Source organism: Nocardioides asiaticus, assembly GCF_040049175.1.
Classification (GTDB): domain Bacteria; phylum Actinomycetota; class Actinomycetes; order Propionibacteriales; family Nocardioidaceae; genus Nocardioides; species Nocardioides cheoyonin.
On record NZ_JBDZDM010000005.1, the window covers coordinates 169,913 to 225,324 of the forward strand.

General features: G+C 72.0%; 55 protein-coding genes (2 of these 55 running past the window's edge). 34 read left to right on the plus strand and 21 right to left on the minus strand.

Annotated elements, in window-relative coordinates; all coding sequences use genetic code 11:
* Together ABLE53_RS18375 and ABLE53_RS18380 are read right to left on the minus strand one after the other, a co-directional pair.
* On the minus strand, positions 1-1,451 hold the 5' portion of the coding sequence (locus tag ABLE53_RS18375; RefSeq protein WP_348860568.1) for a flavin monoamine oxidase family protein. The gene continues 172 nt to the left of window position 1, outside the view; 1,451 of the gene's 1,623 nt are visible here — the first part of the coding sequence; it begins with the start codon at positions 1,449-1,451; its stop codon lies off the left edge, out of view.
* A 138-nt stretch (positions 1,452-1,589) separates the two neighbouring features.
* Positions 1,590-3,176 (minus strand): bifunctional phosphatase PAP2/diacylglycerol kinase family protein, encoded by a 1,587-nt coding sequence (locus ABLE53_RS18380; protein ID WP_348860569.1) that lies wholly within the window; start codon positions 3,174-3,176, stop codon positions 1,590-1,592.
* A 93-nt stretch (positions 3,177-3,269) separates the two neighbouring features.
* On the opposite strand from ABLE53_RS18380, the gene serS reads away from it, so the two are divergent.
* From serS to ABLE53_RS18405, 5 genes are read left to right on the plus strand one after another with little or no spacing between them, the layout of a single operon-like run.
* Positions 3,270-4,544: a serine--tRNA ligase gene (serS, locus tag ABLE53_RS18385; RefSeq protein ID WP_348860570.1), complete on the plus strand. Its 1,275-nt coding sequence runs from the start codon at positions 3,270-3,272 to the stop codon at positions 4,542-4,544.
* Complete coding sequence (locus ABLE53_RS18390) at positions 4,541-5,401, plus strand: HAD family hydrolase (RefSeq protein ID WP_348860571.1); 861 nt, start codon at positions 4,541-4,543, stop codon at positions 5,399-5,401. Before serS ends, ABLE53_RS18390 begins: the two co-directional genes overlap by 4 nt.
* Complete coding sequence (locus tag ABLE53_RS18395; protein ID WP_348860573.1) at positions 5,398-5,913, plus strand: GNAT family N-acetyltransferase; 516 nt, start codon at positions 5,398-5,400, stop codon at positions 5,911-5,913. Before ABLE53_RS18390 ends, ABLE53_RS18395 begins: the two co-directional genes overlap by 4 nt.
* A 43-nt stretch (positions 5,914-5,956) precedes the next feature.
* Complete coding sequence (locus ABLE53_RS18400; RefSeq protein WP_348860574.1) at positions 5,957-6,778, plus strand: HAD family hydrolase; 822 nt, start codon at positions 5,957-5,959, stop codon at positions 6,776-6,778.
* A 17-nt stretch (positions 6,779-6,795) separates the two neighbouring features.
* Complete coding sequence (locus ABLE53_RS18405) at positions 6,796-7,389, plus strand: hypothetical protein (protein WP_348860576.1); 594 nt, start codon at positions 6,796-6,798, stop codon at positions 7,387-7,389.
* Between the two features lie 116 nt (positions 7,390-7,505).
* Here ABLE53_RS18405 and ABLE53_RS18410 read toward each other — a convergent pair whose 3' ends face one another.
* The 3 genes from ABLE53_RS18410 to ABLE53_RS18420 are packed head-to-tail and all read right to left on the minus strand — an operon-like array spanning position 7,506 to position 10,771.
* Positions 7,506-8,081: a cyclodeaminase/cyclohydrolase family protein gene (locus ABLE53_RS18410; protein WP_348860577.1), complete on the minus strand. Its 576-nt coding sequence runs from the start codon at positions 8,079-8,081 to the stop codon at positions 7,506-7,508.
* The gene (locus ABLE53_RS18415) at positions 8,078-9,841 is read right to left on the minus strand and encodes a formate--tetrahydrofolate ligase (RefSeq protein ID WP_425474893.1); all 1,764 of its coding nucleotides are present in this window, start codon (positions 9,839-9,841) and stop codon (positions 8,078-8,080) included. Before ABLE53_RS18415 ends, ABLE53_RS18410 begins: the two co-directional genes overlap by 4 nt.
* A 24-nt stretch (positions 9,842-9,865) precedes the next feature.
* Positions 9,866-10,771 (minus strand): sterol desaturase family protein, encoded by a 906-nt coding sequence (locus ABLE53_RS18420; protein ID WP_348860581.1) that lies wholly within the window; start codon positions 10,769-10,771, stop codon positions 9,866-9,868.
* A gap of 74 nt (positions 10,772-10,845) precedes the next feature.
* Between ABLE53_RS18420 and ABLE53_RS18425 the strand changes: the two genes are divergently transcribed.
* From ABLE53_RS18425 to ABLE53_RS18435, 3 genes are read left to right on the plus strand one after another with little or no spacing between them, the layout of a single operon-like run.
* Positions 10,846-11,490, plus strand: a complete 645-nt coding sequence (locus ABLE53_RS18425; protein WP_348860583.1) for a TetR/AcrR family transcriptional regulator — start codon at positions 10,846-10,848, stop codon at positions 11,488-11,490.
* Entirely contained in the window at positions 11,487-12,773 is a 1,287-nt protein-coding gene (locus ABLE53_RS18430; protein WP_348860584.1) for an alpha-hydroxy-acid oxidizing protein, read from the plus strand. The genes ABLE53_RS18425 and ABLE53_RS18430 overlap by 4 nt, the downstream gene beginning before the upstream one ends.
* Before the next feature lie 36 nt (positions 12,774-12,809).
* On the plus strand, positions 12,810-14,027 hold the full coding sequence (locus tag ABLE53_RS18435; RefSeq protein WP_348860586.1) for a YibE/F family protein: 1,218 nt from the start codon (positions 12,810-12,812) through the stop codon (positions 14,025-14,027).
* A 15-nt stretch (positions 14,028-14,042) separates the two neighbouring features.
* On the opposite strand, the gene ABLE53_RS18440 is transcribed toward ABLE53_RS18435, so the two are convergent.
* Positions 14,043-15,458, minus strand: coding sequence for a DHA2 family efflux MFS transporter permease subunit (locus ABLE53_RS18440; protein ID WP_348860588.1), 1,416 nt, complete (start codon positions 15,456-15,458; stop codon positions 14,043-14,045).
* Between the two features lie 74 nt (positions 15,459-15,532).
* Between ABLE53_RS18440 and ABLE53_RS18445 the strand changes: the two genes are divergently transcribed.
* The 6 genes from ABLE53_RS18445 to ABLE53_RS18470 all read left to right on the plus strand — a co-directional run bounded on the left by ABLE53_RS18445 (position 15,533) and on the right by ABLE53_RS18470 (position 21,947).
* On the plus strand, positions 15,533-16,105 hold the full coding sequence (locus tag ABLE53_RS18445) for a TetR/AcrR family transcriptional regulator (protein WP_348860590.1): 573 nt from the start codon (positions 15,533-15,535) through the stop codon (positions 16,103-16,105).
* 107 nt (positions 16,106-16,212) lie between these two features.
* Complete coding sequence (locus ABLE53_RS18450) at positions 16,213-17,184, plus strand: AraC-like ligand-binding domain-containing protein (RefSeq protein WP_348860591.1); 972 nt, start codon at positions 16,213-16,215, stop codon at positions 17,182-17,184.
* A 53-nt stretch (positions 17,185-17,237) separates the two neighbouring features.
* Positions 17,238-18,158, plus strand: a complete 921-nt coding sequence (locus ABLE53_RS18455; RefSeq protein WP_348860592.1) for a carbohydrate kinase family protein — start codon at positions 17,238-17,240, stop codon at positions 18,156-18,158.
* Positions 18,155-19,084 carry a pseudouridine-5'-phosphate glycosidase gene (locus ABLE53_RS18460; RefSeq protein ID WP_348860593.1) on the plus strand — a complete coding sequence of 310 codons (930 nt, stop codon included), beginning with the start codon at positions 18,155-18,157 and terminating at the stop codon, positions 19,082-19,084. Before ABLE53_RS18455 ends, ABLE53_RS18460 begins: the two co-directional genes overlap by 4 nt.
* A 31-nt stretch (positions 19,085-19,115) precedes the next feature.
* Positions 19,116-20,474: a purple acid phosphatase family protein gene (locus ABLE53_RS18465; protein ID WP_348860595.1), complete on the plus strand. Its 1,359-nt coding sequence runs from the start codon at positions 19,116-19,118 to the stop codon at positions 20,472-20,474.
* A 126-nt stretch (positions 20,475-20,600) separates the two neighbouring features.
* A complete protein-coding gene (locus ABLE53_RS18470; RefSeq protein WP_348860597.1) occupies positions 20,601-21,947 on the plus strand; it encodes an HNH endonuclease signature motif containing protein in 1,347 nt (448 codons plus the stop codon).
* Between the two features lie 35 nt (positions 21,948-21,982).
* Here the strand turns inward: ABLE53_RS18470 and ABLE53_RS18475 are convergent, their stop codons facing one another.
* The 3 genes from ABLE53_RS18475 to ABLE53_RS18485 form a co-directional block, all read right to left on the minus strand.
* Complete coding sequence (locus tag ABLE53_RS18475) at positions 21,983-22,714, minus strand: class I SAM-dependent DNA methyltransferase (protein ID WP_348860598.1); 732 nt, start codon at positions 22,712-22,714, stop codon at positions 21,983-21,985.
* Positions 22,714-22,989: a hypothetical protein gene (locus ABLE53_RS18480; RefSeq protein ID WP_348860599.1), complete on the minus strand. Its 276-nt coding sequence runs from the start codon at positions 22,987-22,989 to the stop codon at positions 22,714-22,716. Before ABLE53_RS18480 ends, ABLE53_RS18475 begins: the two co-directional genes overlap by 1 nt.
* Positions 22,990-23,054: 65 nt before the next feature.
* Positions 23,055-24,056, minus strand: coding sequence for an LLM class F420-dependent oxidoreductase (locus ABLE53_RS18485; RefSeq protein ID WP_348860600.1), 1,002 nt, complete (start codon positions 24,054-24,056; stop codon positions 23,055-23,057).
* A 42-nt stretch (positions 24,057-24,098) separates the two neighbouring features.
* On the opposite strand from ABLE53_RS18485, the gene ABLE53_RS18490 reads away from it, so the two are divergent.
* Complete coding sequence (locus ABLE53_RS18490; protein ID WP_348860601.1) at positions 24,099-24,596, plus strand: mycothiol transferase; 498 nt, start codon at positions 24,099-24,101, stop codon at positions 24,594-24,596.
* Between the two features lie 6 nt (positions 24,597-24,602).
* Here ABLE53_RS18490 and ABLE53_RS18495 read toward each other — a convergent pair whose 3' ends face one another.
* The gene (locus ABLE53_RS18495; protein WP_348860602.1) at positions 24,603-25,904 is read right to left on the minus strand and encodes an MFS transporter; all 1,302 of its coding nucleotides are present in this window, start codon (positions 25,902-25,904) and stop codon (positions 24,603-24,605) included.
* Between the two features lie 120 nt (positions 25,905-26,024).
* On the opposite strand from ABLE53_RS18495, the gene ABLE53_RS18500 reads away from it, so the two are divergent.
* From ABLE53_RS18500 to mctP, 9 genes are all read left to right on the plus strand, one after another.
* The gene (locus ABLE53_RS18500; protein WP_348860604.1) at positions 26,025-26,423 is read left to right on the plus strand and encodes a YciI family protein; all 399 of its coding nucleotides are present in this window, start codon (positions 26,025-26,027) and stop codon (positions 26,421-26,423) included.
* Entirely contained in the window at positions 26,420-26,809 is a 390-nt protein-coding gene (locus ABLE53_RS18505; RefSeq protein WP_348860605.1) for a YciI family protein, read from the plus strand. Before ABLE53_RS18500 ends, ABLE53_RS18505 begins: the two co-directional genes overlap by 4 nt.
* Positions 26,806-27,183, plus strand: a complete 378-nt coding sequence (locus ABLE53_RS18510) for a YciI family protein (RefSeq protein ID WP_348860607.1) — start codon at positions 26,806-26,808, stop codon at positions 27,181-27,183. Before ABLE53_RS18505 ends, ABLE53_RS18510 begins: the two co-directional genes overlap by 4 nt.
* 12 nt (positions 27,184-27,195) lie before the next feature.
* Positions 27,196-27,582 (plus strand): YciI family protein, encoded by a 387-nt coding sequence (locus ABLE53_RS18515; RefSeq protein WP_348860608.1) that lies wholly within the window; start codon positions 27,196-27,198, stop codon positions 27,580-27,582.
* 2 nt (positions 27,583-27,584) lie between these two features.
* Positions 27,585-28,841, plus strand: coding sequence for an RNA polymerase sigma factor (locus ABLE53_RS18520; protein WP_348860609.1), 1,257 nt, complete (start codon positions 27,585-27,587; stop codon positions 28,839-28,841).
* A gap of 77 nt (positions 28,842-28,918) precedes the next feature.
* Positions 28,919-30,844, plus strand: coding sequence for a M3 family metallopeptidase (locus ABLE53_RS18525; protein ID WP_348860610.1), 1,926 nt, complete (start codon positions 28,919-28,921; stop codon positions 30,842-30,844).
* A gap of 93 nt (positions 30,845-30,937) precedes the next feature.
* The gene (locus ABLE53_RS18530) at positions 30,938-31,657 is read left to right on the plus strand and encodes a PadR family transcriptional regulator (protein ID WP_348860611.1); all 720 of its coding nucleotides are present in this window, start codon (positions 30,938-30,940) and stop codon (positions 31,655-31,657) included.
* A 95-nt stretch (positions 31,658-31,752) separates the two neighbouring features.
* Positions 31,753-32,004: a DUF3311 domain-containing protein gene (locus ABLE53_RS18535; RefSeq protein ID WP_348860612.1), complete on the plus strand. Its 252-nt coding sequence runs from the start codon at positions 31,753-31,755 to the stop codon at positions 32,002-32,004.
* Complete coding sequence (gene mctP, locus ABLE53_RS18540) at positions 32,001-33,641, plus strand: monocarboxylate uptake permease MctP (protein ID WP_348860613.1); 1,641 nt, start codon at positions 32,001-32,003, stop codon at positions 33,639-33,641. Before ABLE53_RS18535 ends, mctP begins: the two co-directional genes overlap by 4 nt.
* Positions 33,642-33,734: 93 nt before the next feature.
* Here mctP and pcaDC read toward each other — a convergent pair whose 3' ends face one another.
* Genes pcaDC through pcaH form a run of 4 tightly spaced genes read right to left on the minus strand, consistent with a single transcriptional unit; the run spans position 33,735 to position 37,508 of the window.
* Positions 33,735-34,913, minus strand: a complete 1,179-nt coding sequence (pcaDC, locus tag ABLE53_RS18545; RefSeq protein WP_348860614.1) for a bifunctional 3-oxoadipate enol-lactonase/4-carboxymuconolactone decarboxylase PcaDC — start codon at positions 34,911-34,913, stop codon at positions 33,735-33,737.
* Positions 34,910-36,151 (minus strand): lyase family protein, encoded by a 1,242-nt coding sequence (locus ABLE53_RS18550; RefSeq protein WP_348860615.1) that lies wholly within the window; start codon positions 36,149-36,151, stop codon positions 34,910-34,912. Before ABLE53_RS18550 ends, pcaDC begins: the two co-directional genes overlap by 4 nt.
* The gene (gene pcaG / locus ABLE53_RS18555) at positions 36,151-36,699 is read right to left on the minus strand and encodes a protocatechuate 3,4-dioxygenase subunit alpha (protein ID WP_348860617.1); all 549 of its coding nucleotides are present in this window, start codon (positions 36,697-36,699) and stop codon (positions 36,151-36,153) included. The genes ABLE53_RS18550 and pcaG overlap by 1 nt, the downstream gene beginning before the upstream one ends.
* Positions 36,696-37,508 (minus strand): protocatechuate 3,4-dioxygenase subunit beta, encoded by an 813-nt coding sequence (gene pcaH / locus ABLE53_RS18560; protein WP_348860618.1) that lies wholly within the window; start codon positions 37,506-37,508, stop codon positions 36,696-36,698. Before pcaH ends, pcaG begins: the two co-directional genes overlap by 4 nt.
* Positions 37,509-37,590: 82 nt before the next feature.
* Here pcaH and ABLE53_RS18565 point away from each other — a divergent pair, with 82 nt between their 5' ends.
* Complete coding sequence (locus ABLE53_RS18565; protein WP_348860619.1) at positions 37,591-38,340, plus strand: IclR family transcriptional regulator; 750 nt, start codon at positions 37,591-37,593, stop codon at positions 38,338-38,340.
* Here ABLE53_RS18565 and ABLE53_RS18570 read toward each other — a convergent pair.
* The 4 genes from ABLE53_RS18570 to ABLE53_RS18585 all read right to left on the minus strand — a co-directional run bounded on the left by ABLE53_RS18570 (position 38,337) and on the right by ABLE53_RS18585 (position 41,281).
* Positions 38,337-39,257 (minus strand): GNAT family N-acetyltransferase, encoded by a 921-nt coding sequence (locus ABLE53_RS18570; RefSeq protein ID WP_348860620.1) that lies wholly within the window; start codon positions 39,255-39,257, stop codon positions 38,337-38,339. The two genes, ABLE53_RS18565 and ABLE53_RS18570, sit on opposite strands and share 4 nt — an antisense overlap.
* A gap of 95 nt (positions 39,258-39,352) precedes the next feature.
* Positions 39,353-39,952 (minus strand): YceI family protein, encoded by a 600-nt coding sequence (locus ABLE53_RS18575; protein ID WP_348860621.1) that lies wholly within the window; start codon positions 39,950-39,952, stop codon positions 39,353-39,355.
* 158 nt (positions 39,953-40,110) lie between these two features.
* Positions 40,111-40,248 (minus strand): hypothetical protein, encoded by a 138-nt coding sequence (locus ABLE53_RS18580; protein WP_348860622.1) that lies wholly within the window; start codon positions 40,246-40,248, stop codon positions 40,111-40,113.
* A 145-nt stretch (positions 40,249-40,393) separates the two neighbouring features.
* Positions 40,394-41,281, minus strand: coding sequence for an LLM class flavin-dependent oxidoreductase (locus tag ABLE53_RS18585; RefSeq protein ID WP_348860623.1), 888 nt, complete (start codon positions 41,279-41,281; stop codon positions 40,394-40,396).
* Positions 41,282-41,400: 119 nt separating this feature from the next.
* On the opposite strand from ABLE53_RS18585, the gene ABLE53_RS18590 reads away from it, so the two are divergent.
* From ABLE53_RS18590 to ABLE53_RS18600, 3 genes are read left to right on the plus strand one after another with little or no spacing between them, the layout of a single operon-like run.
* The gene (locus tag ABLE53_RS18590) at positions 41,401-41,664 is read left to right on the plus strand and encodes a hypothetical protein (protein WP_348860624.1); all 264 of its coding nucleotides are present in this window, start codon (positions 41,401-41,403) and stop codon (positions 41,662-41,664) included.
* Positions 41,665-41,684: 20 nt separating this feature from the next.
* Entirely contained in the window at positions 41,685-43,508 is a 1,824-nt protein-coding gene (gene glmS / locus ABLE53_RS18595; protein ID WP_348860625.1) for a glutamine--fructose-6-phosphate transaminase (isomerizing), read from the plus strand.
* A gap of 26 nt (positions 43,509-43,534) precedes the next feature.
* Positions 43,535-44,356: an MOSC domain-containing protein gene (locus ABLE53_RS18600; RefSeq protein ID WP_348860923.1), complete on the plus strand. Its 822-nt coding sequence runs from the start codon at positions 43,535-43,537 to the stop codon at positions 44,354-44,356.
* A 52-nt stretch (positions 44,357-44,408) separates the two neighbouring features.
* Here the strand turns inward: ABLE53_RS18600 and ABLE53_RS18605 are convergent, their stop codons facing one another.
* On the minus strand, positions 44,409-45,521 hold the full coding sequence (locus ABLE53_RS18605; RefSeq protein WP_348860626.1) for an NDMA-dependent alcohol dehydrogenase: 1,113 nt from the start codon (positions 45,519-45,521) through the stop codon (positions 44,409-44,411).
* A gap of 154 nt (positions 45,522-45,675) precedes the next feature.
* Here ABLE53_RS18605 and ABLE53_RS18610 point away from each other — a divergent pair, with 154 nt between their 5' ends.
* The 5 genes from ABLE53_RS18610 (at position 45,676) to ABLE53_RS18630 (ending at position 53,110) form a co-directional block, all read left to right on the plus strand.
* Positions 45,676-47,460 (plus strand): DEAD/DEAH box helicase, encoded by a 1,785-nt coding sequence (locus tag ABLE53_RS18610; protein WP_348860627.1) that lies wholly within the window; start codon positions 45,676-45,678, stop codon positions 47,458-47,460.
* Between the two features lie 55 nt (positions 47,461-47,515).
* Positions 47,516-48,487, plus strand: coding sequence for a ribose-phosphate diphosphokinase (locus ABLE53_RS18615; protein WP_348860628.1), 972 nt, complete (start codon positions 47,516-47,518; stop codon positions 48,485-48,487).
* Between the two features lie 48 nt (positions 48,488-48,535).
* The gene (locus ABLE53_RS18620) at positions 48,536-50,428 is read left to right on the plus strand and encodes a penicillin-binding transpeptidase domain-containing protein (RefSeq protein ID WP_348860630.1); all 1,893 of its coding nucleotides are present in this window, start codon (positions 48,536-48,538) and stop codon (positions 50,426-50,428) included.
* A gap of 220 nt (positions 50,429-50,648) precedes the next feature.
* The gene (locus ABLE53_RS18625) at positions 50,649-52,106 is read left to right on the plus strand and encodes an NAD-dependent succinate-semialdehyde dehydrogenase (RefSeq protein WP_348860631.1); all 1,458 of its coding nucleotides are present in this window, start codon (positions 50,649-50,651) and stop codon (positions 52,104-52,106) included.
* A gap of 2 nt (positions 52,107-52,108) precedes the next feature.
* Positions 52,109-53,110 (plus strand): DUF2332 domain-containing protein, encoded by a 1,002-nt coding sequence (locus tag ABLE53_RS18630; RefSeq protein ID WP_348860632.1) that lies wholly within the window; start codon positions 52,109-52,111, stop codon positions 53,108-53,110.
* 41 nt (positions 53,111-53,151) lie between these two features.
* Here ABLE53_RS18630 and ABLE53_RS18635 read toward each other — a convergent pair whose 3' ends face one another.
* Both ABLE53_RS18635 and ABLE53_RS18640 read right to left on the minus strand, forming a co-directional pair.
* A complete protein-coding gene (locus ABLE53_RS18635; protein WP_348860633.1) occupies positions 53,152-54,159 on the minus strand; it encodes a helix-turn-helix transcriptional regulator in 1,008 nt (335 codons plus the stop codon).
* 79 nt (positions 54,160-54,238) lie between these two features.
* Positions 54,239-54,865, minus strand: a complete 627-nt coding sequence (locus tag ABLE53_RS18640; RefSeq protein WP_348860634.1) for a pirin family protein — start codon at positions 54,863-54,865, stop codon at positions 54,239-54,241.
* A gap of 73 nt (positions 54,866-54,938) precedes the next feature.
* On the opposite strand from ABLE53_RS18640, the gene ABLE53_RS18645 reads away from it, so the two are divergent.
* On the plus strand, positions 54,939-55,412 hold the 5' portion of the coding sequence (locus tag ABLE53_RS18645; RefSeq protein WP_348860635.1) for a GH1 family beta-glucosidase. 876 nt of this gene lie beyond the right edge of the window; 474 of the gene's 1,350 nt are visible here — the first part of the coding sequence; it begins with the start codon at positions 54,939-54,941; the stop codon falls past the right edge of the window.

Genomic DNA, 55,412 nt, shown 5'->3' on the forward strand with positions numbered 1-55,412 from the left:
GGCGGGCTCGTCCAGCCGCCCTCGATGTGGGGGACGAGGTGCCAGGCCTGGGAGTACGACGAGACGACCGGCTTGTAGTCGTCGCCGTGGATCTTCACGCCCTGGGCGATCGCCCGCTTCTCGCGGTCCTTGGGCGAGAGGTCGCCGTACGCCACCGCGTCGTCCGCGTAGTTGTAGTAGCCGATGACGACGCCGCCGTCCGCGCTGTGGTAGCCGTACGACGGGTACCAGATCACGCTCAGGTCCATGTCGGTCGAGGTGATGCCGCCGTAGATCCGGTGGTTCTTCTCCCACCAGCGGTCGGCGTACTCGAGACCGATCTTGCCGACCTGGAACCCGGAGTACTTCCCGAGCGCGCTCTGCACGTCGGAGCCGAGGTTGTGGTCGATCTTGGCGAAGATGTGCGGTGGCATCGCGGCGATCGCGAAGTCGGCGTCGATCGAGCGCGCCTTGCCGTGGCCGTCGGTGTAGCTCACGGTCACGCCGTCGACGGTGTCCTGCACCTTGGTGACGACCGCGTTCGTCTGCACCTTGTGGGCGCCGATCGCCTTGGTGAGCGCCTGCGGGATCTGGTCCATGCCGCCGACCGGCTGGAACATCAGCATCGCCTGGTCGAACTCGAACTCGAAGGAGAAGTACTCCCCGACCTGGCTGGCGAACACGTCCGACAGCGACGACGGGTCGCCGAGCAGCGTCCCGGTGTCGTCCCACGCGGTGGGGTAGTGCGAGAAGCCGCGGTTGCTGCCGCCCTGGTAGGTGTAGTCGGACTTGAGCTGGCCGTAGTCCTTGAGGAAGTCGAGCAGTCGCTCCTTGTCGTCCGCGGTCAGGTCCGCGTCGAGGGCGCCCTTGTTGGTCGCCTTGGCCAGCAGCTCGGAGGTGTAGCCGTAGACGTCGGCCTTCGCCGTGCGGTAGCGCACCGGGTTGCCCGGGGTCGCACCTGACTTCTCGTTGTAGATGTAGGCGTCGGCGTTGATGTTGGTGAACACCTCGATCGGTACGCCGAGCTCGCGGCAGTAGTCGAGGGTGACCATCCACTGCGCGAGCCTCGCGGGGCCGGCGTTCATGTAGTGGCCCGGCTTGAACGACGCGGTCTGGGTGACACCCTTCAGGTCGGTCCAGGTGTCACCGCCCCGGACGGTCGTGTTGCGGCCGCCCGTGCGCTGCCGGGCCTCGAGGACCGTGCAGTCGTACCCCGCCTTCCCGAGCTCGTACGCCGCGCCGAGCCCCGCGACGCCGCCACCGAGGATCACGACCTTCTTGTTCGCGCGGCCGGTGAGGCTGAAGTCCGACGCCCGCGGGGCCATGAACCCCGTCCGCTTCGCGGCGGCCTCGGCCGTGGGGGCGAGGCCGAGGGCGCCCATCGTGGCGAACATCGTGCCGGCGCCACCAGCGACCCCGACCGACTGGAGGAACCTCCGCCGGCTGACGCCGAAGCTCTTCACTGATGCCATGTGCACATCTCCCGAAATCGACGGCGACCACCGGAGCTCCGGCGGTCCGAATCGTCGAGGACCCTAGGGAGGAATGCGCCTCCAGAGGTTGCCGATACGTTTCGGCATCGTGACGACCGGGCCGTGGCAGTGCCCGGGTCAGCGCGGGACGCGGACGAGCAGGCGACCGTGGATGCAGGTCATCCGCAGCTCGCGTCCGGGGGCGATCGTGTCGCCGTCGAACTCGCGGGGCATCTCGTGACTGGCGCGTACGACGACCGTCCGGCCGGTCATCCGGTTGACCAGGTCGTCGGTGCGCGAGCGCTTGCCGAGGACCCGGAAGGCGAGCGGGACCCAGGAGAGGAACTTGCGCGGGTTGAGCAGCACGACGTCAAGCAGGCCGTCGTCGATCCGCGCGTCCGGGAGCAGCGGCATGCCCGCCTGCAGGTAGCCGACGTTGCCGACCACCACCGTGCGGGCGCGGTGGCGGGTGAACTCCCCGCCGTCGACGGAGATCTCCAGCCGCATGGCCGGGAACATCAGGCTCTTGAGCGCGGAGAGGACGTAGGCGAGCCAGCCGATCCTCTTCTTGATCTGCTCGTTGACGCCGTCCATGATCGCGGCGTCGAAGCCCATCCCGGCCATCACCATGAAGTGGGTGTCCTCCATGTTGTCGCCGCTCACCTCGACGAGGTCGACGGCCCGGTCCTGGCCGGTGAGCGCGACGTCGATCGCCGCGCGGATGTAGAGCGGGATCTCCAGGTTGCGGGCCAGCAGGTTGCCGGTGCCGGCCGGCACGATGCCGACCGGGATGCCGGTGCCGGCGAGCGCGGCGCAGACCTCGCGGACGGTCCCGTCGCCGCCGCAGACGAGCACCAGCTCCGCGCCCTCGGCGCGGGCGGCCTGCGCCATCCCGGTCCCGGGGTCGTCCTCGGTGGTGAGGTGCCAGGTCGGCTCGTCCCACCCGGCGGCACGGGCCAGGGAGGTGACGATCGCCTGGAACTGCCCGACGGACTCTACCTTCACGGGGTTGAGTACGACGGCCAGCCGTGTGCCCCGCGGCCCGAACTCCAGCAGCGGCTCGGCCCTGATCGCGTGGCTCCGCGGGAGCGGGGAGTACGCCATGAACCCGAGCAGCACCATCCCGATCGCGAGCAGCACGCCGCCGACTACGTCGCTGGGGTAGTGCCTGCCGAGGAAGACCCGGTCGGCGCCGACGAGCAGCACGGCGAGGACGAGGAGCGTGTAGAGCGTGCGGCGTACGTTGCGCCGGCGTACGAGCATCCCGACGACGACCGCGGTGACGCCGGAGAGCACGGTGACCGAGGTGGTGTGACCCGAAGGATAGGCGTTGGACTCCAGCAGCCCCTGGGTGGCCTGCCAGGCTGGCCGGTCCCGGTCGAAGGCCCACACCAGCAGCCAGCGCACGACGATCGTCGCCACCACAGTGACGGCGCAAAAGACGGCGGCCCGGCGGTGCTTCCCGGCCAGGATCGCGACCAGCGCGAGCGTCATCAGAAGGATCCCGTAGACGTCGAAGACGACCTCGACCACGCGGAGGAGTCGGCGCAGCCCGTCGTGCTCGGCGGTCACCCGGGCGGCGTGGTCGCCGACGGAGTCGACGTCCGGCACGGGTGCCCAGCCGTGGGTCGCGGCGATGCCGAGGAGGACGAAGAGGGCGAAGCAGACGGCGGCCCAGGCCAGCAGCGTGCGGCGCGAGCGGTCGAGCAAGGCGGTCCTCACCATTTCCGGGAGCAGGCCACGGCGGGCCAGGGATCCGGGTCAGTATGCCTGTGTATTGATGTGATCCCCTGATCCGCGCACGGATAGCCTGTGGTCATGATCGACCCGCGCATTCTCCGAGATGACCCCGATCGCGTCCGTGCCTCGCAGGCCAAGCGCGGTCTCTCCGGGGAGGCGGTCGACCGCGCGCTGTCCGCCGACGAGGCCCGGCGCAGCGCCATCGCGACCTACGAGCAGAAGCGCTCCGAGCAGAAGCAGCTGGGCAAGCAGGTCGCACAGGCGAAGGGCGACGAGAAGGCGGCCCTCCTCGACCGGACCAAGGCGCTCGCCGTGGAGGTGAAAGGGCTCGAGGCGGCCCAGGACGCCGCCGAGGCCGAGTGGACCGCCGCGCTCAAGGGGATCCCCAACGTCACCGCCGAGGAGACGCCGCCCGGCGGCGAGGACGACTTCGTCGTGCTTGAGACCGTCCGCGAGCCCCGCGACTTCGCGGCCGAGGGGTTCGAGCCGCGCGACCACATCGAACTCGGCCGGATCCTCGGCGCCATCGACCTCGACCGCGGCGCGAAGGTGTCGGGCGCGCGGTTCTACTTCCTCACCGGGGTCGGTGCCGAGCTGGAGCTCGCGCTGGTCAACCTCGCGATGGAGCAGGCCCGCGAGGTGGGCTTCACCCAGGTGATCGCGCCGTCGCTGGTCCGCCCGCAGGCGATGGACGGCACCGGCTTCCTCGACCAGGCGGCCGACGACGTCTACCGCATCGAGGGCGAGGAGCTCTACCTCGTCGGCACCAGCGAGGTGCCCATGGCGGCCTACCACTCCGACGAGATCCTCGACGCCGACACCCTGCCGCGCCGCTACGCCGCGTTCAGCCCGTGCTTCCGCAAGGAGGCCGGCTCCCACGGCAAGGACACCCGCGGGATCATCCGGGTGCACTGGTTCGACAAGGTGGAGATGTTCGTCTACACCACCGTCGAGGAGTCCTACGCCGAGCACCAGCGGCTGCTGTCGTGGGAGAAGCTCTTCCTCGACAAGCTCGAGCTCGCCTACCGCGTGATCGACGTCGCCGCCGGCGACCTCGGCCCGAGCGCGATCCGGAAGTTCGACTGCGAGGCGTGGATCCCGACCCAGGGCAAGTACCGCGAGCTGACCTCCGCCTCCAACTGCACCGACTTCCAGACCCGCCGGCTCGACATCCGCGGCCGCTTCCCCGAGGGGACCCGGCAGATCGCGACGCTCAACGGCACCCTCTGCGCGATGACCCGGACGATCGTGGCGATCCTCGAGACCCACCAGCAGGCCGACGGGTCGGTGCGGGTGCCGGTGGCGTTGCAGAAGTTCCTCGGCCGCGAGGTGCTGGAGCCGGTCGCGAAGTGACTGACAGCTGGCGGCCCCGGCTCGTCGCGCTCGACATCGACGGGACGCTGCTCAGGTGGGTGGAGGGCTCCGGGACCACCTACGAGGAGGTCGCGCCCGAGGTGCGTGCCGCCGTACGCCGCGCGTACGACGCCGGCGCCCACGTCGTGCTCGCGTCCGGCCGCTCCCCCCACGGCATGACCCGGGTCGCCGACATGCTCGGCATCCCTGACGACGGCGACGAGCGGTTGTGGATCGTGGCGTCCAACGGCGCGGTGATCCTGCGCTACCCGCCGGTCGACGTCGTCCACGAGGAGACCTTCGACGCGCGGCCGGCGGTCGAGCGGATCCTCGAGCGCAGGCCGACAGTGCTGGTGGCGGTGGAGGAGCGCGGCATCGGCTACCGCATCAACGACCACTTCCCGCCGGGGGAGCTGTCCGGCGACATGGTCGTCACGCCGATCGAGGAGCTGGTCTCCCAGCCGGTCTCGCGTGTGATCATCCGTGACCCGGAGGCGACGGTCGACGAGTTCGTCGAGCTCGGCCGCTCGCTCGGCCTCCACGGCATCTCGTACGTCGTCGGCTGGACCGCCTGGCTCGACCTGACTCCCGTCGGGGTGTCGAAGGCGTCCGGCCTCGCCTACGTGTGCGACCAGCTCGACCTCGAGCCGGGCGACGTCCTCGCGGTCGGCGACGGCCGCAACGACATCGAGATGCTGGAGTGGGCCGGCCGCGGCGTGGCGATGGGCCAGGCCGTCCCCGAGGTGGCCGACGTCGCCGACCACGTCACCGGGTCGGTGGACGACAACGGCGTCGCCGACGAGCTCACGCTGTGGTTCCCCGCCGGGGTGGCGAGCGCCGCCGGGGGCGAGGCGTGACCCTGCCCGCGGTCGTGACGACCGCCCGGCTCCGCCTGCCGCTGTGGACCCGCGACGACGTGGACGCGATGCGCAGCGGGCAGCGGCTGCGCGGCTGGCATCCCGACTTCCCGCGGCGCGACGACCTCGACGCCGCCACCCTCTGGTCCGAGGGCGACCCGTGGAGCTCGCGCTCGATCGTCCGAGGCGTGACCACCCTGGGGTCGATCGGCTTCTTCGGCCCGCCGGAGCCGGCCGCCGACGGTGTGCCCGAGACCGAGGTCGGCTACGGCCTGGTCGAGGAGGCGCGTGGCTGGGGCTTCGCCACCGAGGCCCTGCGCGCGCTGCTCGAGCTGACCGACCTCGAGGGAGTGCGGGTCCGCGCCTCGGTCGAGCCCGACAACAAGGCCAGTGTCCGGGTGCTCGCGAAGTGCGGCTTCACCGAGCTGCGTGGGTCCAACGAGGACGGCCACCTCGTGATGGCCCGGCCGCTGCCCGGCGCTGCGCGGTCCCGCTCCGCGGCGGGGCAGTGAGGTCGCGGCAGTGAGGGGTGCGGTGAGAGGGACAATGGGCCCCGTGAGCGTGCCGACGAAGCCACCCGCGCGCCCCGGCCTGCCCCGGCTGGTGGCGACGGACCTCGACGGCACGCTGGTCCGTCTCGACGGCTCGGTGTCCGACTACACCCGCTCCGTCCTGCGCCGGCTCGACGACCTCGGCGTCCCCGTCATCTTCGTCACCGGGCGGCCGCTGCGGTGGACCGAGGTGGTCTTCGAGCACGTCGGCAGCCTCGGCCTCGCGATCGTGTCCAACGGCGCGCTGGTCTGGGACGTCGCCGAGGCCGTGCCGCGGCTGGAGCGCACGATCGCGACCGACCTCGCGCTCGAGGTCTGCGAGCGGATCCGCTCGGCCGTCCCCGGCTCGGCCTTCGCCGTCGAGACGATCGGCGGCTTCGCGATGGAGCCGGCCTACGTCAGGCACTTCAGCGATGGGGAGGCGCGGCGGGCGCCGGTGGAGGAGCTGGTCGAGGAGCCGCTGCTCAAGCTGCTCGCCCGCCACGAGGAGCTGCCCGCGGAGGAGTACTGGGCGCGGGCGGAGGAGGCCGTCGAGGACCTGGTCACCATCACCTGGTCCTCGACCTCGGCGCTGCTCGAGATCAGCGCGCCCGGCGTCACGAAGGCGTCGACCCTCGAGCTGGTCTGCGGCGAGCTGGGCGTCGACGCCGACGACGTGATCGCCTTCGGCGACATGCCCAACGACCTGCCGATGCTGACCTGGGCCGGGACGTCGTACGCCATGGCCGACGCCCACCCCAGCGTCGTGAGCTGCGCCGCCCACGTCGCACCGAGCCACGAGGACGACGGGGTGGCGCGGGTGCTGGCTGGAGTGTTCGACCTGTGACTGGTTCGATGGGCGCCATGCGTCGCCCGCTCCCCGCTGCCCTGTCGGCCGCCCTGGTGGCCGGTGTCGCGGCCGTCCTCGTCGCACTCTCCGGCCTCGTCGCCGGCACCCCGTCGTACGCCGCGACCTCCTGCCCGGCCTTCTCCGAGGCGAGCGCGAAGAAGGCCGACGCGGTCTTCGACGGCCGGGTGTCCGGACCCGCGAGGACCACGAAGGGCTCGCAGGCGGTCACCTACCCGGTGACGGTCCAGAACTCCTACCAGGGCACGGCGTCGGGCTCGCTGCAGGTCCACATCAACGGCGGGCCGTGCCAGCCGAAGCGGCTGGTGCAGGACGAGGACTACGTCTTCCTCGTCTCCCACAGCACCTCCGGGTGGGTCGCCGCCGGCGCGACCCGGTCGGTGATGCCCTACACCGAGCAGCTCAACCAGCGCCTGCACGCCCTCTTCGACGAGGCCGAGCCGCCGCAGCCGACCGGCGTCACCTTCGGCGCCCCGCTCACCGGCCCGCCCAGCTCGCTCGCGCGGGTGGCCGCCCCCGGTGTCGCGATGTTCATCGTCGGCCTGCTCGGCTACCTCGTCGTACGCCGGCTGGGCCGACGCGCCACCTGACGGGCGTGCATGTTCATCAAGGTATGCAGGCCGTCGGTCACTCCCCGCGCGGAGTTCCGCCAGGGGAGCGCGAGCTCGGCTGCATACCTTGACGAACAGCCGCCCGGCCCGCGCGCCTACGGCGCCGGCAGGGCCGCGAGCGCCGACTCGGCGGTGCTCACCGCGGCACGCGCACGGTCGGGCGTGAGCGGCCCGAGCTCACCGTACCTCGCGTTGATCACGACGAGGCCGGCAGCGGACCGGGCGGCGGCGACGGCGAGGTGGGCGGCGGTGGCGGCGTCGCCGAGCAGCGCGTCCTTGCCGCGCTCGGCGATGTCGGCGGCGAGCCGGGCGACCTCGGCGGCGCTCTCCGCGATCTCGAGGGGTACGCAGGACGCCTCCTCGAGGGCGGTCGTGATCTGCTCCCAGCGCCCCGGCGAGCCCTCCGGAAGCCGGTAGGCCCCGAGCACGCGGGTGTAGGCAGCTGCGTCCTCGACCGCCAGCTCGAGGGCACGGCCGCGGATCGCGTCGACGCGCTCGGCGATCTCCGGCGCGCCGTCGGCGTCACGGGCGATCCGGGCGGCCATCGCGACCAGCGCGGCGGCCAGCGCCGTCGTCGTCGCCGCGGCACCGCCGCCACCCGGTGTCGGTGTCGGCGCGGCCACGGCGTCCAGCCACGCCGCGAGGGTCAGCTCGTCCGGCCGGCCACTCACGAGAGGCCGACGATCTCGCCGTCGGCGTCCAGGTCGATCCGGGTCGCCGCCGGCTGGGTGCCGAGCCCCGGCATCGTCCGGATCTCGCCGCAGATCGGGTAGACGAACCCCGCGCCGACGGAGGCCCGCACCTCGCGCACGGGGAGCGTCCAGCCGGTCGGGGCGCCCTTGAGCGACGGGTCCGACGAGATCGACAGGTGCGTCTTGGCGATGCAGACCGGCAGCGTCCCGAAGCCGGCCCGCTCGTAGGTGTCGAGCTGGCGGGTCGCGGTGGCGGAGTACTCGACCCCGGCGGCGCCGTACACCTTCGTCGCGACCGTCTCGATCTTCTCCCGCAGGCTCGCCTCGTCGGCGTAGAGCATCCGGAAGTCGCTCGGCTCGGCGGCCGCCTCGGCGACGGCCTCGGCCAGCTCGGCGGCGCCGCGGCCGCCGTCGGCGAAGTGGGTGCACACGGCGACCCGCGCGCCGAGCTCCTCGGCGACCTCGCGGATCGCCGCGTGCTCGCTCGGGTGATCGGTCGGGAAGGCGTTGATCGCCACCACCGGGGTGACCCCGTGGAGCTTGACGTTCTCGAGCTGCTTGCGGAGGTTGGCCGCGCCGACCGAGACGTCGTCGGGGTTCTCCTCGAGCAGCTCGGGCGGCAGCGGCCTGCCGGCGACGACCTTGTACTTCCCCGAGTGGGCCTTCAGCGCGCGCACGGTGGCGACCACGACGGCGGCGTCCGGCCGCAGCCCCGACGTACGGCACTTGAGGTTGAAGAACCGCTCGGCCCCCATGTCGGCCCCGAAGCCGGCCTCGGTGACGAGGTAGTCGCCGGACCGGATGCCGATGAGATCGGCGACGACCGAGGAGTTCCCGGTCGCGATGTTGCCGAACGGGCCCGTGTGGACGAGGACCGGGGTGTTCTCCAGGGTCTGCAGGAGGTTGGGCTTGATCGCCTCGCGCAGCATCACCGCCATCGAGCCCGCCGCCCCGAGCTGCTCGGCGGTGACCGGCTCCCCCTCGCGGGTGTAGGCGACGACGATGCGTCCCAGCCGGGCCCGCAGGTCCTCCAGCGAGCGGGCGAGCCCGAGCGTGGCCATCACCTCCGAGGCGGCGGTGATGTCGAACCCGCTCTGGCGGGGTACGCCGTCGGCGCGGGCGCCGAGCCCGATCACGATGTTGCGCAGCGCGCGGTCGTTGACGTCGAGGACCCGCCGCCAGGTGATGTCGTGGGGCTCGATGCCGAGCTCGTTGCCCTGGTAGAGGTGGTTGTCCAGCATCGCGGCGAGCAGGTTGTGGGCGGCCGTCACCGCGTGCACGTCGCCGGTGAGATGGAGGTTGAGCACCTCCATCGGCACGACCTGGCTGTAGCCGCCGCCCGCGGCACCGCCCTTGATCCCGAACGTCGGTCCCATCGACGGCTGACGGATCGCCACCGTCGCCCGCTTGCCGATGTGCTTGAAGCCCTGGCCGAGCCCGACCGTCGTCGTGGTCTTGCCCTCGCCCAGCGGCGTCGGGGTGATCGCGGTGACGACGACGTACTTCGCCGGCGGCGCCTCCGCGAGCTCCTCGATCGCCGACAGCCTGATCTTCATGACCGTCTCGCCGTACGGCTCCAGCAGTCTGCTGCTGATGCCCATGTCGTCGGCGATGCCCTCGATCGGCTTGAGCGATGCCTGGTGGGCGATCTCCAGGTCGGTGGGGAACGTCGTTGTTGCCACGCCTGCCTCCTCGGCTCCCGGGTGTCGGGATCTTCTCGATGCTGAGCAGACTTCCATCCTCGCGTCACCATCGCTCCCGCTTCACGGAAGACCGGTGGACAACGGCGACGCCGGCTCACGGGTGCCATGCGGGACGTCGTGGCCCGGGGTCCAGCCCGGCGGGCGGAAGAGGTAGCCCAGTCGGTCCCGCCATCTCGAGGCGGTGCGTACGTCGTGCCACAGCGCGGCGTAGTCGCCGTACTGGAGCTTGACGAGGTTGTAGGTGTCCACCGGGTGGGTGAGGCCGTAGCGGGGCCGGAAGACCTCCCGCTGGAAGGTGCCGAAGAGCCGGTCCCAGACGATGAGGATGCCGGCGTAGTTCTTGTCGAGGTAGAGCTCGTCGGAGCCGTGGTGGACGCGGTGGTGGCTGGGCGTGTTGAAGACCAGCTCGATCGGCCGGGGGAGCCGGTCGATCGTCTCGGTGTGCACGAAGAACTGGTAGATCAGGTTGATCGAGAAGGCGAGGTAGATGCCCACCGGCGAGACCCCGAGGAAGGGCAGCGGCAGGAAGAAGAAGAACTCGAACCACGGGTTCCACTTCTGCCGCAGGGCGGTCGCGAAGTTCATGTACTCAGAGCTGTGATGGGCCTGATGGGCCGCCCAGCCGACCCGGGCGCGATGGACGAAGCGGTGGGACCAGTAGTAGGCGAGGTCGACCATCAGCACCATGAGCAGCAGTCCCCACCAGGTCATCGGGACGTGCCAGGCCGCGACGTAGACGTAGATCCCGATGTAGGCGAGGAACATCAGCACCTTGAGGACCGTGGTGGAGACCAGCGAGCCGAGGCCCATCAGGATCGAGGTGCGGGCGTCCTTGGCGAGGTAGCCCATCAGGTTGTCGTCGTGGTCGAGCCACTTCAGCGCCGCCAGCTCGACGGCGATCGACAGGAAGAAGAACGGGATCGCGTAGGTGATCGGGTTCTTCAGCGGGTCGAGCATCTCGTGCATGACTGGATCCCTCCGGCAATATGACCTTTGGGTAAGTTACCTCAGGGTCAGATCACATCGCTAGACTCCCGAGCATGCCACGGGCGACGAGCGGGATGCGAGCGAATGCCGGGACCAAAGGGGTCCCCCGAGCCGACCGCGAGGGCCAGATCGTCCGGGCGGCCTGCGAGGTCTTCGGCACCGAGGGCTTCGCCGGTACGTCGGTCGCCGCGGTCGCCGCCCGGGCGGGCATCTCGAAGCCGCTGGTCTACCAGTACTTCGGCTCCAAGGAGGGGCTCTTCTCCGCCTGTCTCCACCACGGCGGCGCGATCCTCGCCGAGGAGATGGAGCGGATCGCCTCCGGCGACACGGTCGGGCTCGAGCGCGGGCTGCTGACCCTCAACGGGATCTTCCGGATCCTCGAGCCGCAGCCGTGGCTGTGGCGGCTCTTCTTCGACCCGAGCGCGCCGCGCGAGGGCGAGATCGCCGCCGCGATCAAGGAGCACACCGAGCGCATCACCACCCTCGCCGTCGAGGGCGTCGGCGAGCTGCTGCGGCTGCAGGGCGACGACGATCCGCTCGACATCGACGCGATGACGAGGGTCTGGATGAGCATCTTCGACGCGCTGGTCACCTGGTGGCTCGACCACCCCGACGAGTCGCCGGCGGCGATGACCGAGCGCTGCCTGCGGCTCTTCACCGCCGTGCTGTCCGCCGACGTACCGGTGCTCCAGCCGTGACCGCGGTCCCGAGCCCGCCGCCCAGCCCCGGCCGGACGATCCAGTCGGCGCTCTACCGCGCCGGCCTCTTCGGCCGCCGGCCGGTGGTGCCCACCGACCCGGCCGCGCTCGCCGAGGCGGCCCGGCGCCGGATGACCAAGCAGGCCTGGGCGTACGTCGCCGGCGGGGCCGGCCAGCAGCGCACCGTCGCCGCCAACACCGCGGCGTTCGCGCGCTATCCGCTGGTGCCGCGGATGCTGGTCGACGTCGAGCGGCGCGACCTGTCGGTCGAGCTGCTCGGCCGGCGGCTGCCGACGCCGCTCCTGCTCGCGCCGATCGGGGTGCTGGAGATGGCCCATCGCGAGGCGGAGTACGCCGTCGCCAGGGCCGCCCGGGCGACCGGCACGCCGATGGTGATCTCCACCCAGGGCTCGATCCCGATGGAGGAGACCGCTCGGACACTGGGGGACACCCCGCGGCTGTACCAGCTCTACTGGAGCCGCGACGACGACGTCGTACGCTCCTTCGTCGCCCGTGCCGAGAAGCTCGGCGCCGACGCCATCGTGGTCACTCTCGACACCCATCTGCTCGGCTGGCGCACCGCCGACCTCGACCTCGGCTACCTGCCGTTCGCACGGGCGGAGGGGATCGCGCAGTACACCTCCGACGCCGCCTTCCGCGCGCTCGCCGAGTCCCGCCCGCAGGGCGCGACGCCGAGCCCGGGACCCCGCGAGCTGCCGCACGCGCTGAGCGCGCTGGTCTCGATGGCGCGCCACTACCCGGGCCGGCTGCGCGACAACCTCCGGTCGCCGCACCCGCGGGCCGCGGTGGAGACCTTCCTCGACGTCTTCTCCCGCTCGGACCTCACCTGGGCCGACCTCGCCCGCCTGCGCGAGATGACGACCCTGCCGCTCGTCCTCAAGGGCATCCAGGACCCGGGTGACGCGACCCTCGCGCTCGACCACGGCGCCGACGGGATCGTGGTCTCCAACCACGGCGGCCGCCAGGTCGACGGCGCGGTCGCCTCGCTCGACGCCCTGCCCGGCGTCGTCGCCGCGGTCGGCGGTCGCGTGCCGGTGCTCTTCGACTCCGGGATCCGCAGCGGCGCCGACGTCGTCAAGGCGCTCGCGCTCGGCGCCGACGCGGTGCTGCTCGGCCGGCCCTACGTCTACGGCCTCGCCCTCGCCGGCGCGGCCGGGGTGCAGGCGGTGATCGAGTACGCCGTCGCGGAGCTCGACCTCACCCTGGGGCTGCTCGGGGTGCCCGCCGTACGCGACCTGAGCAGCGCGGTCCTGCAGAGCTGAGCGACCTCTCAGGTCGTCTCGGCAGAATGCGGCGCCATGGCGGGCTACCAGGGACGGCGACGGGCCGACCGCAGCGTCGGGCACGGTCACTCTCACGGTCACTCGCACGGGCCGGCGCCGGACCTGCCGATCAACCGCGGCACCCGGGCGACCGTCGTCGCCCTGCTCGTGGTGCTCGGCCTCGCCGTCGTCGGCGGGCTCGTCGCGCTGTGGCCCGACCACGACCGGGTCGAGCGGCTCGCCCACAGCCTCGAGTTCGCCGCGCCCGGGACGACCTTCCCGCACGCCACCGTCGTCCGCGTCGGAGACTGCCCGAGCGACCCCATCAGCACCTGTCCGCTGGTCGTGAAGGTCGACGACGGGCCCCGCGTCACCGTCCAGGTCTCGCAGGCGGACGCGGCGTCCGGGCTGGGCTCGGGCGACCGCGTCCAGCTCCAGCACCGGGCGGGTGCGAGCGGGTCGGCGGCGTACTCCTACTTCCGTACCGACCGCGGCACCGCCCTCTGGCTCCTCGTCGGGCTCTTCGTGCTCGTGGTCGTCGCCGTCGCCCGGCTCCGCGGCCTCCTGGCCCTGGTCGGGCTCGGGGTCGGGATGGTGGTGATCCTCGGCTGGATGCTGCCCGGGCTGCTGAGCGGCCACCCGCCGCTGCTCGTGGCGCTGGTGGGCTCGGCGGCGATCCTGTACGTCGTCCTCTATCTCGCGCACGGCGTCTCACTGCGTACGTCGGCCGCCCTGCTCGGCACGGTCGGCGGACTCGCCGTCACCGCGCTGCTCGGCCTCGCCTCGGTCGGGACCGCCCACCTGTCGGGCGTCGCCGACGAGGGCGGCACCATGCTCTCCTCGGTCACCGGCCGGATCGACTTCCAGGGACTGATGACCTGCACGATCGTGATCGCCGGCCTCGGCGTCCTCAACGACGTCACGATCACCCAGGCCAGCGCCGTGTGGGAGCTGCGGGCCGCGAGCCCGACCGCGAGCCGCGCCCGGCTGTGGGCGAGCGCGATGCGGATCGGCCGCGACCACATCGCCTCGACGATCTACACCATCGTCTTCGCGTACGCCGGCACCGCGCTGACCACGCTGCTCGTCGTCGAGCTCTACGACCGGCCGCTGCTCGACCTCCTCGGGACCGAGCAGATCGCCGAGGAGGTCGTCAGGTCGCTGGTGAGCGGGATCGGCCTCGTCCTGGCGGTCCCGCTCACCACCGCCGTCGCGGCCCTCACGGTGCCGGGACCGTCGCACGACGTCGCCTGAGTCACCGTCGCGCGGTCACCGTCGCGCGCGGCCGGGCGCGAACAGTGCGGCGACGACGGCGACCGCCACTGCTCCCGCGCCGGTCAGCAGCGCGGGACCGATCGCGCCGTCGTACCCCGTCGGGCTGATCTGCCCGCCCGCCGCCTCGAAGACGGCCATGAGCAGCGCGACGCCCAGGGCGGTGCCGAACTCCCGCAGCGTCGAGTTGGCCGAGCTCGCGGTCGCGAAGTCGCCCTCCGGCAGCCCCTGCAGCACCGCGGTCGAGCTCGGCGCGAACGTCAGGCCCATCCCGACGCCGGCGAGGAGCAGCGCCGGGACGAAGTGGGAGTACGCCGCAGCCGCCTCGGTCAGGTAGGCGAACCACACCAGCGACGCGGTCTGCAGGACCAGCCCGAGCAGCAGCGGCCGGCGTACACCGACGCGACCGGCCACGACGCCCGCGATCGGCGCGACGACCATCGGCGCAGCGGTCCACGGCAGCGTCCGCAGTCCGGCGCCGAGGGGGCTGTAGCCCTGGACGACCTGGAGGTACTGCGACATCAGGAACACCGTCCCGAACATGCCGATCGTGAACATCAGGCTCACGACGTTCGCGACGGTGAAGCCGCGCGAGCGGAAGAGCCGGAGCGGGAGCACCGCGTCACTGCGGCGCCGCGCGTGGACGACGTACGCCGGCAGCAGCACCGCCGCGGCGACCAGCGGCCCGACCACGCCGGCCGAGGTCCAGCCGTCGTCGTTGCCGTGCACGATGCCCCAGACACCGAGGAAGACGGCGCCGCCGAGCAGCAGCGTGCCGAGCGGGTCGAGCCGCTGCCACGCGCCCCGCGACTCGCGCACGGCGATCAGCAGCAGCGGGACGGCCACGACGGCGACCGGCACGTTGAGCCAGAAGATCGCCTCCCAGCTCACGCCGTCGACGACCGCGCCGCCGATCACCGGCCCGAGCGCGACGCCGAGGCCGGAGACGCCGCCCCAGATCCCGATCGCCGCGGGCCGCATCCGCTCCGGGACGGACGCGGCGAGCAGGGTGAGCGAGAGCGGCATGATCGCCGCGGCGCCGAGCCCCTGGACGGCGCGGGCGGTGATGAGTGCCCCCGCCGTGGTGCTCAGCGCGGACGCGATCGACGCGCCGGTGAAGACGAGGACGCCGGCCAGCATCACCCGGCGCCGGCCGAGCCGGTCGCCGAGCGTCGCCGCCGGGAGCATGAAGGTCGCGAACGCGAGCGTGTAGGCGTTCACGAACCACGACAGCTGGCCGACGCTCGCGTGCAGGTCGGCGCGGATGACGGGCAGCGCGGTCGTCATGACGAGGTTGTCGAGCGTGGCCATGAACATCGGCAGGGACGCCGCGACCAGTGCGAGCCAGACCGGCACGCGGCGCGCCCGCGGTGCGGCGGCGCGCGCCTCGGGCTGGGTGAGGGTGGCGGACATGGTGACTCCTTGGAAGGCATTGAATGATTACTACCTTGGAACGAAGGTAGTAATCGACTGATAACATGTCAACCATGAGCTCCCGGATGACCGCCCAGGACCGTCGCGACGCCGTGCTCGATGCGGCGACGAAGGCCTTCGCCAGCGGGGGGTACGCCGGCACCAGCACCGACGCCGTCGCCCGCGCCGCCGGGGTCAGCCAGCCCTACGTCGTCCGCATCTTCGGCACCAAGCTCGACCTCTTCCTCGAGGTGCTCTCCCGCGCCTGCGACCGGGTCAAGGAGACCTTCGAGAGGACCCTCGACGACGGGCCGTTCGACCCGACCAGCGAGGCCGACCGCGAACGGCTCGGCCTCGCCTACACCGAGCTCATGCACGACGGCGACCTGCTCCGCGTGATGATGCACGGCTTCACCATGGGGGGCGCCGTCCCCGAGATCGGCGCGCTGGCGCGCGAGCGGTTCGGCGGCATCTTCGCCGCCCTGCGGCGGACGGGCTGGGCCGACGACGAGATCCGGGACTTCATCGCCCAGGGCATGCTGCTGACGGTGCTGATGTCGATGGGCGCGCTCGACGCCGACAAACAGACCGTCGACGTCCTCGGCGACGGCCTCGCCGCGCTCGTGCGGAGCTGCATCGAGGGCTGAAGGGCCGGCCGCACCGCGGAATCCGGTGGTATCACAGCCGCGGACCGAGGATCCTCGTCTCACGTGTGCCTCCGCGCCGACGACGGCGCGGGCTCGGGGGAGTGATGATGATCCAGACGGTGTACGACAGCGCGAGCCTGCCGGCCGACGAGCGGGTGCCGCGGTTCGACGAGCTGCAGGCCACGTGCACGCATCCGATGCGGGCGACGAGTCCGTGCGCGGACCGGTTCCATGCGCGGGCGCGGGCGCTCGACCTCGCCGCGGTCAACGTGGTGGAGCTGAGCGTGGGGCCGTCCGACATCCGGCGTACGCCGCGCCAGATCCGGGCCCACGACCCCAGGCTCTGCGCGGTCGTCTTCCCCGTCGCTGGACGGCTCGAGCTGAGCCACGGCGGGCGCGAGACGGCGCTCGAGGCGGGTGACCTCGCGATCTACGACAGCTCGCACCCGTTCCAGCTCCGGACCCCGAGTACGGCGCGGCTCGTGCGGGCGCATCTGCCGGTGTCGCTCCTGCCGCTGCCGCGACATCGGCTCGAGCGGCTGCTCGGCGTACGCCTCTCCGCGCGAGATGGGCTCGGCGGGCTGCTGACGCACTCGCTGACCAGGTTCGTGGCCGACGCCGCGGAGTACCGCCCGGCCGACGCGGTTCGGCTCGGCTCCGTCGTCACCGACCTGCTGGCGGCGCTGGTCAACCACGAGCTCGAGGACGATCCGGCCGAGCTGCCCGACGACTCCCGGCAGCGCACGCTGCGGGCGGCCGTCGACGCTTTCATCGAGCGGAACCTCGGCGACCCCGACCTCACGCCGGCCTCGGTCGCCGCGGCGCACCACATCTCGGTGAGCTACCTGCATCGGCTCTTCCGCGGGGAGGACGAGACCGTCGCCGCGTCGATCCGGAGGCGACGCCTCGAGCGGGCGCGGCGCGACCTCGCCGACCCGGCGCTGGCGCCCGTCCCGGTCCACCGGATCGCCACCCGGTGGGGCTTCGCCGACCACGCCACCTTCACCCGCGCGTTCCGGTCGGCGTACGACGTCGCCCCGAAGGACTACCGCGCCGGCGCCATCCTCCTCAGCGCGTGAGGTGACGAGGCCGTCCGGATCCTGGTCTGCCGGGCGGACGATAGCCTGGACCGGTGAGCGAGGTTGTCGTCATCGGGGGCGCCAACATGGACCTCCACGCCCGCTCCGACGCCCCTGTCGTCCTCGGCTCGAGCAACCCCGGCCGCGGGACCCTCTCGCCCGGTGGGGTGGCCCGCAACATCGCGGAGAGCCTCGCCCGGCTCGGGACGACGGCCGCCCTCGTCGCGGTGGTCGGCGACGATCCGGTCGGCGACGACGTCCTGGCCGCGACCGCGGACGCCGGCGTCGACCTCTCCCACGTACGCCGCCGGCACGTCCGCACCGGCACCTACAACGCGATCCTCGACAACACCGGCGAGCTGGTCGTCGCCGTCGCCGACATGGCGGCGACCGAGCAGCTCTCGCCGCTGGCGGTCGAGGCCGCACGCGACGTGATCGGCTCCGCGAAGATGCTCGTTGTCGACGGCAACGTCCCGCCCGGGTCGGCGGCCCGCGCCCTCGAGATCGCGTACGCCGCCGGCGTACCCGTGCTGCTCGAGCCGGTCAGCGTCCCGAAGGCCACCGGCCTGCGCGACCGGCTCGATGCCGACCACCCGGTCTTCGCGGTGACGCCCAACCTGGGCGAGCTCGGCGCCCTCACCGGGCTGTCGACGGACGGCGACGACGAGGTGGCGGAGGCCGCCGCGCAGCTCCACGAGCGCGGCGCCGAGCTGGTCTGGGTGCGCCGCGGCCGTGACGGCTCCTGGCTCAGCGGGCCGGACGGACAGACCCGGATCCCCGCCGTACCCGTCGACGTCGTCAGCGTCACCGGCGCCGGCGACGCGATGGTCGCCGGCTTCTGCCATGCTCTGCTCGACGGCGCCGGTGCTGCGGAGGCGGCTCGTTTCGGCGCCGCCGCCGCGGCCGTCACCTGCGCGAGCGAGCGGACCGTGCGCCCCGACCTGACCGACGAGCTCGTCCGGAGCCTGCTGTGAACGCACCCCACCCCCTCCTGACGCTGACCGACGAGGTCGCCGACGCGCTCGCCGCGGACCGCCCGGTCGTCGCGCTCGAGTCGACGATCATCAGCCACGGGATGCCCTACCCGCAGAACGTCGCCATGGCGACGGAGGTCGAGCAGATCGTGCGCGACGGCGGCGCGGTGCCGGCCACGATCGCCGTCCTCGACGGCGTTCCCCGGATCGGCCTCGGCAAGGACGACCTCGAGCTGCTCGCCTCCCACGGTGACGTGATGAAGGTCAGCGTCCGGGACCTGCCGTACGCCGTCGCACGCCGCCTCCACGGCGCCACGACCGTCGCGGCCACGATGCGGCTCGCGGCGATGGCCGGGATCCGGGTCTTCGTGACCGGCGGCCTCGGCGGCGTCCACCGCGGAGCCGAGCTCAGCTTCGACGTCTCCGCCGACCTGACCGAGCTGTCGCGTACGCCGGTCGCCGTCGTCAGCGCCGGCGTGAAGTCGATCCTCGACATCGGGCTGACCCTCGAGACGCTGGAGACGTACGGCGTGCCGGTACTGGTCAACGGGGCTGACGAGTTCCCCTCGTTCTACTCGCGCTCCTCCGGCCACGCGGCGCCGATGCGGGTCGACGGGGCTGCGGAGATCGCGGACGTCATGCGCGCCACCTGGGACCTCGACCTCTCCACCGGCCTGGTCGTCGCGAACCCGATCCCCGCCGACGACGAGATCCCGGCCGACCGGATCGGCGGGATCATCGAGCAGGCCCTCGCCGACGCCGACGCGCGGGGGATCAGGGGCAAGGACACCACGCCGTACCTCCTCGCCCGGATCGTCGAGATCACCGGCGGCGACAGCCTGGTCGCCAACATCGCGCTCGTGCGCCACAACGCGCGGCTCGCCGCGGCCGTCGCCTCCGCCTACTGTTCACCCGGCGTTCCGTAACCACCGCTCGGCCACTCCCGTTGCAGGGGTCATGACCGAGACGACCCGCCGTACGCTGCTGAAGACCGGGCTGGCCGGCGGGGCCGGCGCGCTCGCGGGCCCGGTGCTGTGGACGCAGCCGGGCTGGTCGGCGGTCGCGCCGTCCGGCATCCACCTGTCCTACGGGCTCACCCCGCGCTCGGCCATGAACGTCTCGTGGTCGACGCCGCGCTCCGTCCGCAAGCCGGTCCTCGACCTCGGGACGACGACCCGCTACGGCCGCACCGTCGGCGCCGACAGCGTCTCCTCGCTCGGCGTCGACACGGTCTACCACCACGTGGGGCTGCACGACCTGAGGCCCGGTACGACGTACCACTACCGGCTCCGGCACGCCGGCGGCACGGTCCGCGCCGGGACCTTCCGGACCCCGCCGAGGGGGCAGCGGGCGTTCCGCTTCGCCGCGTTCGGCGACATGGGCGTCAACACGGCGGCGGCCAAGCACGTCGCGCTGCTGAACCGGCAGAAGCCGGCGTTCGCGTTCGTCGTCGGCGACCTGTGCTACGCCGACTCCGGCGGGATGGGCACCAGCTCCCGCAGTCAGCAGGACTTCGGGGTCTGGGACACCTGGCTCCGGCAGATCCAGCCGAGCGCCCGGGCGATCCCGTGGATGACCACCGTCGGCAACCACGAGATGGAGAACGGCAACGGGGAGCTGGGGTACGCCGGCTACTTCGCCCGCTTCCGCAACCCGCGCAACGGCGTGAAGGGCGGCCGGGCGACGTACTCCTTCGTCCATGGCAACGTCGCCTTCGTCGCGCTCGACGGCAACGACGCGACCTACGAGTACACCCGCAACAACGGCTACCTCGGCAGCGCCCTCGACCACTGGCTCGACTCCCGGCTCCGGTACCTCCGCGGGCGCGACGACGTCGACTTCATCGTCGTCGGCTTCCATCAGTGCGCCTACTGCACCAACATGGCGCACGCGTCCGACGGTGGCGTCCGCGACCGCTGGGAGGCGATCTTCGACAAGCACCAGGTCGACCTGGTCGTCAACGGCCACAACCACTGCTACGAGCGCACGCACCTGATGCGCGACGGGTCGCCGGTCCAGGAGGCGCCCAAGGGCGGCACGGTCACCACCAACAAGGGGACCGTCTACGTCACCGCCGGCGGCGCGGGCGCCTCGGCGTACCCCGAGGTCGGCCTGCCGACGTCGTACGTCACGGTCAGGGGCGGCCTCAAGGTCCCCGAGATCACCACGTGGAACGCCGTCGCCTCCGCCGAGCACTCCATCGCCTTCCTCGACGTCACTCCACCGAACAAGTGGGGCACGGCCACGATGAAGCTCCGCACCCTCTCCACCTCCGGTGCGGTCCTCGACACGCTCACCATGCGGCGCACCTCCTAGCTCTTGGGCGTCGCCTCCCTGGCCTCTGGCCCGGGTCCTGCGACATGACATATGAAGTCTCGATCGCCCTTGGGGATATTTCGCTCACCTGTTCTAATATGGGCGATCGCGAGGTAGAATCGTGTTATGGCGAACCTTCCCGGCACCCACCACGACCCGGCCGACCCCGCCGCGGTCCTGGCCGCGGTCGCCGGGTCACGGGCTGAGGAGAACCGCGCCGCCGCCGAGACGCTCGCCCTGGTCGCCGACTACGCGGCGATGCACGCCCTCGACGCGACCGACGCCGACTCGGCGAGGCAGCCGGCGGTCGAGAAGACCGGGTCGGACCTGGCCGGCGACCGCGGGCTGCCGCTGGCCGGCGAGGGCGCGCCGCTGGTCAGCGAGTTCGCGGTCGTCGAGCTCGGCCCCGTCCTCGGCGTCTCGGCGATGAGCGCCCGCAAGCTGGTCGGCGACGTCCTCGAGCTCCGCCACCGCCTCCCGGCCACCTGGGCGCGGGTGCTCGACTACACGCTCCCGGCCTGGAAGGCCCGGCGGATCGCCGAGCACACCAAACACCTCACCGCCCAGGCCGCCGCCTGGGTCGATGCCCAGGTGGCCCCGACCGCCGAACGCTGGTCCTGGGCCGGGCTCGGCCGGCTCGCCGAGGAGGCGATGGCCGCCTTCGACCCCGAGACCGCCGCCCTCGAGGCCGAGGAGAAGACCAGCGAGCACCACGCCACCATCGAGACACGTCCCGTGGCCGGTGAGACCGGGATCGGTGGTCACGCGCTGCTGGAGGCCACGCTCGACCTGGCCGACGCCGCCGACCTGGAGTCCGCGGTCGCAGCGATCGCCAACGGGCTGCTCACCGACCCCGACCATCCCGAATGGGCCACCTGGGCCCTGGACCGACGGCGCGCCAAGGCACTGGGGATCCTGGCCCGGCACTACACCGGCGGCCAGGCGGGCGGGACCGCGAAGGTCCTGCACCTGTACTGCCACCTCGACAAGGGTGCCCTGGCCGGCACCGGCCTGGTCCGGGTCGACAACTTCTCCGCCGTGGTCCCGATCGAGCGCATCCACGAGTGGGCCACCACCCCCGGCACCGTGATCAAGCCGGTCCAGGTCATCGACCTCAACGCGGTGATCGACCGTGAGGGCTACACGCCCAGTCAGGCGCAGCACGTCCAGGCCGCCCTGATCTGCGAGACCTGCGCCTTCCCGCACTGCCACCGACCCGCGTGGCACACCGACACCGACCACATCGACCCCTACCGGGCCGACCAGACCGGCAGCAGGACCGAGAGCCGCAACCTCGCCAAGCTCTGCCGCCTGCACCACCGTGCGAAGACCCACGACGGCTGGACCTACCGACAACTCAGCCCCGGTGTGTTCCTCTGGACCAGCCCCCACGGCTTCCAATACCTCCGACACCAAGGCGGCGGCACCACCGAGCTCCACCCGGGCGAGTCACCACCCGCCGCCACCGGCTGAGAGATCTGCCCGACCTCGGCAACCGGAGCGACCAGTCACCCTGCTCCGCAGCGGGTGATGAAGACGAACTCCTTGCCGGGACGGTCGGGCGCATCACGCACGTCCGCGACCTCGAAGCCGTGGCGCTCGAGGTCGCGAACGATCTCGTCGCGCTCGCGGAACCTCAGCGTCGATGACGAGTGCAGGACCTCGTTGCCGAGGATGGTCGCCGACTCGAAGGTCACCAAGGGCAGTGCGACCTCGGTGACCTTCCTGGACACGGTCGCGACGGTGCCGTCGGGTAGCGGCACGGCGGTCGGCTCGAGATCCCAGCCTTCCCAGGCGCGAGCCTCCGGGCGCCTGGTCTCGAAGACGAACCAACCTCCCGGGCGCAGGATCCCCCGCACGGCGGCGAGCGTGAGGTGCCAGTCGTCGTCCGAGACGAAGACCTGGGCGACGTTGCCGGTCATGACGACCAGCTCGGCCGTGAGGGGCAGACCGTCGAGGGCCGTCGCGTCGCCGGCCACCCAGGTGACGAGCCCCGCATGCGGCTTCCCGCGCGCCACGTCCAACGACGCCGCTGCCGGGTCCACGCCGATCACCTCCAGACCCAGCGCCGCCAGCCGTACGGCGAGGGAGCCGGTGCCGCAGCCGAGGTCGACCACGACCTTCGCGTCGATCTCACGTGCGATCGCGACGTAGGCGTCGAGGTCGGAGCGGTCGTCGTCGAAGACGTCGTACAGCGCTGCCTGCCGGGGATCGGCGAAGGCGGCGTCGGGCTCGCGCATCAGCGGGCGGCCCTCGTGGGGGCGAGTGCCAGCTCGAGGTGGGCGAGGTCGGTGTCGGCCATCGGCCTCACGACCCCAGCGTCGCCGCGATCGCGTCGGCGACGGCCGCCATGCCCGCGGAGTTGGGGTGGTAGAGCATGCGCGGGCAGCCCGTCGAGCTGAGGGACGAGCCGCAGCAGCGGCCGGGTGAGCCGGCGGGGTCGCTGCGGCCGGTCGACGACGGGCGGGATGCCCGGCCCTGCGGCGAAGGAGCTCCCGAGCGCGACCAGCCTCATGCGACGTTCCTACCGTCTCCGCCCACCGGCCGGAAGCCGATTCAGAAGCCGATTCACGCAGGACGTCAGGCCGGCGCGGCGGCGCGCAGCTTCTCGAGCAGCGGACCGGCGGCCTCGTCGAGGAACCGCTGCTGCCCCTCGTCGCCGATCTGGACCAGCGCGATGTCGGTGAAGCCGGCCTCCCAGTACGCCGAGGCCGCCTCGACGATCCGGTCGAGGTCGGGCCCGCACGGGATGCTCGAGGCCACGTCCTCGGGGCGGACGAACTCGGTGGCGCCGGCGAAGCCGGCGGTCGTGGGCAGGTCGGAGTTGACCCGCCACCCGCCGCCGAACCACCTGAACTGCGAGTGGGCCCGCTTGACCGCTGTGTCCTCGTCGGGGTCCCAGCAGATCGGCAGCTGGCCGATCGCCCGCGCACCGTCGACCTCGGTGGGCCCGATCTTCCGCGTGCCCGGGGCGACGTTCCAGGACTCGATCAGGTCCGACCTCGGCTCGGTGGCGATCAGGTCGTCGGCGAGCGGCGCGAGGTCGCCGACGGCACGGTCGCCGGCGACCGCGACGGCGATCCGGACCGGCTCCTCCGGCAGGTCCCAGATCCGCGCCGAGTCGACCGAGAAGTGCTCGCCGCGGAAGGTGACCAGGTCGCCGGCGTACAGCGCTCGGATGAGGTCGATCGCCTCCATCAGCATCTCGTGCCGGGTCTGCAGCGCCGGCCAGCCCCGACCGACGGTGTGCTCGTTGAGGTTCTCCCCGCTGCCGAGGCCGAGGGTGAAGCGGTTGTCGCTGAGCAGCGCGAGCGTCGCCGCCTTCTGCGCGACCACGGCCGGGTGGTAGCGCATCGTCGGACACGTCACGTACGTCATCAGGCCGACCCGCTCGGTCGCGTGGGCGACCGCGCCGAGCATCGACCAGGCGTACGGCGAGTGCCCCTGCTCGGTCAGCCAGGGCGAGTAGTGGTCGCTGGAGACCTCGAAGTCGAAGCCGAGCTGCTCGGCGGCCACCGCGTACGAGACGAGCTCGCGCGGACCGCTCTGCTCCGTCATCAGGGTGTAGCCGAAGTTCGTCATGACGGGGCGGTACCCGTTGGGCGCCGGCGTAACGTCGCAGGTATGACACCAGCAGACCTGCTGAAGGACGCGTTCGGGCGCATCGTGGAAGGGGGTACGGCGGTCGTCGACGGTCTCACCGAGGACCAGCTGACCCACCGCGTCGCCCCCGACGCCAACACCATCGCATGGCTGGTCTGGCACCTCACCCGGGTCCAGGACGACCACGTGGCCGAGGTCGCCGGCACCGAGCAGGTGTGGACCGCGCAGGGCTTCGCCGGCACGTTCGCGCTGCCGTTCTCCGTCCGCGCGACCGGCTACGGCCAGTCCACTGACGAGGTCGGGCAGGTGCGGGCGAGCGCCGAGCAGCTCGCTGCCTATCTCACCGCGACCCACGAGGCCACGGTCGCGTTCCTGGACACAGTGAAGGAGAGCGACCTCGACCGGGTCGTCGACACCCGCTGGGACCCGCCGGTCACCCTCGGCGTACGCCTGGTCAGCGTCGTCAACGACGACACCCAGCACCTCGGCCAGGCGGCGTACGTCCGCGGACTGCTGTAGATCCGGTCAGGCTGGCTCGGTCTCCGGCTGCGCGCGGGCCATCCGGAACCGCAGGAACGACGGCACCAGCAGCCCGCACAGCACCATCCCGACGACCACGAGCGCGCCTCCGCCGGCGGTGGTGGCCGCGGTGCCGAGCATCGCTGCCGCCCCGCCGTGGACCACGTCGGCGATCCTCGGGCCGCCGGCGACGACGACGGTGAAGACGCCCTGCAGCCGGCCGCGGACGTTGTCGTCCGCCGCCGACTGCAGCATCGCGGACCGCATCGAGGCCGACGCCATGTCGCCGGCGCCGGCGACCATCATGCAGACCAGCCCGATCCCCAGCATCAGTCCGCTGGCGTGCCCGGCGAGAGCGACGGTGAGGCCGAAGCCGGTGATGCCGAGGCCCCAGACGACGATGCACCACATCACCGCCATGCCCTGCGCCTCGACCCGCGAGATCCAGCCGCTGAAGACGCCGCCGATCACCGCGCCGGCCGGGATCGCCGCGAAGAGCAGCGCGAAGGCGATGCCGCCGTCCTCCGGACCGTGGAAGCTGACGTGCGCGATCTCGGGGAACAGCGCCCGCGGCATGCCGAAGATCATCGCGATCAGGTCGACCACGAACGACATCAGCAGCACCGGCTGGTAGCGCAGGTAGGCGAAGCCCTCCCAGACCGAGCGGAGCCCGGGCGTGCCGACCTTCGCGCCCTCGACGGGCAACCTCGGCAGCAGCACGACGGCGTACAGCGTGGCGAAGAGCGTGATCGTGTCGATCAGGTAGAGCCACGCGTAGCCGGTGATCGGGATCAGCACGCCCGCGACCAGCGGCCCGGCGATCGCGCCCGCCTGGAAGACCGTCATCGACAGCGAGTTCGCGGCCGGGAGGAGATGGGCGGGCAGCAGCTTGGGGAGCACGGCGGACCGGGTGGGCTGGTTGATCGCGAAGAACGCCTGCTGGACGGCGAAGAGCACGAGCAGCAGCCAGACGTTGGTGGAGCCGAGCGCGGCCTGCAGCCAGAAGAGCGCGCTGGTGCCGATCAGGCCGATCGTGCTGATGCTGAGCAGCAGCCGCCGGTCCACGTGGTCGGCCAGCGCGCCGCCGTACAGCCCGAAGACGATGAGCGGCACCAGTCCGAAGACGCCGGTGAGGCCGACGTACGCCGAGGAGCCGGTGTCGGCGTAGATCTGGGCGGGGACCGCGACGATGGTCAGCTGGGCGCCGATCATCGTGATGATCTGGGCGATCCAGAGCCGACGGAAGTGGGAGTTCTGCAGCGGCCGGGTGTCGGCGACGATGCCGCGCAGTGCGGTGGAGATGCTCACGGGCGAATCACGCCTGACATCCTAAGAAATCTCGGCAAGGCTGTCGTACGGCGGCGTTCCCGTTCGTGGAGCGGGTGAGCGGCAGCCATCCGGGCTGCTCGTGACCAGAGGAGTCAGCCGATGACCGAATACCTGATCGCGTTCAACGACGAGTGGGTGCCCGAGCACACCCTGGACCAGCTGCGCGAGAAGAGCGACCGGGCGCGGGTCGTGATCGAGGAGATGCTCGCCGCCGGCGTGTTCGTCTTCTCCAACGGCGGCATCGACGCGTCGACCGCGGTGTGCAGCGTCGAGGCCGTCGACGGCGAGCCCGTCTTCACCGACGGGCCGTACGCCGAGACCAAGGAGCACCTCGGCGGACTGTGCGTCGTCGACGTGCCCGACGAGGCGGCCGCGCGCTACTGGGCAGGCCGGCTCGCGGTCGCGCTCGACTGGCCGCAGGAGGTGCATCCCTTCCCCGGCCGCTTCGAGATCCCGGAACGGTTCCTGGAGGCAGAGGACGAGGAGGCGGCCCGATGACCGAGTACCTGATCGCCTTCAACGGGGAGTGGGTCCCCGACTACTCCGAGGAGCAGACGCGCGAGATCTCCCGGGCCGTCCGCGCGGTCCGGGACGAGATGCGCGCCGCCGGCGTCTTCGTCTTCCTCGGTGGGCTGGATGAGGAGGCGCCCGTCTTCAGCGTCGACGCCACCAGCGGGACGCCGGTGTTCAGCGATGGCCCGTACGTCGAGACCAAGGAGCACCTCGGCGGCCTCACCATCGTGGACGTCGCCGACGAGGCCGAGGCGCGGACCTGGGCCGCCAAGATCGCGGTCGCGTGCAGCTGGCCGCAGGAGGTCCACCGCTTCCAGACGCCCGGCCGGTCCCAGGAGCCGGCCGCGCAGCCCGAGGAGGCGGCCCGATGACGAACTACCTGATCGGCCTGTACGACAGCCCCGACGGCCTGCCGTTCACCGACGACGAGCTGCCCCAGGTGATCGCCGACGTCGACGCCGTCGTCACCGAGGCGAAGGAGGCCGGCGTCTGGGTCTTCGGCGGCGGCCTGCACGGCCCCGACAGCGCGACGACGGTGACCGTGTCGGCCGACGGCTACGTCGTGAGCGACGGCCCCTACCTCGAGTCCAAGGAGCACCTCGGCGGCTTCAGCATCGTCGACGTCCCCGACCTCGACACCGCCCTGGCGTGGGCCAAGAAGCTGGCCTCGGCCTGCCGCCAGACGCAGGAGGTCCGCCCGTTCATGGAGGACCCGGTCGCGGAGGCGACCGGCGAGAGTGCCTGAGGAGTGAGTGAGATGCCCAAGTACATGATGTCCGTCTACGGGTCGGCCGAGCGCAACGAGTTCGGCGACTATCCCTCGAAGGAGGACATGCTGCAGGCCTTCGCCGACACCGGCGCCTTCAACGAGAGGCTCGAGAGTGAGGGCTACTTCGTCTTCGCCGACGGCCTGGAGCAGGCGACCACGGCGACGGTTGTCGACGGGCAGGGCGGGCAGCCGGTGGTCACCGACGGCCCCTACCTCGAGTCCAAGGAGTACCTCGGCGGCTTCTGGATCATCGAGGCGCCCGATCTTGACACGGCCCTGGCGCTCGCCGCGGAGGGCTCGAAGGCGTGCCGCGGCAAGGTCGAGGTCCGCCCCTTCCAGACCGAGGAGTCGGTCAAGGCCATGCTCGACTCGTGACCATGTCGGCCGTCGAAGAGGCGATCACACGCGTCCACCACGAGGAGTGGGCGCGGGTGGTGGCCTCCCTCACCCGCCGCTTCGGCGACCTCGACCTCGCCGAGGAGATGGCGGCCGAGGCGTTCGCCACCGCGGTCGAGCGCTGGCCCGCCGACGGCGTACCCCCCAACCCAGGCGCCTGGATCACCACCACCGCCAACCGCAAGGCGATCGACCGGCTGCGGCGGGAGGCCCAGCGCGACGCGAAGCACCAGGCGGCCCTGATGATCACTCCACAGTTCTCGGGGGCGGACACACCCCCGGAGCCCACTGGCGCGGTCGAGGACGACCGGCTGCGGCTGCTCTTCACCTGCTGCCACCCGGCGCTCGCGATGGAGGCCCGCGTCGCGCTCACCCTGCGCATGGTCGGCGGCCTGACGGTGCCCGAGATCGCGCACGCGTTCCTCGTCCAGGAGACGACGATGGGTCAGCGGATCACCCGGGCCAAGAACAAGATCAAGGCGGCCAGGATCCCCTACCGCGTGCCCGAGGCCGCGGACCTGCAGGAGCGGCTCGCCGGCGTGCTCGCGGTGCTGTACCTCGTCTTCAACGAGGGCTACCTCGCCACCGGCGAGGAGTCGGAGGCGGTCCGCGGCGACCTGACCGCCGAGGCGATCCGGCTCACCCGGCTGGTCCGCGAGCTTCTCCCGTACGACGGTGAGGTGATCGGCCTGCTGGCGCTGATGCTCCTCTCCGAGGCCCGCCGGGCTGCCCGGGTCTCGGCGACCGGCGAGCTCGTACGGCTCGACGAGCAGGACCGCGGCGCCTGGGACCGTGCGCTCATCGCCGAGGGGCACGCCCTCGTGCGGGAGCGGCTGGTTGCGGTGGCGCGCGGTGGCGAGCGGCCCGGGCGCTACCAGATCCTGGCCGCCATCAACGCCGTCCACACCGACGCGCTCGACGCCCGCGACACCGACTGGTCCCAGGTCGCGGCGCTCTACGACCAGCTCGCGGCGATCGACCGCAACCCCATCGTGGTCCTCAACCGGGCCGTCGCGGTCGCGGAGCTGGACGGCCCCGAGGTGGCGCTCGCCGAGGTCGACCGGCTCGAGCCCGCGCTGGCGGGCTACCACGCCTTCCACGTGACCCGCGCCGACCTGCTGCGGCGGCTGGGCCGGAGCGCGGAGTCGCGGGCGGCGTACGACCGCGCGATCGAGCTCGCCGGCAACGCCGCGGAGGTCGCCCACCTCACCCGGCGCCGCGACCAGCTGGTCGAGTGACGCGGCCGGGCCGTATCGGCGCCGGCCGTCCGTACATTCGCCGGAATCCGCTTGCGCGCCCATGGCAGGCTGACGCCATGACGAGCCCTCTGACGCTCCCCGACGACGAGTCCGCCGAGTCCTGGGTCAAGGAGCGTACGGCGACGGGGCTGGCCCGTGCCCGCGAGCTCGCCGACGGGCTGAAGGCCGCACCGGCGTCCGACGCCCTCGGGGTGCTGAGGATCTGGGATGAGGTGATGCTCGCCCTCCACAACCTCAGCGGGATGGCGTCGCTGCTCGCCAACGTCCACCCCGTCGAGGCGGTCCGCTCGACGTGCGAGGACACCGAGGCGGAGGTGGACCGGCTGCGCACCGAGCTGAGCCAGGACGCCGAGCTGTACGCCGTCTTCGCCGGTCTCTCCGAGGACCAGACCGCCGCGCTCGACCCCCTCGCCGCCCGCTTCCTCGCCAAGACGCTGCAGGACTTCCGCCGCGCCGGCGTCGACCGGGACGAGGGCACCCGGGCGCGGCTGAAGGAGATCAACGAGCGGCTCACCGAGCTCGACCAGGAGTTCTCCCGGGTCATCCGCGACGACGTCCGGACGATCAGGGTGACCCCCGACCGGCTCGCCGGCATGCCGGCCGACTGGCTGGAGGCACACCCGGTCGACGAGGACGGCCTCGTCACGGTCACGACCGACTACCCCGACAGCCTGCCGACCCGGATGTTCGCCCACGACGCCGGCGTGCGCCGCGAGCTCACCGCCGCCTTCCTCGACCGCGGCTGGCCCCGCAACGAGCCGGTCCTGCGCGAGCTGTTCGACCTGCGCCACGAGCTGGCCACCCTGGTCGGCTACCCCGACTGGGCGTCCTACGACGCCGAGGTCAAGATGATCGGCTCCGGCGAGGCAGTGCCGGAGTTCATCGACAAGATCGCTGCGGCCGCCGAGGGCCCGATGAAGCGTGACCTCGACATCCTGCTCACCCGCTTCCGCCAGGACGTTCCCGAGGCCGACGCGATCACCACCGCCGACTCGCTCTACTACGAGGAGCTGGTCCGCAAGGAGCAGCTCGACGTCGACTCCCAGCTGGTCCGCACCTACTTCGACTTCACCAAGGTCCGGCAGGGCCTGCTCGACGTCACCGGCCGGCTCTTCGGTGTGCGGTACGACGAGGTGCCCGACGCCCGGACGTGGCACGAGGACGTGACCGTCTACGACGTCGTACGCCTCGAGGACGGTAAGCACCTCGGCCGCATCTATCTCGACCTGCACCCGCGGGAGGGGAAGTACAAGCACGCCGCCCAGTTCGACCTGACCCCCGGCCTCGCCGGTCGGCAGCTCGCGGAGGGCGTGCTGGTCTGCAACTTCTCCCGCGGCCTGATGGAGCACGACCACGTGGTGACCCTGTTCCACGAGTTCGGCCACCTCGTCCACCACGTCCTCGCGGGCCAGGGGGACTGGACGCGGTTCTCGGGAGTCGCCACCGAGTGGGACTTCGTCGAGGCGCCCTCGCAGATGCTCGAGGAGTGGGCGTGGGACCCTGACGTCCTGCAGACCTTCGCCACGAACGCCGAGGGCGAGCCGATCCCGGCCGGGCTGGTCGCCCGGATGCGCGCGGCCGACGACTTCGGCAAGGGCTACCACGCGCGCACGCAGATGTTCTACGCGGCGGTCTCGTACCGCTTCCACGTCGACCGGCCCGCCGACCTCACCTCGGCGATGATCGAGCTGCAGGAGACCTACGCCCCCTGGCCCTACATCCCCGACACGCACTTCTTCGCGGCGTTCGGGCACCTCGGCGGCTACTCCTCGGCGTACTACACCTACATGTGGTCCCTGGTCATCGCGAAGGACCTCTTCAGCGCCTTCGACCCCGACGACCTCTTCGCGCCCGAGGTGGCCGGCCGCTACCGCGACCGGGTCCTCGCGCCGGGCGGCTCGAAGGACGCCGCCGACCTCGTCGCCGACTTCCTCGGTCGGCCCTTCACCTTCGACGCGTACGCCGCGTGGCTGGCCCGCTGACCGCGCCGCCTTGCGTCGGGGCGCTTCTCTGCGTACGATAGCGATATATCGCGAACGATTGCGATAATCTCAACACCTACGAAGGAGGCTGTCATGCGACAGCGATTCGACTCAGAGTTCAACTCAGGAAACGAAGGCCCCCGCCGCCGCGGACCCCGCGGCCGCTCGGGCCAGTGGCACCACCACCCCGGTGGTCCGTGGGGCGACTGGGACCAGCGCGGACCGCGGCGCGGAGGCGGCCGACGTGGCGAGGCGCCCCCGCCGTGGCTGGCCGGATTCCTCGGCCTCGAGGAGGAGGGCCGTCGTCGCGGCGCCCGGGTGCGCCGCGGCGACGTACGCTCCGCGATCATCGACGTCCTCGCCAAGGCCGCCGAGGCGGGCGAGCCGATCAACGGCTACCAGGTGATCCAGCAGATCGCCGAGCGCAGCGGTGGCGTGTGGAGGCCGAGCCCCGGCTCCGTCTACCCGACGATCCAGCAGCTCGAGGACGAGGGCCTCATCGAGTCCGACGACGAGCACGGCCGCCGGGCGATCCGGCTCACCGAGGACGGCAGGGCGTACGCCGCCGAGCACGCCGAGCAGCTCGCTGCCGTCTGGCGCCCGTTCGACCGGGCCGAGGAGGAGAGCGCCGACCGGCCCCGGATCAGCGGGCTGCGCCGCGAGATGAGCCAGGTGATGGCGGCCGCGTGGCAGATCGCCACGACCGGCTCGGACGCGCAGCGCGCGGCCGCGTCGGAGACGCTCGCCGAGACGCGGCGCCGGCTCTACGGGATCCTCGCAGAGGGTCCGGAGGACCAGGCGAGCGAGGAGTAGGGCGCGTCGCGCGTCCATTTCCGCGACCCCGGCGAGACAAGGCGCATGGTTGTGACTACTGTCACGCCGTTAACCGTCTCGTTCGGAGGTGAGCTATGCCTGCTCGAAGTACAGGCTTGTGGGCCACCGTCGGCGTCCTCCTGATCCTGGCAGCAGTGCCCCCACTGCTGGTGCCGGTGTACGCCAAGGAGGACCCGACGCTGTGGGGTTTCCCGTTCTTCTTCTGGTTCCAGTTCGTCCTGGTGATCTGGGCCGCCGTCATGACCACGAGTGCCTACTTCCTGGCCAAGGAGGCGTTCCGGCGTGACCGGGCCGCCCGCGGCCGCCCCTGGGAGGAGCCCAAGTGAGCGGCGTGGCCTTCGGGGTCTTCCTCTTCCTCTTCCTGCTCGTCACGATCATGGGCTTCTCGGCGGCCCGCTGGCGACGGGCCAAGTCGATGGACAACCTCGACGAGTGGGGCCTGGGCGGCCGGGGCTTCGGCACCTTCATCGCCTGGTTCCTCATCGGGGGCGACATCTACACGGCGTACACCTTCATCGCGGTGCCGGCCACGCTCTTCGCGGGCAGCGCGACGGGGTTCTTCGCGGTGCCGTACACCATCGTCATCTACCCCTTGGTGTTCATGTTCCTGCCGCGGCTGTGGTCGGTGAGCCACCGGCACGGCTTCGTCACGCCGGCCGACTTCGTCGAGGGGCGGTACGGCAGCAAGAGCCTCGGCCTGGCGATCGCCGTGACCGGCATCGTCGCGACGATGCCCTACATCGCGCTGCAGTTGGTCGGCATGCAGGTGGTGCTCGACGTCATGGGCCTGAAGTCGAGCAGCGACAACTGGTTCCTCAAGGACCTGCCGCTGTTCGTCGCCTTCATCATCCTGGCGGCCTACACCTACTCCTCGGGCCTGCGCGCCCCGGCGATGATCGCGTTCGTGAAGGACACCCTGATCTACATCGTGATCATCGTGGCCGTCATCTACATCCCGCATCAGCTCGGCGGGTGGGGCCACGTCTTCGACGTGGTCAAGAGCGGCTTCAGCGACTTCGACACGCAGAACGCCGACGCGATCGCGTCCGGTGACGCCGCGGCGAAGGCCGTCTACCCGGCCACGGGCATCGGTCAGTGGGCCTACGCGTCGCTGGCGCTCGGCTCGGCACTGGCGCTGTTCATGTACCCGCACTCGATCACCGGCGTCCTGTCCACGCGCAGCCGCAACGTGATCCGGCGCAACGCCAGCCTGCTGCCGGCGTACTCCTTCCTGCTCGGCCTGCTCGCGCTCCTCGGCTTCGTCGCCGTGGCCGCGGCCGTCGAGGTCGGGGACCCGCCGAACGCGCAGCTCGCGATCCCGCAGCTGATGGAGGACCAGTTCCCGTCGTGGTTCGCGGGCGTGGCGTACGCCGCGATCGTCATCGGCGCGCTCGTGCCGGCGGCGATCATGTCCATCGCGGCGGCCAACCTCTTCACGCGCAACATCTACAAGGCGTTCTTCCGCCCGAACGCGGACCCGACCGAGGAGGCGAAGGTCGCCAAGCTGGTCTCGCTCGTGGTCAAGGCGGGCGCACTGGTCTTCGTCCTCGCGATGAGCAAGACCTTCGCGATCAACCTGCAGCTGCTCGGCGGCGTCTGGATCCTGCAGACGTTCCCGGCCATCGTGGCGGGGCTCTACACCCGCTGGTTCCACCGGTGGGCGCTGCTCGCCGGGTGGCTCGCCGGGATGATCTACGGCACCGTCGTCGCCTACAACACGCCGTCGCCGACGCAGGCGCACTTCGGGGGCTCGGTCCACAACTTCCCGGGCACCGAGACGCCGATCTACATCGCGGTCACCGCGTTCATCCTGAACCTCGTGATCGCTGTCGTCCTCACCGTCGTCCTGCGGGTGGCCAAGGTGCCGGACGGCACCGACCGCACCAGGCTCGAGGACTACACCGCCGACCTCGGTGACACCGGGGTCGAGGCGGAGCTGGGTCCGGAGATCCCGGTCCACTGAGGTGGTAGGAGTCCCCGGTTCACCGGGGACTCCGGAACTCCCGGGGCGAAATGACGCCCCGGGAGTTCCGCATCTGCCCAGGAAGTCGGGCGATCAGTCCTTGTTGAGGACGCGGTTGGCGACGCCGAAGGCGGTGTTGGCCGCCGGGACGCCGACGTAGACGGCGGACTGCAGGAGCACCTCGACGATCTCCTCCTTGCTCAGCCCGTTGGTGAGCGCGGCGCGGAGGTGGAACTCCAGCTCCTCGAAGTGCCGGCCGGCGATCAGCGCGGTGAGGACGGCGATCGAGCGGTCCCTCCGCGCCAGGCCGGGACGGGTCCAGATGCCGCCCCAGGCGTAGCGGGTGATGAACTCCTGGAAGTCCCGGTTGACGTCGGTGACCTTCGAGCTCGCCCGGTCGACGTGCTCGTCGCCGAGCACTTGGCGGCGCACCGTCATGCCCGCGTCGTACGCCGGGTCGTACGCCGGGTTGGCGCCGGCGGCGCTCGAGGCGTGGTCGGCGATCAGGCTCGCCACCGCCCGGGGAGCCTCGGCCGGGGCGAGGTGGGCGACGCCGTCGAGCTCGACGAACCGCCCGTCCCGTACGCCGTCGGCGAGCGCGCGGAGCAGCTCGGGCGGGGTGGCTGCGTCGTGGGTGCCGGCGACCGCCAGGACCGGGGCGGCCACCTCGTGGAGCCGCTCCCGGACGTCGTACGCCGCCAGCGCATCGCACACGAGGGCGTAGCCCTCCTTGTCGGCGTCGCGGAGCGAGTTGAGCAGCGCGCCGCCGAGCTCGGGGCTGCGGTCGAGGAAGCCCGGCCCGAACCACCGCTCGGCCGAGCCGGAGATCATGACCGGGGTGCCGGACGTGCGGACGAGCTCCGCGCGCTCGCGCCACATCGTCTCGTCGGCGATCTTCGCGCCGGTGCACACCAGCGTCGCGGCACTGACGCGCCCGGGGGAGTCGAGCAGGAGGTGCAGGCCGACCGCCCCGCCGACCGAGTCGCCGGCGTACGCGAAGGCGCCGCCGTCCTCGCCCCGCTCGGCGAGGACCTTCTCGACCGACGCGAGTACGCCGGCGGCGAGCTCGGCCAGGTCGAACGGCCCGCTCGGCGGCGTGCCGCGGCCGTGACCGGGCAGCTCCCAGCCGACCACGTGGAAGCGGTCGCCGAGGGCCTTCGCGCACTCTCCCCACAACGCGGTGACCGAGGTGCCCAGCGAGGGGCCGACCACGAGCAGCGGACGTCCGGGGTCGCCGGCCAGCTGCACCACCGTGATGCTCGGGACTGTCACAGGAGCTCCTTCCACCGGGCGCTCGCCCGGCTGATCGCGTCGTCGATGAGCGCGTCGTTGGCGCCCAGGTAGTCGTCGTCGGGCGGCACTGCAGCGCCACCCACCAGCTTCGCCAGCCCGGCCTGCTCCGCGTGCAGCGCCTCGCCGGCGGCCTCCGCGGTCGTTCGCATCCGGTCGGCGTCCACCTGCAGGCCCTGGAGCAGCTCGGTGGTCTGCGAGGCGGCCACGACGCTGCGACGGGCCAGCGTGCGCAGGGTCGCCCACTCGGTGTGCCAGGCGCCGTCGGGCCTCTCGTCGACGTACGCCGCGGCAGCTGTGTGCAGCGACGCGGCCAGCGGGGGCGCCGCGAGCGCGTGCCTGCGGACGAGCAGCGAGAGGACGGGGTTGGACTTCTGCGGCATCGTCGAGGAGCCGCCGCGTCCCTCCACGGTCGGCTCGGCGAGCTCACCGAACTCCGGGCGGGCGAGCAGCGCAACGTCGCCCGCGACGTGCCCCCACGCGTCGGAGCAGCCGACGAGGGCGTCGGCCGCTCCGGTGAGGTGGGAGCGGTCCGTGTGCCACGGCGCGCAGGCGACCAGCTCGAGGTCCTCGGCCGCGGCGCTCGCGGCGCTGCGTGCCGCCGAGACGGGGTCCGCGAGCCCGCGCAGGCGGGCGAGCTCGACCACGGCCGCCAGCGTGCCGGCCGCGCCGCCGAGCTGCGCCGGCAGCGACGTACGCGACCGGCGTACGCCCTCGACCGCGTGGGTCAGCCCGGAGAGCCAGCCGGCGGCCTTGAGCCCGAAGGTCGTGGGTACGGCGTGCTGGGTGAGCGTGCGGCCCGCCATGACCGTCCCGCGGTGGCGGCGGGCGAGCCGGACCAGGGCCGCGGCCTGCCGGCCGAGCTCGTCGTCGATCCGCTCGAGCACGTCGCCGAGGCAGAGGACGAGCGCGGTGTCGAGCACGTCCTGGCTCGTCAGGCCGCGGTGGACCCAGGTGGAGGCCTCGCCGCCCACCCGCTGCCGCAGCAGCGCGACGAGGCCGATGACCGGGTTGCCCCCGGCCTCGGCGCCGCGCGCGAGGTCGTCGACGTCGGCCTCGCCGACCAGGCCACCGAGCGGCGCCCGGGCGCCGCCCGGAGCGATCCCGGCGTCCGCGATCGCCGCGAGCCAGGCGTCCTCGACCTGCACCATGGCAGCGACGAACGCGCCGTCGGAGAAGAGGTCGCCGGCGCGCTCGTCCCCCGGCCAGAGCAGGTCCATCACTGGTGGGTCAGGAAGACGGTCTCCCGCGGGCCCTGGAGGTGGATGTCGAACCTGAACCCACCCGGCTCGGCGGTCGCGATGAGCGTCGGGCGCTCGTCGTCGGTCAGCGCCTGCAGCAGCGGGTCGCCGGCGTTGGCCGGGTGGTCGGGCAGGTAGATCCGGGTGAAGAGCTTGTCGAGCAGACCGCGGGCGAAGACCGTGACCGCGAAGAACGGCGCCCGGCCCTCCTCGGTCGGGCCGGGCACCACCGTCGAGAAGGTGTAGTGACCGGTCAGGTCGGTCTCGGCGCGGCCCCAGCCGGTGAAGGTCCAGCCGTCGCGGTGCAGCGAGCCCTGCTCCTGCGGGATCGAGCCGTCGGGGGCGGCCTGCCAGATCTCGACCAACGCGTCGGGGATCGGCTGGCCGTCGCCGTCGAGCACCCACCCGTGGAGGCGTACGGCGTCGCGGCTGCCGGGCGGCACGAGGTCGCCGTCGCCGGCGTACGGCAGCGCCTGGCCGAAGAACGGCCCGACGGTCTGGCCGGGGGTCGGGAACAGCGTGGTCACTCGCTCTCCTCCATGTAGGTCCGGCTCGGGCCGGTCAGGACGATGTCCCACTTGTAACCCATGCTGAACTCGGGCTTCGTCTGGTCGTGGTCGTAGGTCGCCACGAGCGCCTCACGGGCCTTGGGGTCGGTGATCGACTGGTAGATCGGGTCGAGCGCGAAGAGCGGGTCGCCGGGAAAGTACATCTGCGTGACGAGCCGCTGGGTGAAGGCCCGGCCGAAGATGGAGAAGTGGATGTGGGCCGGACGCCACGCGTTGAGGTGGTTGCCCCACGGGTACGGCCCCGGCTTGATCGTCTGGAACCAGTAGTTGCCGTCGTCGTCGGTGATGCAGCGCCCGACGCCGACGAAGTTGGGGTCGAGCGGCGCGGGGTGCTGCTCGTGCTTGTGGATGTAGCGCCCGGCCGCGTTGGCCTGCCACACCTCGATGAGCTGGTTGCGCACCGGTCGGCCGTCGCCGTCGGTGACCCGGCCGGTGACGGTGATCCGCTCGCCGATCGGCTCGCCGCTGCCGGCGATCGTGAGGTCGGCCTCGAGCGGGTCGACGTCAAAGTGGCCGAAGCACGGGGCCCAGAGCTCGATCGTCTCCGGATCGACGTGGCGGGGGTCCTTGGTGGGGTGCCGCAGGATGCTCGAGCGGTACGGCGGGTAGTCGAGCAGCGGCTGGTTGACGGTGAGTCCGCCCTGCTCCAGGGAGTGGGCGATCTCGGCGATCTCGCCGGAGATCTGGGCCTGGGTCGTGGACGCGGCGTCAGAGGACGGCACCGCTCCCTTCTCGGCCTCCTGGGTCTTGTCTGTGCTGGTGGTCACACGACGACGGTAGGTGTCGGCCCCGGGTCGTGGAAGACTGGCCTTCCGCTCAGCGAAAGCGAGATCGAAGGAAGGGGCGAGGATGGCCGGAAATACCGCCACTCCGGGCGCGTCGGTGGCCTCCCGCGTCCTGGCGATCATCGGCGCGTTCGACGCCGGCCACCGCCGGCTGTCCCTCACCGATCTCGCCCGGCGGGCCGGACTCCCGCTGCCGACCGCCCACCGGCTGGTCAAGGAGCTCACCGAGTGGGGCGCGCTGGTCCGCGACGAGGACGGGACGTACGTCGTCGGGCGTCGGCTGTGGGACGTCGGCCTGCTCGCCCCCGTGGCCAGCGACCTGCGCTCGGTCGCGGTCCCGTTCCTGCACGACATCTACGGCGCGACGCTGGAGACCGTCCACCTCGCCGTCCGCGAGGACGACCACGTGCTCTACCTCGACACCCTGCGCGGCAGCCGGTCGGTGCCGATCGTCTCCTCGGTCGGGTCCCGCCTCCCGATGCACTGCACGGGGGTCGGCAAGGTCCTGCTGGCGCACGCGCCCGACGACGTACGCCGGCGGGTGCTGTCGTCGCCGTTGCAGCGCTTCACCCGCTACACGGTCACCTCGCCGGCCCGGCTGGAGGAGCAGCTCGAGCGGGTGCTCGTCGACGGCTACGCGACCACGGGCGAGGAGATGACCCCCGGCGCCTGCTCGGTCGGGGTGCCGATCGTCACCGCGTCGGGAGTCGTCGGTGCGCTCGGGATCGTGGTCGCCGATCTGCGCCGCTCGCGGTCGCGGCTGGTCGCCTCGCTCCAGGTCGCCGCCCAGGGCGTCGCGCGCGGGCTCCGTTAGGCACCGGTGGTGGTCCCGCGGTGGACCCAGGTCGAGGTGACCTCCATCCCGACCTTGCGGTAGAGCGACAGCGCGCCGGTGCGGGAGTCGGTCGAGAGCGTCGACCTCGTCGCGCCGTGCGCCCGGGCCGCGGCGAAGGCGTCGACGAGCAGGGCCTGGGCGAGTCCGAGGCCGCGCTGGTCGGAGCGGGTCGCGAGCCGGTCGACGTACCCCTCGTCGCCGTCGCCGGCCAGCAGGATCACCGCGGCCGCCACGACGGCGCCGGACGGGTCGGTGACGACCCGGAGGTTCCAGTCCTCGAAGCCGGGCCGGCCGACCACCGAGGAGAGCCAGTCCTCGAGCGGCTCCTTCGCGCGGTCGGACCACTCCAGGAACGCGTCCTCGACCACGTGCCAGCACGCCTCGTGGTCGACCGGCGTCGCCTCGCGCACGGCGTACCCGGGCGGCAGCGGCCGGTCCGGCACGCGCGCCCCCGCGGGCAGCTCCAGCACCCAGGTCTCCCAGCGCACGCACCATCCGAGCGCCTCCAGCAGCCGGTCCCCGAGGGAGCCCTGCGGGTTGGGCATGCCGATCACCGGCTCGCCCAGCTCGCGGGCCCGCTCGACGACCCAGCCGGCGAGGGTGGTCCCGATCCCGCGGCCGCAGTGGTCCGGGTGGACGGACGCGTCGGCACGCCACCCGCCCGAGCACTCGGCGTACGCCACCAGCTCGCCGCCGGGTCCGACGACGCCGACGGTCCCCGCGGAGACGTCGTACGACGGCCGCTGCCAGTCGGCCACGATGTCGGCCTCCTCGATCTCGACCGTCCCGGTGGACGCGAGCTGCTCCGCGGCCATCACCGCGGTGACCGCCGCCGCGTCGGCGGTCACCAGCGGGCGCTGGGAGTAGCCGGTCGGGAGGGCGAGGGGCGCGGGCATGCCTGCCACGGTCCTCGTAAATCACGAACGGGGCCACCGGGTATCCGGTGGCCCCGTTCGCCGGTCTGGACCGGAGCAGTCAGCGTTCGACCAGGTCAGGCGTTCTTGATCGCCGAGACGTCGAACTCGAGCTTGATCTTCTCGGAGACGAGCACACCGCCGGTCTCGAGGGTGGCGTTGAAGTTCAGGCCCCACTCGGAGCGGTTGATCGCGGTCGCGCCCTCGAAGCCCACGCGGGTGTTGCCGAACGGGTCCTTGGCCGAGCCGGTGAGCTCGAAGGGGATGGTGACCGGCTTGGTGACGCCCTTGATCGTCAGGTCGCCGGTGATCTCCCAGGTCTCGCCGTCGAAGGCCACGTCGGTGGACTCGAAGGTGATGTAGGGGTGCGAGGCGTTCTCGAAGAAGTCACCGGAGAGCAGGTGGCCGTCACGGTCCTTGTTGCCGGTGTCGATCGAGGCGCTGTCGATCTTGAGCGACACCTTCGAGGCGGACGGGTTCGCGGTGTCTATGTGGGCGGTGCCCTCGAACTCCTTGAACGCACCGCGGACGGTGGTCACCATCGCGTGCCGGGCGGAGAAGCCGAGGCGGGTGTGGGCGACGTCGAGCGTGTAGTCGCCCGAGATGTCGTCGATCGCGGTCGTGGGGGCGTCGAAGGTCTCGACGGTGGTCTCGGTCTTGCGGCTGAAGATGCCCATGATGTCTGGCTCCCTGGAGATTTGGTTGAATCTGCAACGACTCTAACACGTGGCTCCCGCGGGCTATTCCCGGAAGATCCGGAAACTTTTCCCGGACGTACGACGAAGCCGCCGCTCCCCCAAGGGGTAGCGACGGCTCCGGAGCTGACTGCGCGGCGTCAGGCGGCGTGGTGGGTGGTGGTCACCGCGGCGCCGGCCGGGACCCAGCGAGCCTCGAGGCGGGTGCGGCCGCGAGTATCGGTCACCGGGATCCAGCGCATCTCGAGACGCTTGGACGTCATCGTGGAGTCCTTCATCAGACACCTCCTGTTCACCATTCGTTCACCAAAGGTACAGCGACCCCACTCGGCTGTCCACTATCCGGTGAGATTCGGCGCTGTTGCTCCACTACGGCCCATCGATCCGGCATGAACCGAGCCGGTCCGCTCCACCCGCGCCCGCTCAGGAGAGCAACGGGCGCACTTCCTCCCCCATCCAGGCGGCGAGACCGGCGGTGTCGGCCTCATCGAGAGTCGGCTGCACGGCCAGCGTGGTCGCGCCGGCCTCGGCGAACCTGCGCAGGCCCTCGGCGACCTGTTCGGCCGAGCCCCAGACGGCGAACCGGGCGAGGCCCGCGTCGTCGGCGACGTCGTGACCGAGCCCGGCGTAGTGCGCCCTGACCGCCTCGACCTGGTCGCGGTTGCGGGCGGTCGCGACGTTGACCACGACCTGGAACGGGTCGGTGCGGGCAGCCGCCTCCCGCCCGGCGGTGACCTGCTCGACCGCCTCGCGCAGGCCGTCGAGGCCGGTGGAGGCGGTCAGGACGACGCCGTCGGCGATCTCGCCGACGAGGCGCAGCGTCTTCGGGCCGGTCGCCGCCGCCAGGAGTGGAGGCGGTGAGGCGGGCGGCCAGTCGAGGCCCACGTCGTCGAGGGTGACGTAGCGCCCCGAGACGGTCAGCCGGTCACCGCCCAGCAGTGCCCGCAGCGCCTCGACGTGCTCGCGCAGCAGCGTCAGCGGCGAGCCGACCCGGGCTCCCACCTGCTCCATCCAGGTCTGCACGCCGTGGCCGACGCCGGGCACGGTCCGGCCCGGGAACATCCGCTCGATGGTGGCCAGCTCCATCGCGGTCAGCGCGACGTTGCGCAGCGGGACCGGCAGCACGCCGATGCCGATCCGCAGGCGCTCGGTCGCGGCGAGCAGCGCCGCCGTGGCGGCGACCCCGGTCTCGCGGAAGCAGTCCTCCCAGATCCACAGCTCCTCGAGCCCTGACGCCTCCGCGGCCCGGGCGACCGGGAGGTAGTCCTCGGGCGGGAGGTACGGCGTCGCGATGCAGGCCAGCACGGTCATGGTGTGGACGATACGGCGGCGCGCCGACACTCGCCCGCGGTCCGACGTACACGACACATCTGCCCGAAATCGGGCAAGAAGTTGGCCTTCCGCCCCGATCCAGTGCACCCTCGTCGATCGTGAGCGCTGAACCAGCCCTCGTCGACCACCTGGTCGCGACCACCGGTCTCACGCCCGCGGAGGCGGCCCGGGTGATCGAGGACGTGGTGGCGTTCCACGCCGAGCCGGTGGAGGAGTTCGTCCGCCGTCGGCACGCCCAACTGAAGACGTACGGCGCGAAGAACCCCGAGATCTTCGCGCAGATCGCGGCGGAGCTCGGGTCCCGCGTGGTCGCTGCCCCGCGGCTCACCGAGCGGCAGCTGCGACGGCTCGTCTACGGCTGAACCGACAGGAGAGAACCAGGATGTGCGGAATCGTCGGCTACATCGGCGCCCAGCAGGCGGCGCCCCTGCTCATCGAGGGACTGAGCCGCCTCGAGCACCGGGGCTACGACTCGGCCGGCGTCGCCGTCGTCGGGTCGCGGCTGCAGGTGACCAAGCGGGCCGGACGGGTCCGTGGCCTGGCCGACGCGCTGCCGAAGCGGACCTCCGGCCGGCTCGGGATCGGCCACACCCGGTGGGCGACGCACGGTCCCGCCAACGACACGAACGCCCACCCGCACACCGATGCGACCGGCACGGTGGCCGTCGTGCACAACGGCATCGTGGACAATGCCGCCGCCCTGCGCGAGCGGCTGACCGACGCCGGCGTCGAGCTGGCCAGCGACACCGACACCGAGGTGTTCGCCCACCTCGTCGGCCGCTCCGGGGCCGACACCCTCGAGGGCAAGGTCGTCGACGCGCTCGCCCAGGTCGAGGGGACCTACGGCCTCGCGGTCGTCCACGCCGACTTCCCCGACCGGATCGTCGTGGCCCGCAACGGGAGCCCGCTGCTCATCGGGGTGGGGGAGAAGGAGATGTACGTCGCCTCCGACCTCGCCGCTCTCGTCCGCCACACGACCACCGTCGCGCACCTCGACGACGGCGAGCTGGCGACGGTGACCGCGTCGGGCTTCACCACCTTCCGGCAGGACCTCACGCGTACCGCCACCGAGGCGCAGGAGGTCGACGTCGACCCGAGCGCCTATGAGTACGGCGAGCTGGCCGGCGAGCCGCGGATGTACACCGAGATGCTCGAGCAGCCCGCGTCCGTCGAGCGGACGCTGCGCGGCCGGCTCGACGAGCGGTTCGGCACCGCCCACCTCGGCGGGCTCAATCTCGACCCGCGCGAGCTGCGCGAGATCAGGCGGGTCAAGATCCTCGGCTGCGGCTCGGCGTACTACGTCGGCCAGATGGGCGCGGCCCTCGTCGAGGAGCTCGCCCGCGTCCCCGCCGACGCGGAGGCCGCGAGCGAGTTCCGCTACCGCAACCCGATCATCGAGCCCGACACGCTGTACGTCGCGGTGAGCCAGTCCGGCGAGACCATCGACACCCTGCTCGCGGTCGAGGAGATCAAGCGCAAGGGCGGCCGGGTGATCGGGCTGGTCAACGTGGTCGGCTCCGCGATCGCCCGGGCCTGCGACGGCGGGATCTACCTCCACGCCGGTCCGGAGGTCGCGGTCGCCTCCACGAAGGCGCTGACGACGATGTTCATCGGCTTCTCGCTGCTCGCCCTCCAGCTCGGCCGGGTCCGCGACCTGTCCATCTCCGACGGCAAGCGGCTGATCGCCGGCCTGCAGCGGCTGCCCGCCCAGATCGAGGAGATCCTCAAGGACGAGGACCACCTCGAGGAGGTGGCGAAGACGCTCGCCGCGGCGGAGAGCCTGTTCTTCGTCGGGCGCGTCCGCGGCTACCCGGTCGCCCGCGAGGGCGCGCAGAAGCTGAAGGAGATCAGCTACCGCCACGCCGAGGCCTACCAGACCTCCGAGCTCAAGCACGGCCCGCTCGCGCTCATCTCGCCCGAGGTGCCGACCGTCGCGATCGTGCCGCAGGACGAGCTGACCGAGCGCAACGTCGCCGCGCTGCACGAGATCAACGCCCGGCGCGGGCCGCTCGTCGTCGTCACCCACCCCGACGTCGACCTCGGCGAGCTTCCGGCCGCGCGGATCGACGTACCCAAGAACGAGGTCGAGCTCGACCCGATCCTGCTCACCATCCCGCTGCAGCTCCTGGCCTTCCACGCCGCCAAGGCGCTCGGCCTCGACGTCGACAAGCCGCGCAACCTCGCCAAGTCCGTCACCGTCGAATGACGCCGCCCTAGGCTACGGCCGTGACCATGCGCCTCGCCGGGATCAACGTCCACCCGGTCAAGAGCACCGCGATCCGGCCCGTCGAGACGGCGTACGTCGGGGTGCACGGCCTGGCCGGCGACCGCGAGTGGATGGTGGTGGACACCGCCGGGATGCTCGTCACCGCGCGCGACACGCCGAGACTGTTCCACGTCGTTGCCGACAACGCCGCCACGGGGCTCGACGACCTCGACGGCGCGGACCTCCGGTTGAGCGCTCCCGGTCTCGACCCGCTCGACGTCCGGATCCCGACGCAGCCGGGAGCGGAGGTCGGCGTGCGCTTCTTCGGCGGGACGGTGCGCGCCCGGCCGGCGGGGGAGGCGGCGGACGCCTGGCTGCGCCGGGCGCTCGGCAGCGACGACCTGCGGCTGGTGTGGTGCCATGAGCCGGAGGCACGGGTGGTCGAGGGGCCGGGCCTCGAGGACGGCCGACACCACGCCGTCTTCCAGGACGACTCGCCCGTCTCGCTCCTGTCGGACGCGTCGGTCGCCGCGCTCAACGGCTGGACCGGCGAGGAGATCCCGGCCCGGCGCTTCCGGGCCAACCTCCTCGTCGACGGCGCGCCGACCGCCTTCGCCGAGGACGGGTGGTCGGTACTGACCATCGGCGGTGCGCGGCTCCGCGTGGTGGTCCCGATCGCGCGCTGCTCCATGACCACCATCGACCCCGACACGCTCACGACGGGCAAGGAGCCGATCCGCACGCTCGCCCGACACCGCAAGTGGAGCGGGCAGACGTGGTTCGCCGTGCACCTCGTGGTCGAGCAGCCCGGCGAGATCGCCGTCGGCGACGAGCTCGTCCTGGGCTGACCCACAGGCGACCGGCCCCGTCAGCGCATGGCGGGGCCGGTCGGGTCGGTGGTCAGTGCTGGTGCACGATGACGCCGCGGATGTTGGCGCCGTTGAGAAGGTCGTCGTACCCCTCGTTGACCTGGTCGAGGGTGTAGGTCCGGGTCACCAGCTCGTCGAGCTTGAGGTCGCCGTTCTGGTAGAGCCCGAGGATCTTCGGGATGTCGTACGTCGGGTTGCAGTCGCCGAACAGCGACCCCTTCACGGACTTCCGGAAGAGCGTCATGACCGCGCCGGGCAGCTGGACGGAGAGGTCCTCGAGGCTGTTGAGGCCGGTCAGGACGATGGTGCCGCCCTTGCCGATCGTGGTGAAGGCGTCGCCGACGATGTCGGCCGTCACGAGGCCCGCGCAGAGGATCGCCGAGTCGGCCATCTGGCCACGGGTGAGGTCCGGGATCGCCTCGTTGGCCTCCTGGCCGCTGGCGAAGGCGTGGGTGGCGCCGAGCTCGAGGGCCTTCTGGCGCTTGTTCTCGAGCGGGTCGATGGCGATGACGTGCTTGGCGCCGGCGTACGCCGCCCCCTGGATCGCGTTAATGCCGATCCCGCCGATGCCGTAGACGGCGACGGTGTCGCCGGGCTGGACGTCGGCGGTGTTGACCGCCGAGCCCCATCCGGTGGGCACCCCGCAGCCCACCAGGACCGCCTTGTCGAGCGGCAGGCTCTCGTCGACGGCCACCGCGCTGTTCTGGTGGATGACGCCGTACTGGCTGAAGGTGCCGAGCATGCACATCGCGCCGTACTGACCCTGCGGGCCGGTGTTGGGGAACCGCTCGCCCGGGAGGTAGCCGTCGAGGATCGTCGCGCCCATGTCGCAGATCGACTGGCGGCCGGTCGCGCAGTAGCGACAGGTTCCGCAGTTGGGGATGAAGGAGCAGACCACGTGGTCGCCCGGCTTCACCCGGGTGACGCCGGGGCCGACCTCCTCGACGACCCCGGCGCCCTCGTGCCCGAGGATCAGCGGGAGCCGGGCCGGCATGTCGCCGTGCGCGATGTGGATGTCGGAGTGGCACAGCCCGGCGTACAGGTAGCGGATCAGGACCTCGCCCTCACCGGGCCTGTCGAGTTCGAGCTCCTCGATCTCGATCGGCTTGCCGGGCTCGTAGACGACTGCGGCCTGGGTCTTCATAGGACCTCCTCGGGGTGATGAGAGTGTGACCCCGATCACGGTAGGAGGGCAAGGTTGGCGGACGGTTTGCAATCTAGGTGGCCTACGCCGGGGTGACGGGGCGCACCGCGACCACGAATCTTCGTGTGGTACGTGCGCGCACTACGCTTGCTCGGTGAGTACCGACGCAACTCCTGCCCTGACCGATGCCTCCTTCGACGACCTTGGGCTGGCCGCCGGCGTACTCGAGGCCGTGAAGGAGCTCGGCTACGAGACCCCCTCCGCCATCCAGGCCGCGACCATCCCGCTGCTGCTCGAGGGCCGCGACGTCGTCGGGCTGGCGCAGACCGGCACCGGCAAGACCGCGGCCTTCGCGCTGCCGATCCTCTCGAACCTCGACGTGTACGACGCCGCGAAGCCGCAGGCGCTCGTGCTGGCGCCGACGCGCGAGCTGGCGCTTCAGGTGTGCGAGGCGTTCGAGCGGTACGCCGCCCATCTTCCCGGCGTACGCATCCTTCCGGTGTACGGCGGCCAGGGCTACGGCCCCCAGCTGACCGCGCTGCGCCGCGGGGTGCACGTCGTCGTGGGCACGCCGGGCCGGATCATGGACCACCTGGAGAAGGGCACTCTCGACCTCTCCCAGCTCCGCTTCCTCGTGCTCGACGAGGCCGACGAGATGCTCAACATGGGCTTCGCCGAGGACGTCGAGACGATCCTCGCCGACACTCCCGAGGAGAAGCAGGTCGCGCTCTTCTCGGCAACGATGCCCGCGCAGATCCGGCGGCTGTCGAAGAAGTACCTCCGAGACCCGGAGGAGATCCAGGTCAAGGGCAAGACCCAGACCGCGGCCAACATCACCCAGCGCTACCTGATGGTCTCCTACCCGCAGAAGGTGGACGCCCTCACCCGCATCCTCGAGGTCGAGAACTTCGAGGGGATGATCGTCTTCGTCCGGACCAAGAACGAGACCGAGACGCTCGCCGAGAAGCTCCGCGCCCGCGGCTTCTCCGCCGCCGCGATCAACGGCGACGTCCCGCAGAACGTCCGCGAGCGCACGGTCAACCAGCTCAAGGACGCTTCCCTCGACATCCTGGTCGCCACCGACGTCGCCGCTCGCGGGCTCGACGTCGAGCGGATCAGCCACGTCGTCAACTACGACATCCCGACCGACACCGAGGCCTACGTCCACCGGATCGGCCGCACCGGCCGAGCCGGGCGCACCGGGGACGCGATCTCGTTCGTGACCCCGCGCGAGCGCTACCTGCTGCGCGCCATCGAGAAGGCCACCAGGTCGACGCTGCAGCAGATGCACCTGCCGAGCGTCGACGAGGTCAACGCCACCCGGCTCTCCCGGTTCGACGACGGCATCACCGCCGCGCTGGCCGAGACCGAGCGGGTCGAGTTCTTCCGCGACGTCGTACGCCACTACGTGGAGGAGTACGACGTCCCCGAGGTCGACGTCGCCGCGGCGCTGGCCGTCGTCCTGCAGGGCGAGGAGCCGCTGCTGCTCGAGCCGGAGCCGGAGCGGCCTGTGCGCGAGGATCGCCCGCGGCGCGACCGCGACGGCCGGGACCGCGGCACCGACGGCCGCGGCGAGCGGCGGTCGCGAGACACGGGTCAGCCGATGGCGACGTACAAGATCTCGGTCGGCCGCCGCCACAAGGTCGAGCCCCGTCAGATCGTCGGCGCCATCGCCAACGAGGGCGGGCTGAGGCGGGCCGACTTCGGCAACATCAGCATCCGTCCGGACTTCTCGCTCGTCGAGCTGCCCGCCGACCTCGCGCCCGAGACCTGGGCCGCGCTCGAGTCCACCCGGATCTCCGGCAAGCTCATCGAGCTGCGCCGCGACCAGGGCGCTCCGGGGAGGCGCTCCGGCGGCCCCCGGCGCGACGGCGGCTTCGACCGCGGGGACCGGGACGACCGACCGCGCAAGCCGCGGCACAAGGGCCCGCGCGACTGAGCGCTCCGGACTAGAGTGAGGTCGCAGCCACCGACCGATCCACCGGAGTGCCACCGTGCGCGAGATCGTCGTCTTCAGCGGCAACGCCCATCGCGGGCTGGCCGTCAGCATCTGCGACCACCTCGGGGTCGACCTCTCGCCGGCGACGATCTCGCGGTTCAGCAACGACTGCCTGCAGGTGCAGCTCGGAGCCAACTGCCGGCAGCGCGACGTCTACATCGTCCAGCCGTTCGTGCCGCCGACGCAGGACGCGCTCATGGAGATGCTGCTCATGATCGACGCCGCGCGGGGGGCCTCGGCGGCGCAGATCACGGCGGTGATCCCGCACTACGCCTACGCCCGGTCGGACAAGAAGGACGCCTCCCGGATCTCGATCGGCGGCCGGCTCGTCGCCGACCTGCTCGTGACGGCGGGCGCGCACCGGGTGCTGACGATGACGATGCACTCGCCGCAGGTCCACGGGTTCTTCTCGGTGCCGGTCGACCACCTCACCGCCCTCGGCGTGCTCGCCGACCACCTCCGCGGCCTCGACTGCGCCGACTGCATCGTGGTGTCGCCCGACTTCGGCAACGCGAAGGTGGCCAACCAGTTCGCCAGGCTGCTCGGCCTGCCGGTGGCGGCCGCCAGCAAGACCCGGCTGGCCGACGACCGGGTCGTCATCGACACCATCGTCGGCGACATCGCCGGCCGCCGGGCGATCATCCTCGACGACGAGATCGCCACCGGCGGCTCGATCCTGGAGCTGCTCCGCAAGCTCGAGGACCTCGGCTGTCCCGAGGCGGAGGTGGTCACCACCCACGGCCTGTTCACCGGCAAGGCCGCGGAGCGGCTGCGCGACCACCCGATGATCACCCGAGTGGTCACGACCGACACCGTCCCGCGGCCGGCTGACTGGCCCGAGCTCGAGGTGTGCTCCGTGGCGGGGCTCTTCGCCGAGGCCATCGCGCGCATCCACGAGGGCGAGTCGGTCAGCAGCCTCTTCGACGGCGTGGACCCGGCGTACGCCCCGCCCCGCGTCGGCGTGTGACGCACAAATCGGGTCGGGCCGGTCGGCCGCGGCTGGTAGAAGGGACCCATGCGTTCGCGTCGGGTCCTCGGTCTGTCCCTCGCTGCCCTGCTCCCGCTCGCGGCTCTCACCGCGTGCGGGGGCGACGACGACCCGGACCCCGACGTCACCGCGCTGACCAAGGCCTTCGCCACCGGTGACTTCACCGCGGTGTCCTTCGCCGGCGACGAGACCGCCGAAGGCGTCGAGACCGACTACGAGCGGATCACCAAGGGACTCGTGGACGGCCTGGGCGGTGAGAAGCCGAAGGTCACCGCGAGCGACCCGAGCGTGACGGGTACGACGGCGGAGTCGACGCTCAGCTGGACCTGGCCGGTCCCGGGCGACTCGTGGACCTACACCTCGCTGGTGGAGCTCACCAAGGCCGGCGACGACTGGAAGGTGAAGTGGTCGCCCACGGTGGTCTCACCACAGCTCAAGGACGCCAGGAGCCGCCTCGACACCGCCTCGATCGTGCCGGAGCGCGGCGACATCATCGGGACCAACGGGGTCAGGCTCGTCACCGACCGCCCGGTCGTGAGCTACGGCATCGACAAGACGCAGGTGCCTCCCGCGCGGGCGGTCCAGTCGGCCCGTGAGCTCGCCGCCCTGCTCGACATCGACCCGTCGTCGTACGCCAAGCAGGTCAAGGCCTCCGGGCCGAAGGCGTTCGTCGAGGCGATCACGTACCGCCGCGGCCAGGCGCCCGCCGCGGCGGCGGGGATCGGGCGGATCAAGGGCGCGGTCGCGATCCAGACCTCGCGCGCGCTGGGCATCACGAAGGAGTTCGCCGCCCCGATCCTCGGCACCGTCGGCGACGTGACGGCCGAGATGATCAAGGAGCACCCCGATCTCTACAAGGTCGGCGACACCGCGGGGCTGAGCGGCCTCGAGGCGAGGTACGACGAGCGGCTCCGCGGCGTCCCCGGCACCGAGATCGACCTCGTCGGCGCCGACGGGAAGGTCGCCAAGCAGCTCTTCCAGGCGCCGCCGCAGGACGGCAGGCCGCTGACCGTCACCCTCGACGACCGCCTGCAGAGCCTCGCCGAGAGCGTGCTGGCCGACGTGAGGCCCGCCAGCGCCCTGGTCGCGATCAGGCCCAGCACCGGCGCGATCCTGGCCGCCGCCAACGGGCCGGGCAACAACGGGGTCAACCTCGCCACCTACGGCCAGGCGCAGCCCGGGTCGACGTTCAAGACGATCGACTCGCTGGCGCTGCTGCGGAAGGGACTGACGCCGTCCACGACCGTCCAGTGCCCACCGACGATCACCGTCGACGGCAAGGAGTTCGGCAACGACACGTGGTACCCCTCCTCGGCGCTGGGGAGCGTGCCGCTCTCGCTGGCGATCGCGCAGTCGTGCAACACCGCGATGATCGGTCAGCACGACAGGCTCAGCCAGGCCGACCTGACCAGCGCCGCCGCCACGCTCGGCTTCGGCGTGGACCACGACACCGGCTTCTCGTCGTACTTCGGCCAGATCCCGGAGGCCTCCTCGGAGACCGAGCACGCGGCCGACCTGATCGGCCAGGGCAAGGTGCTCGCCTCGCCGATGGTGATGGCGACCGTCATGGCCTCGATCGAGGCCGGCCACACCGTCGTACCGAAGATGGTCGTCGGGCAGGGCGAGACCCAGGTCCCGGACGGGACCAAGCCGCTCACGAAGCAGGAGGCGCAGCAGATGCGCACGCTGTTCCGCGGCGTCGTCACCGAGGGCACCGGGCGCGGGCTGCTCGATGTGCCGGGGAAGCCGGTGATCGCGAAGACGGGTACGGCGGAGTTCGACCGCGACGGGAAGCGGCTCACCCACACCTGGATGATCGCGGCGCAGGGCGACCTCGCCGTCGCGGTCTACGTCGACGAAGGGCTCAACGGGTCGAGCACCGCCGGGCCGCTCGTCGAGCAGTTCCTGCGCGGAGCGTGACAGCAGACGGACGTGGGCCCGGCTGCGGCCGGACCCACGTCCGTGGTTGGGCTCCCGCGCACTGAAGGGGGGGTCCAGCGGCGGGAGCGGGCGCCCGCCGCATGGGGTCGGCTGGCGCCCGGTCGAGGCGGAGTGCTCCCTCCCGGCGTCGACGAGGTCAGTTGACCACGTCGGCGACCTCCCTGTCGATCATTTCGCCCCGCGTGGTTGGCTAGGCGGCATGAGCGGTCTGGACTTGGTCGCCCCGGAGCAGCGGGGCCTCTTCATCGGTGGGACCTGGCGCGAGGCGGAGGGCGGCGCGCAGTTCGACGTCCTCGACCCGGCCGATGCCACGGTCATCACGGCGGTCGCCGACGCGAGCGTCAACGACGCGGTCGACGCCCTCGACGCGGCGGTCGCGGCCCAGCACGACTGGGCGCGTACGCCGCCACGCCAGCGCGGCGAGATCCTCCGCGGCGCGTTCGAGCTGATCAACGAGCGCGCCGACGACTTCGCGGAGCTGATGAGCCTCGAGATGGGCAAGCCCGTCGCCGAGGCGAGGGGCGAGGTCACCTACGGCAACGAGTTCTTCCGGTGGTTCTCCGAGGAGGCCGCGCGCATCCACGGCCGGTGGATGAACAACCCGATGGGCGGCAGCCGGCTGCTGACGATCCGCAAGCCGGTCGGGCCGTGCTTCTTCGTGACGCCGTGGAACTTCCCGCTCGCCATGGGCACGCGCAAGATCGGCCCGGCGATCGCGGCCGGCTGCACGATGGTGGTCAAGCCGGCGGAGCTGACCCCGCTCACCATGCTCGCGCTCACGGCCGTCCTCACCGAGGCGGGGCTGCCGGCCGGCGTACTCAACGTCGTGCCGACCACCCGCGCCGGCGAGATGTCGAAGGCCCTGATGGCCGACGACCGGCTCCGCAAGGTCTCCTTCACCGGCTCCACGCCGGTCGGCCGCCTGCTCGTGAAGCAGTCCGCCGACCAGCTGCAGCGGGTCAGCATGGAGCTCGGCGGCAACGCGCCGTTCATCGTCTTCGACGACGCCGACCTCGACGCGGCGGTCGAGGGCGCGATGATCGCCAAGATGCGCAACATGGGCGAGGCCTGCACAGCCGCCAACCGCTTCCTCGTCCACGAGTCGGTGGCGGACGAGTTCGGCGCCAAGCTCGCCGACCGGATGAGCGGGCTCAAGGTCGGACGCGGCCAGGAGGCCGGGATCGACGTCGGCCCGCTCATCGAGGAGAAGGCGGTCGAGACGGTCGGCCAGCTCGTGACCGACGCCGTCCAGGACGGCGCGAAGCTCCTCGCCGGCGGCAGCGCGCCCGACGGGCCGGGCTTCTTCTACAGCCCGACCGTCCTGCTGGGCGTCCACCCCGAGTCGCGGATCAACACCGAGGAGATCTTCGGCCCGGTGGCGCCGATCACCACCTTCGCCAGCGAGGAGGAGGCGGTCGAGCGGGCCAACGCGACCGAGTACGGCCTCGCGTCCTACGTCTACACGAAGGACCTCAACCGGACCATCCGGATGGCGGAGTCGCTGGAGTACGGCATGGTCGGCGTCAACACCGGCCTGCTCTCCAACCCGGCGGCGCCCTTCGGCGGTGTGAAGGCCAGCGGCTTCGGCCGCGAGGGCGGCTTCGAGGGGATCGAGGAGTACCTCGAGACGACGTACGTCGGCATCTCGGCGGACTGAGCGTGGAGCTGTACGGCGAGGTCGCGGACGACTACCGCGACTTCGCCGAGTACGCCGACGGCGACTCCGCGACGTTCGCCGACTGGGCGCGCGGGGTCGCCGCCGACGACGAGGTGCGGGCGTGGATCGCGCAGCTGCCGCAGCTCAAGCAGCAGCCGAACCTCGTCTTCGCCGCCGCCCGCTGGCACGGGGTTCCCGCCCCGGGCCCGTACGCCGGGCTGCGCGACGCGCTGCTCTCCGACGACGGCACGATCCGGCGGACCATCCTGACCCGGGCGACCCAGACCAACGAGGTCGGCCGACTGGCGACGCTGGTGCCGGCGTTCGCGACCGTCGCGGGAGACGACTCCTCCCCCGGCTCCTCAGGACACCCGCTCGCGCTGATCGAGGTCGGGGCGTCGGCGGGACTCAACCTCTTCCCCGACCGCTGGGGCTATGCGTGGGTGACCCACGACGGACCGGTGACGCTCGGGCCCGAGGAGCCGAGGCTGACGTGCCGGGTCACCGGCCCCGCCCCGCTGCCCGACCGGCTGCCCGAGATCGCCTGGCGCGGCGGCGTCGACCTCAACCCGCTCGACGTGACCGACGACGACGCCATGGCCTGGCTGGCCACCCTGGTGTGGCCCGAGCACGACGACCGCCGGGCCCAGCTCGAGAAGGCGGTCGCACTCGCGCGCACCGACCCGCCGGCGCTCGTGCGCGGCGACCTGCTGGAGGAGCTGCCCGGCCTGATCGACCGGGCGGCGGCGTACGCGCCGGAGGTCGTCGTCTTCCACAGCGCCGTGATCGCCTACCTCGACGACCCCGGCCGGCGCCGGTTCGCCGCGATGATGGCCGACCTCGTCGACTCCGGCGCGTGCCACTGGGTGTCCAACGAGGGCCGCCGCGTGCTGCCCGGGGTCACGGGCGACCTCGACGTGCCGTCCGGCCGGTTCGTGCTCGGGGTCGACGGCCGGGCCGTCGCCCACACGCACGGCCACGGCCGCAGCCTCACCTGGCTCTGACGGCCCGGCCCGGCTCCGGCCCGGGACAGGCCAGCGACGGGTCAGGAGGCGCGGGTGCTGATCAGCCCGACGAGGTCGCCGCGCGAGGCGATCCCGAGCTTGCGGTAGACACGCGACAGGTGCCACTCGACGCCCTTGATGGTGACGAGCAGCCGATCCGCGATCTGCCGGTTGGTCAGGCCGCCCGCGGCGAGCCGCGCGACCCTCTGCTCGGCCGGGGTGAGCAGCGAGAGGGTCTCGTCCTCGAGGGAGCGGGGCTGCTCCCCGGCGTGCTCGAGCAGCCGGCTCACCCGGGTGTGGAGGGGCCACAGCCCCTCGGCGCCGGCGTACGTCTCGGCGAGGCGGAGCAGCGCCACGGCCTCGGTCCGGTCCCCGGCCAGCGAGAGCAGCATCAGCGCCGCGAGGTCGGTGTGGATCTGCGCCTGCAGCCGCCGGTCGCTGGTGGTGGCGGCGACGATCTGCGCCCGTCGGAGGACGTCGACCGGGCGGGTGTCGGCGCCGGTGATGGCGAGCGCCCGCAGGCCGACGGCGTGGGCGTGCGCGTCGTCGGTGACCGAGGTCAGGTCGACCTGCTCGCGCGCGAGGTCGGCCCCCTCGCGGCGCCGGCCGGTGCGGATCAGGGCGACGGCGGCGCCGGAGCGCCACGGCCGGAGCAGGTCGCTCCCGCCCGCCTCACCGGCGGCGAGGAAGTGGTGCAGCGCCGCGGCGTGGTCGCCCAGCGCCTCGGACAGCTGGCCGAGCCCCAGGTGGACGTTGGTCGCGACCTGGCAGCCCGCCTCCGCCCGCGGCGCGACCATCGCGGCGAGGAGGTCGCCGGCCGCCGACGCGCCGGCGAGGTCGCCGACCGCGAGCCGGGTCTCGACCTGCAGTGCGGCCGCGAGCGACTGCTCCTCCGCGCTGAGTGAGACCGTGCCGTCGGCGGTGCGCTGGGAGAGCCGCAGGAGGTCGGCGGCGGCGGAACGGATCGCGCCGGAGCGCACGGCGTTCCAGGCGTCTGAGAGTGGGCCGTCGGTCCCGAGCGCGACCACTGGAGCAGGACTGATCGGCATGGGACAAACGGTAGGAAATCGCGCCGCCTGCCGTGGCGGTTTTGGCGGAACTACCGCTGAACCACGTCGGGTGGACCAGTCAGGCGAAGGACCAGAGCAGCAGCTGCGTCGGCACCCCGGCCGTCACCGCGACCGGACCCCGCTCGTCGCTGATCTCGAAGGCGTCCCCGGCCACCAGCGGCTCGGCCAGCGAGTTGCGCAGCAGCGCCCCGGAGGCGACGAAGAGGTGTCGCAGCCGGCCCTCCGGAAGGACCACCTCCTGACCGGCGTCGAGCCGGGCGACGGAGAGTACGGCGGGGCCCTGCTCGACGTCGGCCACGCGCAGCGCCTCGACGAACGAGCCGTCGACCAGGGGGACCGGCGAGACGGCGTACGACGGCGGCCTGCTCTCCGCTCCCGGCGCCGCGGCCAGCCACACCTGCACGAACCGCGTCTGGGGCGCGCTCGCGATCTCGGAGTGCTCGACCCCGGAGCCGGCCGACAGCAGCCCTACGGAGCCGGGTCGGAGCACGGTCGCGGAGCCCGTCGAGTCGCGGTGCTCGAGCGCCCCGGAGAGCACCCAGGTGACGATCTCGAGCCGCTCGTGGTGGTGCGTGTCGAACCCCCTGCCCTCCCCCAGCAGGTGCTCGTCATGGCAGACCATGGGGCCGTAGCCCGTTCGGGTCGGGTCGTAGTGTCCTCCGAATGAGAACGAGTGCCAGGTCATGCGTCCGACCTCACGGTCGGCGAATCGGGTCGTTCCGCGACGGATCACCACAGTCACGGCCATGATTGTGCCCATGAATGACGCCGGGGCGATCCCCCAGTTCCCCCCGGGCTTCGTCTTCGGCACCGCCTCATCCGCCTACCTGATCGAGGGCGCGACCGCGGAGGACGGCCGCGGGGAGTGCATCTGGGACGTGTTCAGCCGACGCGAGGGCGCCATCAGCGACGGCAGCACGGCCGACGTGGCGGTGGACCACTACCACCGGGTCGCGGAGGACGTCGACCTGCTGCGGCGGCTCGGCGCTTCTGCGTACCGCTTCTCGGTGTCCTGGCCACGGGTCATGCCCGGCGGCCGCGGTGCGGTCAACGAGCGCGGACTCGACTTCTACGACCGGCTCGTGGACCGGCTCCTCGAGGCCGGGATCACGCCGACGGCCACGCTCTACTCCGGAGACCTCCCGCAGGCCCTCGAGGACGACGGGGGCTGGCTCAACCGCGCGACCGTCGAGGCCTTCGCGGAGTACGCCCGCGTGGTGGCCGCCAGGCTC

Coding starts and splice junctions, on each gene's coding strand:
- ABLE53_RS18380 (WP_348860569.1), bottom strand. CDS start 3,176: ATGGTGAGGACCGCCTTGCTCGACCGCTCGCGCCGCACGCTGCTGGCC.
- serS (WP_348860570.1), top strand. CDS start 3,270: ATGATCGACCCGCGCATTCTCCGAGATGACCCCGATCGCGTCCGTGCC.
- ABLE53_RS18405 (WP_348860576.1), top strand. CDS start 6,796: ATGCGTCGCCCGCTCCCCGCTGCCCTGTCGGCCGCCCTGGTGGCCGGT.
- ABLE53_RS18415 (WP_425474893.1), bottom strand. CDS start 9,841: ATGGAAGTCTGCTCAGCATCGAGAAGATCCCGACACCCGGGAGCCGAG.
- ABLE53_RS18420 (WP_348860581.1), bottom strand. CDS start 10,771: ATGCACGAGATGCTCGACCCGCTGAAGAACCCGATCACCTACGCGATC.
- ABLE53_RS18425 (WP_348860583.1), top strand. CDS start 10,846: ATGCCACGGGCGACGAGCGGGATGCGAGCGAATGCCGGGACCAAAGGG.
- ABLE53_RS18435 (WP_348860586.1), top strand. CDS start 12,810: ATGGCGGGCTACCAGGGACGGCGACGGGCCGACCGCAGCGTCGGGCAC.
- ABLE53_RS18440 (WP_348860588.1), bottom strand. CDS start 15,458: ATGTCCGCCACCCTCACCCAGCCCGAGGCGCGCGCCGCCGCACCGCGG.
- ABLE53_RS18445 (WP_348860590.1), top strand. CDS start 15,533: ATGAGCTCCCGGATGACCGCCCAGGACCGTCGCGACGCCGTGCTCGAT.
- ABLE53_RS18450 (WP_348860591.1), top strand. CDS start 16,213: ATGATCCAGACGGTGTACGACAGCGCGAGCCTGCCGGCCGACGAGCGG.
- ABLE53_RS18465 (WP_348860595.1), top strand. CDS start 19,116: ATGACCGAGACGACCCGCCGTACGCTGCTGAAGACCGGGCTGGCCGGC.
- ABLE53_RS18470 (WP_348860597.1), top strand. CDS start 20,601: ATGGCGAACCTTCCCGGCACCCACCACGACCCGGCCGACCCCGCCGCG.
- ABLE53_RS18475 (WP_348860598.1), bottom strand. CDS start 22,714: ATGCGCGAGCCCGACGCCGCCTTCGCCGATCCCCGGCAGGCAGCGCTG.
- ABLE53_RS18480 (WP_348860599.1), bottom strand. CDS start 22,989: ATGAGGCTGGTCGCGCTCGGGAGCTCCTTCGCCGCAGGGCCGGGCATC.
- ABLE53_RS18485 (WP_348860600.1), bottom strand. CDS start 24,056: ATGACGAACTTCGGCTACACCCTGATGACGGAGCAGAGCGGTCCGCGC.
- ABLE53_RS18490 (WP_348860601.1), top strand. CDS start 24,099: ATGACACCAGCAGACCTGCTGAAGGACGCGTTCGGGCGCATCGTGGAA.
- ABLE53_RS18500 (WP_348860604.1), top strand. CDS start 26,025: ATGACCGAATACCTGATCGCGTTCAACGACGAGTGGGTGCCCGAGCAC.
- ABLE53_RS18505 (WP_348860605.1), top strand. CDS start 26,420: ATGACCGAGTACCTGATCGCCTTCAACGGGGAGTGGGTCCCCGACTAC.
- ABLE53_RS18510 (WP_348860607.1), top strand. CDS start 26,806: ATGACGAACTACCTGATCGGCCTGTACGACAGCCCCGACGGCCTGCCG.
- ABLE53_RS18515 (WP_348860608.1), top strand. CDS start 27,196: ATGCCCAAGTACATGATGTCCGTCTACGGGTCGGCCGAGCGCAACGAG.
- ABLE53_RS18520 (WP_348860609.1), top strand. CDS start 27,585: ATGTCGGCCGTCGAAGAGGCGATCACACGCGTCCACCACGAGGAGTGG.
- ABLE53_RS18525 (WP_348860610.1), top strand. CDS start 28,919: ATGACGAGCCCTCTGACGCTCCCCGACGACGAGTCCGCCGAGTCCTGG.
- ABLE53_RS18530 (WP_348860611.1), top strand. CDS start 30,938: ATGCGACAGCGATTCGACTCAGAGTTCAACTCAGGAAACGAAGGCCCC.
- ABLE53_RS18535 (WP_348860612.1), top strand. CDS start 31,753: ATGCCTGCTCGAAGTACAGGCTTGTGGGCCACCGTCGGCGTCCTCCTG.
- ABLE53_RS18550 (WP_348860615.1), bottom strand. CDS start 36,151: ATGGACCTGCTCTGGCCGGGGGACGAGCGCGCCGGCGACCTCTTCTCC.
- ABLE53_RS18565 (WP_348860619.1), top strand. CDS start 37,591: ATGGCCGGAAATACCGCCACTCCGGGCGCGTCGGTGGCCTCCCGCGTC.
- ABLE53_RS18570 (WP_348860620.1), bottom strand. CDS start 39,257: ATGCCCGCGCCCCTCGCCCTCCCGACCGGCTACTCCCAGCGCCCGCTG.
- ABLE53_RS18575 (WP_348860621.1), bottom strand. CDS start 39,952: ATGGGCATCTTCAGCCGCAAGACCGAGACCACCGTCGAGACCTTCGAC.
- ABLE53_RS18580 (WP_348860622.1), bottom strand. CDS start 40,248: ATGAAGGACTCCACGATGACGTCCAAGCGTCTCGAGATGCGCTGGATC.
- ABLE53_RS18585 (WP_348860623.1), bottom strand. CDS start 41,281: ATGACCGTGCTGGCCTGCATCGCGACGCCGTACCTCCCGCCCGAGGAC.
- glmS (WP_348860625.1), top strand. CDS start 41,685: ATGTGCGGAATCGTCGGCTACATCGGCGCCCAGCAGGCGGCGCCCCTG.
- ABLE53_RS18600 (WP_348860923.1), top strand. CDS start 43,535: ATGCGCCTCGCCGGGATCAACGTCCACCCGGTCAAGAGCACCGCGATC.
- ABLE53_RS18605 (WP_348860626.1), bottom strand. CDS start 45,521: ATGAAGACCCAGGCCGCAGTCGTCTACGAGCCCGGCAAGCCGATCGAG.
- ABLE53_RS18620 (WP_348860630.1), top strand. CDS start 48,536: ATGCGTTCGCGTCGGGTCCTCGGTCTGTCCCTCGCTGCCCTGCTCCCG.
- ABLE53_RS18625 (WP_348860631.1), top strand. CDS start 50,649: ATGAGCGGTCTGGACTTGGTCGCCCCGGAGCAGCGGGGCCTCTTCATC.
- ABLE53_RS18635 (WP_348860633.1), bottom strand. CDS start 54,159: ATGCCGATCAGTCCTGCTCCAGTGGTCGCGCTCGGGACCGACGGCCCA.
- ABLE53_RS18640 (WP_348860634.1), bottom strand. CDS start 54,865: ATGACCTGGCACTCGTTCTCATTCGGAGGACACTACGACCCGACCCGA.